At 30.6% G+C, this 47104-nt stretch carries 45 protein-coding genes and 1 riboswitch; of the genes, 16 read left to right on the plus strand and 29 right to left on the minus strand.

Annotation, left to right across the window (positions count from 1 at the left end):
• Positions 1-111: 111 nt before the first annotated feature.
• The gene (locus tag ABNK64_RS07535) at positions 112-1734 is read right to left on the minus strand and encodes an ABC-F family ATP-binding cassette domain-containing protein (RefSeq protein ID WP_349764005.1); all 1623 of its coding nucleotides are present in this window, start codon (positions 1732-1734) and stop codon (positions 112-114) included.
• Positions 1735-2085: 351 nt separating this feature from the next.
• On the opposite strand from ABNK64_RS07535, the gene ABNK64_RS07540 reads away from it, so the two are divergent.
• From ABNK64_RS07540 to efp, 5 genes are all read left to right on the plus strand, one after another.
• Positions 2086-2577, plus strand: coding sequence for a hypothetical protein (locus ABNK64_RS07540; RefSeq protein ID WP_300342721.1), 492 nt, complete (start codon positions 2086-2088; stop codon positions 2575-2577).
• Between the two features lie 11 nt (positions 2578-2588).
• Positions 2589-3005, plus strand: a complete 417-nt coding sequence (locus tag ABNK64_RS07545) for a hypothetical protein (protein WP_291259320.1) — start codon at positions 2589-2591, stop codon at positions 3003-3005.
• Between the two features lie 84 nt (positions 3006-3089).
• Positions 3090-4055 (plus strand): NADH:flavin oxidoreductase, encoded by a 966-nt coding sequence (locus ABNK64_RS07550; protein WP_456879509.1) that lies wholly within the window; start codon positions 3090-3092, stop codon positions 4053-4055.
• Complete coding sequence (gene earP / locus ABNK64_RS07555) at positions 4036-5199, plus strand: elongation factor P maturation arginine rhamnosyltransferase EarP (protein WP_349764007.1); 1164 nt, start codon at positions 4036-4038, stop codon at positions 5197-5199. The genes ABNK64_RS07550 and earP overlap by 20 nt, the downstream gene beginning before the upstream one ends.
• Before the next feature lie 12 nt (positions 5200-5211).
• Complete coding sequence (efp, locus tag ABNK64_RS07560) at positions 5212-5775, plus strand: elongation factor P (protein WP_291256563.1); 564 nt, start codon at positions 5212-5214, stop codon at positions 5773-5775.
• Between the two features lie 40 nt (positions 5776-5815).
• Here the strand turns inward: efp and htpG are convergent, their stop codons facing one another.
• Positions 5816-7636 carry a molecular chaperone HtpG gene (htpG, locus tag ABNK64_RS07565; protein ID WP_300342729.1) on the minus strand — a complete coding sequence of 607 codons (1821 nt, stop codon included), beginning with the start codon at positions 7634-7636 and terminating at the stop codon, positions 5816-5818.
• A gap of 82 nt (positions 7637-7718) precedes the next feature.
• The gene (locus tag ABNK64_RS07570; RefSeq protein ID WP_291256561.1) at positions 7719-8600 is read right to left on the minus strand and encodes a lysophospholipid acyltransferase family protein; all 882 of its coding nucleotides are present in this window, start codon (positions 8598-8600) and stop codon (positions 7719-7721) included.
• 158 nt (positions 8601-8758) lie between these two features.
• On the opposite strand from ABNK64_RS07570, the gene ABNK64_RS07575 reads away from it, so the two are divergent.
• The 8 genes from ABNK64_RS07575 to ABNK64_RS07610 are packed head-to-tail and all read left to right on the plus strand — an operon-like array spanning position 8759 to position 15971.
• Positions 8759-9454, plus strand: coding sequence for a 5'-methylthioadenosine/adenosylhomocysteine nucleosidase (locus ABNK64_RS07575; RefSeq protein ID WP_300342734.1), 696 nt, complete (start codon positions 8759-8761; stop codon positions 9452-9454).
• A 12-nt stretch (positions 9455-9466) separates the two neighbouring features.
• On the plus strand, positions 9467-10711 hold the full coding sequence (locus ABNK64_RS07580; protein ID WP_349764008.1) for a bifunctional folylpolyglutamate synthase/dihydrofolate synthase: 1245 nt from the start codon (positions 9467-9469) through the stop codon (positions 10709-10711).
• Positions 10695-10946, plus strand: coding sequence for a hypothetical protein (locus tag ABNK64_RS07585; protein ID WP_291256558.1), 252 nt, complete (start codon positions 10695-10697; stop codon positions 10944-10946). Before ABNK64_RS07580 ends, ABNK64_RS07585 begins: the two co-directional genes overlap by 17 nt.
• A gap of 2 nt (positions 10947-10948) precedes the next feature.
• Positions 10949-12907, plus strand: a complete 1959-nt coding sequence (hprK, locus tag ABNK64_RS07590) for an HPr(Ser) kinase/phosphatase (protein WP_349764009.1) — start codon at positions 10949-10951, stop codon at positions 12905-12907.
• Positions 12900-13847, plus strand: coding sequence for a DHH family phosphoesterase (locus tag ABNK64_RS07595; protein ID WP_349764010.1), 948 nt, complete (start codon positions 12900-12902; stop codon positions 13845-13847). Before hprK ends, ABNK64_RS07595 begins: the two co-directional genes overlap by 8 nt.
• A gap of 8 nt (positions 13848-13855) precedes the next feature.
• Positions 13856-14767, plus strand: coding sequence for a CsgG/HfaB family protein (locus ABNK64_RS07600; RefSeq protein ID WP_349764011.1), 912 nt, complete (start codon positions 13856-13858; stop codon positions 14765-14767).
• An 18-nt stretch (positions 14768-14785) separates the two neighbouring features.
• Positions 14786-15100, plus strand: a complete 315-nt coding sequence (locus tag ABNK64_RS07605; RefSeq protein WP_291256554.1) for a cell division protein SepF — start codon at positions 14786-14788, stop codon at positions 15098-15100.
• A 31-nt stretch (positions 15101-15131) separates the two neighbouring features.
• Positions 15132-15971, plus strand: a complete 840-nt coding sequence (locus tag ABNK64_RS07610) for a sulfite exporter TauE/SafE family protein (protein ID WP_349764012.1) — start codon at positions 15132-15134, stop codon at positions 15969-15971.
• Between the two features lie 52 nt (positions 15972-16023).
• Here the strand turns inward: ABNK64_RS07610 and ABNK64_RS07615 are convergent, their stop codons facing one another.
• The 11 genes from ABNK64_RS07615 to ABNK64_RS07665 all read right to left on the minus strand — a co-directional run bounded on the left by ABNK64_RS07615 (position 16024) and on the right by ABNK64_RS07665 (position 28646).
• On the minus strand, positions 16024-16836 hold the full coding sequence (locus ABNK64_RS07615; protein ID WP_349764013.1) for a zeta toxin family protein: 813 nt from the start codon (positions 16834-16836) through the stop codon (positions 16024-16026).
• A gap of 12 nt (positions 16837-16848) precedes the next feature.
• Entirely contained in the window at positions 16849-17106 is a 258-nt protein-coding gene (locus ABNK64_RS07620; RefSeq protein ID WP_349764014.1) for a hypothetical protein, read from the minus strand.
• Positions 17107-17324: 218 nt separating this feature from the next.
• Positions 17325-19568, minus strand: a complete 2244-nt coding sequence (locus tag ABNK64_RS07625) for an alpha-galactosidase (protein WP_349764015.1) — start codon at positions 19566-19568, stop codon at positions 17325-17327.
• A gap of 74 nt (positions 19569-19642) precedes the next feature.
• On the minus strand, positions 19643-19975 hold the full coding sequence (locus tag ABNK64_RS07630; protein ID WP_291256549.1) for a PTS sugar transporter subunit IIB: 333 nt from the start codon (positions 19973-19975) through the stop codon (positions 19643-19645).
• A 19-nt stretch (positions 19976-19994) separates the two neighbouring features.
• On the minus strand, positions 19995-20714 hold the full coding sequence (locus ABNK64_RS07635) for a GntR family transcriptional regulator (protein ID WP_349764016.1): 720 nt from the start codon (positions 20712-20714) through the stop codon (positions 19995-19997).
• A gap of 31 nt (positions 20715-20745) precedes the next feature.
• On the minus strand, positions 20746-22068 hold the full coding sequence (locus ABNK64_RS07640) for a PTS sugar transporter subunit IIC (protein WP_291256547.1): 1323 nt from the start codon (positions 22066-22068) through the stop codon (positions 20746-20748).
• Between the two features lie 17 nt (positions 22069-22085).
• Entirely contained in the window at positions 22086-23018 is a 933-nt protein-coding gene (locus ABNK64_RS07645; protein WP_291256546.1) for a DUF7916 family protein, read from the minus strand.
• A gap of 20 nt (positions 23019-23038) precedes the next feature.
• Positions 23039-23344 (minus strand): PTS lactose/cellobiose transporter subunit IIA, encoded by a 306-nt coding sequence (locus tag ABNK64_RS07650; RefSeq protein WP_300340202.1) that lies wholly within the window; start codon positions 23342-23344, stop codon positions 23039-23041.
• Between the two features lie 305 nt (positions 23345-23649).
• Positions 23650-25281: a Na/Pi cotransporter family protein gene (locus tag ABNK64_RS07655; RefSeq protein ID WP_349764017.1), complete on the minus strand. Its 1632-nt coding sequence runs from the start codon at positions 25279-25281 to the stop codon at positions 23650-23652.
• Positions 25282-25481: 200 nt separating this feature from the next.
• Positions 25482-26594 (minus strand): pyridoxal-phosphate-dependent aminotransferase family protein, encoded by a 1113-nt coding sequence (locus tag ABNK64_RS07660; protein ID WP_349764018.1) that lies wholly within the window; start codon positions 26592-26594, stop codon positions 25482-25484.
• A gap of 75 nt (positions 26595-26669) precedes the next feature.
• Complete coding sequence (locus tag ABNK64_RS07665; RefSeq protein ID WP_349764019.1) at positions 26670-28646, minus strand: alpha/beta hydrolase family protein; 1977 nt, start codon at positions 28644-28646, stop codon at positions 26670-26672.
• A 128-nt stretch (positions 28647-28774) separates the two neighbouring features.
• Between ABNK64_RS07665 and proB the strand changes: the two genes are divergently transcribed.
• Both proB and ABNK64_RS07675 read left to right on the plus strand, forming a co-directional pair.
• On the plus strand, positions 28775-29575 hold the full coding sequence (gene proB, locus ABNK64_RS07670; RefSeq protein ID WP_291256541.1) for a glutamate 5-kinase: 801 nt from the start codon (positions 28775-28777) through the stop codon (positions 29573-29575).
• Between the two features lie 13 nt (positions 29576-29588).
• Positions 29589-30836: a glutamate-5-semialdehyde dehydrogenase gene (locus ABNK64_RS07675; protein ID WP_349764020.1), complete on the plus strand. Its 1248-nt coding sequence runs from the start codon at positions 29589-29591 to the stop codon at positions 30834-30836.
• Positions 30837-30929: 93 nt separating this feature from the next.
• On the opposite strand, the gene ABNK64_RS07680 is transcribed toward ABNK64_RS07675, so the two are convergent.
• From ABNK64_RS07680 to ligA, 6 genes are all read right to left on the minus strand, one after another.
• Positions 30930-31739: an undecaprenyl-diphosphate phosphatase gene (locus ABNK64_RS07680; RefSeq protein WP_349764021.1), complete on the minus strand. Its 810-nt coding sequence runs from the start codon at positions 31737-31739 to the stop codon at positions 30930-30932.
• A gap of 12 nt (positions 31740-31751) precedes the next feature.
• Positions 31752-32750, minus strand: coding sequence for an ADP-glyceromanno-heptose 6-epimerase (rfaD, locus tag ABNK64_RS07685; protein WP_300341749.1), 999 nt, complete (start codon positions 32748-32750; stop codon positions 31752-31754).
• A gap of 10 nt (positions 32751-32760) precedes the next feature.
• A complete protein-coding gene (locus tag ABNK64_RS07690; RefSeq protein ID WP_349764022.1) occupies positions 32761-33591 on the minus strand; it encodes a PHP domain-containing protein in 831 nt (276 codons plus the stop codon).
• A gap of 65 nt (positions 33592-33656) precedes the next feature.
• Complete coding sequence (locus ABNK64_RS07695; protein WP_349764023.1) at positions 33657-34397, minus strand: hypothetical protein; 741 nt, start codon at positions 34395-34397, stop codon at positions 33657-33659.
• Between the two features lie 13 nt (positions 34398-34410).
• Positions 34411-37092, minus strand: coding sequence for a preprotein translocase subunit SecA (gene secA, locus ABNK64_RS07700; protein ID WP_349764024.1), 2682 nt, complete (start codon positions 37090-37092; stop codon positions 34411-34413).
• 85 nt (positions 37093-37177) lie between these two features.
• Positions 37178-39187, minus strand: coding sequence for an NAD-dependent DNA ligase LigA (gene ligA / locus ABNK64_RS07705; RefSeq protein ID WP_349764025.1), 2010 nt, complete (start codon positions 39185-39187; stop codon positions 37178-37180).
• Positions 39188-39333: 146 nt separating this feature from the next.
• Here ligA and ABNK64_RS07710 point away from each other — a divergent pair, with 146 nt between their 5' ends.
• On the plus strand, positions 39334-40272 hold the full coding sequence (locus ABNK64_RS07710) for a manganese-dependent inorganic pyrophosphatase (protein WP_349764026.1): 939 nt from the start codon (positions 39334-39336) through the stop codon (positions 40270-40272).
• A 50-nt stretch (positions 40273-40322) separates the two neighbouring features.
• Here ABNK64_RS07710 and ABNK64_RS07715 read toward each other — a convergent pair whose 3' ends face one another.
• The 9 genes from ABNK64_RS07715 to ABNK64_RS07755 form a co-directional block, all read right to left on the minus strand.
• The gene (locus tag ABNK64_RS07715) at positions 40323-40616 is read right to left on the minus strand and encodes a hypothetical protein (RefSeq protein WP_349764027.1); all 294 of its coding nucleotides are present in this window, start codon (positions 40614-40616) and stop codon (positions 40323-40325) included.
• Positions 40617-40977: 361 nt separating this feature from the next.
• Positions 40978-41250 carry a type II toxin-antitoxin system YafQ family toxin gene (locus ABNK64_RS07720; RefSeq protein ID WP_291255046.1) on the minus strand — a complete coding sequence of 91 codons (273 nt, stop codon included), beginning with the start codon at positions 41248-41250 and terminating at the stop codon, positions 40978-40980.
• A gap of 3 nt (positions 41251-41253) precedes the next feature.
• On the minus strand, positions 41254-41529 hold the full coding sequence (locus ABNK64_RS07725) for a type II toxin-antitoxin system RelB/DinJ family antitoxin (protein ID WP_291255045.1): 276 nt from the start codon (positions 41527-41529) through the stop codon (positions 41254-41256).
• Between the two features lie 456 nt (positions 41530-41985).
• Positions 41986-42156: a hypothetical protein gene (locus ABNK64_RS07730; RefSeq protein ID WP_349764028.1), complete on the minus strand. Its 171-nt coding sequence runs from the start codon at positions 42154-42156 to the stop codon at positions 41986-41988.
• 133 nt (positions 42157-42289) lie between these two features.
• Positions 42290-42991: an energy-coupling factor transporter transmembrane component T family protein gene (locus tag ABNK64_RS07735; RefSeq protein WP_349764029.1), complete on the minus strand. Its 702-nt coding sequence runs from the start codon at positions 42989-42991 to the stop codon at positions 42290-42292.
• Positions 42978-44396, minus strand: a complete 1419-nt coding sequence (locus ABNK64_RS07740) for an ABC transporter ATP-binding protein (protein WP_349764030.1) — start codon at positions 44394-44396, stop codon at positions 42978-42980. The genes ABNK64_RS07735 and ABNK64_RS07740 overlap by 14 nt, the downstream gene beginning before the upstream one ends.
• Positions 44389-44973 (minus strand): ECF transporter S component, encoded by a 585-nt coding sequence (locus ABNK64_RS07745; RefSeq protein ID WP_291259885.1) that lies wholly within the window; start codon positions 44971-44973, stop codon positions 44389-44391. Before ABNK64_RS07745 ends, ABNK64_RS07740 begins: the two co-directional genes overlap by 8 nt.
• A 4-nt stretch (positions 44974-44977) precedes the next feature.
• A complete protein-coding gene (locus ABNK64_RS07750) occupies positions 44978-45586 on the minus strand; it encodes a YkoF family thiamine/hydroxymethylpyrimidine-binding protein (protein ID WP_349764031.1) in 609 nt (202 codons plus the stop codon).
• Positions 45587-45626: 40 nt separating this feature from the next.
• A riboswitch (TPP riboswitch) is annotated at positions 45627-45729 on the minus strand.
• 58 nt (positions 45730-45787) lie between these two features.
• Entirely contained in the window at positions 45788-46840 is a 1053-nt protein-coding gene (locus ABNK64_RS07755) for a hypothetical protein (protein WP_349764032.1), read from the minus strand.
• Between the last annotated feature and the right edge of the window lie 264 nt (positions 46841-47104).

The raw sequence follows: 47104 nt of genomic DNA on the forward strand, positions 1-47104 counted from the left end.
GATTTCTATTTTTTTTGCAAAAAAAGAAAAAGGCGTTGCAACTGATATTTAAAAATCATCAGTTTGCAACAGCCCCTTTTTACTTATTCTAAACTATTCTATTTTTAGCTATTATTCAGCGTATAACTCTTCTAATCTAGCTTGTACTCTCTCATCTTCTAAGTACTCATCATAGCTCATAGTCTTATCTAATATTCCATTAGGTGTAATCTCAATAATTCTATTTGCTACTGTTTGTATGAACTCGTGGTCATGTGCTCCAAATAAGATTGTTCCTTTAAAGTTTGTTAAAGCTTTGTTTAATGATGTGATAGATTCTAGATCTAAGTGGTCATTAGGGTTATCAAACATAAGAACATTGGCATTTGTTAGCATCATTTTAGCTATCATACATCTTACCTTTTCTCCTCCAGATAGAACAGAACTGCTTTTTAAAGTTTCCTCTCCAGTAAATAACATTCTTCCTAAGAATCCTCTTACAAAAGCTTCATGCTGGTCAGGTGAGTATGGTCTTAACCAATCTATTAGATTTAAATCCTTATTTTCAAAGAATTTAGTATTATCTTTTGGCATATATGCTTGGCTAGTTGTTACTCCCCAAGTATAGCTTCCTGAATCTGGCTCCATCTCTCCACTTAAAATATTAAGTAATGTTGTCTTAACTATATCATTCTTAGCTAGGAAAACAACCTTATCTCCAGTGTAGATAGTAAATGATAAATTATCTAATATTTTTACTCCATCTACTGTCTTAGTTAGATTTTCAACTTTTAACATATTGTTTCCAGCTTCTCTCTCTTGTTTGAACTCAACAAATGGGTATTTTCTATTAGATACTTGCATATCCTCAAGTTGTAATTTCTCAAGAAGTTTCTTTCTAGAAGTAGCCTGTTTAGATTTTGATGCATTGGCACTAAATCTTGCAATGAACTCCTGTAACTCCTGTCTTTTTTGCTCAAGTTTTTTATTTTTAGAAGATATTAATTTTACCATAAGTTGGTTTGATTCATACCAGAAATCGTAGTTTCCAACATACATCTTAATCTTACCATAATCTATATCTGTTATGTGAGTACACACTTTATTTAAGAAGTGTCTATCGTGTGATACTACTATTACAGTTGTATTATCAAGTCCCATTAAGAAGTTTTCAAGCCAAGTTATAGCTCTTATATCAAGTCCGTTAGTAGGCTCGTCTAATAATAATACATCAGGTTGTCCAAATAGAGCTTGAGCTAATAGGACTTTAACCTTTTCTGGCTCTCCTAACTCTTTCATATATTTTTGATGTAGATCAGCACCTATTCCTAATCCCATAAGTAGAGTTTCAGCCTCAGTTTCTGCTTCCCAACCATTAAGTTCAGCAAACTCTCCCTCTAACTCTCCTGCTCTTATTCCATCTTCATCAGTAAACTCTTCTTTAGCATAGATAGCATTTTTTTCAACTATTATATCCCATAGTTTTTTGTGTCCCATTAAAACTACATCTAAAACCTTATCCTCTTCATGTGCAAAGTGGTTTTGGTTTAATACTGCCATTCTCTTATTTTTATCAAAAATTACCTCACCTTCAGTAGGCTCTAATACTCCTGAAAGTATTTTTACAAATGTTGATTTTCCTGCACCATTAGCTCCTATTAGCCCATAACAGTTACCAGGTGTAAACTTAATGCTTACATCTTCAAAAAGCTTTCTTCCAGAAAATCTCATCCCCAGATTACTAGTTGCGATCATTGAATAACTCCTCCTTTTCAACTTTCAAAAAATTCCATAACATTATACCATGTATTTTAAACTTTTACAATAAGATTTAACCCATACAAAAAATATATTGAGTTTTTTTATGTTTTAGCATATAATATAATCCGAATATTCAAAATTTATTCATTCTTAATTATAATCAAAAATAAAATATCCTTTAAAACTAATGTTATGGTATATAATAGTAATATTTCTTATGTTGATAATGGAATCAATTATACAGGATCTATCATCTAAAATATTTGAAAAAACGAAGTTCAAGCTCTTATTGCTAGAAATTAAGTTAGAAAAAATTTAAAACATTTGACATATGGGGAGGAATATATGAAATTAAAAAATTTATTAATTGGAACTTTTACTATTTTAAGTTTAATTGGTTGTAGTGGATCAGATGAAAGTACTGTAAAAAAATATTTACCTGGTAATTATACAATAGTCCATAAAAAAGATTCTGAAATAGGTTTTGGTTATTTAAAAGAACTTGATATTAAACATTTAAAAGGAAATGAATATAGAATTAGTTGTGTAGGAAATGATAGTACATCTGGATATATTAATGGTCCTAGTAAAACAATAGTTAAAACACCAGATATTTTTGACTTTGAAATCAGTTCTATAACTTTAAATCAAAAATCAGATTCAGTATCTAAATACTATATAAAAGGCTTTGTAACTAATGTTATAGAAAATGGAACTACATATTCGTTTGCTAATAAAGGAGTTAACTATACAGGATCTATTATTTTAACTATTGGAAAAAATGAAGTTCAAGCTCTTGTTGCTGGAAATTCTATTCCTGCGGTTAGAAAAAAATAGGGAGTGATTTTATGCCAAAACAAATTATTTTTGTAATATTAAGTTTTGTTTTTTATAAATATGGGACTCCATATATTATTGAATTTAGAAAAAAAGTGAATGCTATATACGAAGCTAAATTTAATTTTATATTATTTTCAAAAGATAATTTTAAAATTCCATTTTGGGGATCTTTAGCTCTTTTAGTTTTTATCTTATGGTCAAGAGATCCTTGGAGTATTCCATTTCTTATTGGTGGAGCTAGTGCCATAGTATACAAAATAATTGATACATATAGAAAAACAGATCTTAAATATGGAACAATTGCTGCATTTACATATTTATTCATGTCTGCTTTATATATGTATTTAGGAATAATGATTTTGATTCTTATAGGTTGGTTTTTAGTTGTTACAAGTAGAACGACAAGACACTATGATGATGACTAAAACTCGTAACTAAATAAACTTATTTTTATTTGTATTTGATACTAACAACCAAGTTAAATTTGTGAACATTAAATAAAAAAGGAGATGAGTATGGCATCTATATTTGATAAATTAACTATAAAAAATATAGAGTTAAAAAATAGAATTGTTCTCCCTCCACTTGTTAGATTCTCCATTGTTGGATTAGATGGATATGTTACTGATGAATTAGTAAGTTGGTACGAAGATGTTTTACGTGGTGGTGTAGGACTTGTGATTGTCGAAGCTACTGCTGTTAGTGAAGATGGTAAATTGAGAGAAAATCAACTGGGAATTTGGAATGATTCATTTATTCCTGGATTGAAAAAGATAGCTGATAAATGTCGTGAATACAGTGTTCCTGCTCTTATACAAATTCATCATGCTGGATTTAAAGAGGGGATAAAAGATGTGGACAAGTCAGTTTTAGAAGAGATTCTAGAAAAATTTAAATTAGCCTTTGTCAGAGCTAAAAAGGCTGGATTTGATGGTATTGAAATTCATGGTGCTCACACATATCTCATTTCACAACTTAATTCAAGACTTTGGAATACTAGAACTGATGAGTATGGAGGTCCTTTTGAAAATAGAATGTATTTTTCAAAGAGATTGATAGAAGAGACTAGAGAACTTTTTGATGATAATTTTATATTAGGTTATAGAATGGGTGGAAATGAACCTGAATTAGCTGATGGAATTGAGATTGCTAAGTATTTAGAAAAACTTGGTATTGATCTCTTACATGTTTCCTCTGGAGTGCCTGATCCTAAATACAATAGAAAAGAGAAGGTAGAAGTTCCTAGTGACTTTCCTCTAGACTGGGTAATATATATGGGAACGGAGATAAAAAAACATGTTTCTATTCCTGTTATTGGAGTTAGAAATATAAAAAAAGAGAGTCAAGCAAGTTGGCTAGTTGAAAATGATCTCCTTGATCTTGTAGCAGTTGGAAGAGCTATGATTGCTCGTCCTAATTGGGTAAATGTAGCTAGAAAGGAGTATGAATTAAGAAATGGAATTAAAAACTCTTGATATATTTTGTGAAATCATAGATAATTATGGAGATATTGGTGTAGTATATCGTGTTGCTAAAGAGTTAAAAAAAGTTTTTTTCAACAGCAAAATAAGAGTTTTCTTAAATAGATTGGATGAGTTTAAGAGGATAAATTCATCTGTAATAGATAGTGGTATTCAGACTATTGACAGTATAGAATACATCACCTTTGATTATTTAAGAGAAAATTCAAAAGCTCTATCTACATCACAAGTGATAATAGAAGCTTTTGGTTGTAAAATCCCTGAGGAATATATGGCTATTGCCTATGATCACTCAGATCTTTTAATCAATTTGGAATACCTTTCTGCTGAAGATTGGATTGAGGACTTTCATTTACAAAGTTCACCTCTAGGACAAGGAAAATTAAAAAAATTCTTCTTTATGCCTGGATTCACTGAAAAGAGCGGAGGTATTATTGCTGATTCTAACTATCTTGAAAGAGCTAAAAAGGTAGCTATGAACAAAAAAGAGTATAGAGATAAGTATCTTTTTGATATTGAAAATATAGATAATAAGATTGTGGGAACTCTTTTTTCTTACGAAAAAAATTTCATTCCACTTATTGAAGATCTACAAAAATTTGATAAAGAGGTAGTTTTACTTGCCTTAGGAGAGAAGACACAAGAGAGTTTAAGAAAAATTTTAAAAAATTTTTCAATAGAACACTTTAGAAATTCGTTAAAATATGGTAAAATAGAGATAAGGTTCTTAGAATTTCTCAATCAAGAGGAGTATGAAGAGTTAATCAACCTAGTTGATTTCAATTTTGTCAGAGGGGAAGACTCATTTATAAGGGCTGTACTCACTGGTAAGCCTTATATGTGGCACATATATTGTCAAGAGGAGTTTGCTCATCTAGATAAGATTGAGGGATTTTTAGATAAATATAGAAAAGTTATTCAAGAATTTGCTGATGATGAATTTTTGGATAATATGGAGAAGTTTTTTAAAGATTATAATTTTAGAAAGGAAAATAATTTGGAACTTGGAAAGGAGAGTTATCTTTACTTTTTCGAGAACCTTGCTAAGATAGAGAGATACAATACTATTTTTAGAGATTTTCTTATACAAAAATGTAATCTTATAAATAAATTAAAAATTTTCATAGAAAAATATTGAGGAGGTTTACAAATGAAAATAGCTCAAGAGTTAAGAGCAGGAAGCACAATCAAGATCGGAAACGATCCATTTGTAATTTTAAAAGCTGAATACAACAAATCAGGAAGAAACGCCGCTGTTGTAAAATTCAAAATGAAAAACTTAATATCAGGAAACATTTCTGACGCTGTTTACAAAGCAGATGACAAAATGGACGATATTAGACTTGACAAAGTTAAAGCAGTTTACTCTTACCACGACGGAGAGTTCTATGTATTCTCTAACCCTGAAACTTGGGATCAAATCGAACTTAAAGAGGAAGATTTAGGAGATGCTTTATACTACCTAGAAGAAGAAATGGAATTAGAAGTAGTTTACTATGAGTCTACTCCAGTTGCAGTTGAATTACCAACTTTCGTAGAGAGAGAAATAGTTTATACTGAGCCAGGATTAAGAGGAGATACTACAGGTAAAGTATTAAAACCTGCTAAAATCAACACTGGATATGAGATCCAAGTTCCTCTATTCGTAGAGCAAGGTGAATGGATTAAAATAGACACTAGAACTAACGAATATGTAGAAAGAATTAAAAAATAGTTCTTCATAAAAAAAAGAGGTTTTCACCTCTTTTTTTCTTTTATCTGATTAAACTATTTAACTTCTTAATAAACTCCACTGGATTTTCTATTTGGAATCCCTCTAGCATAAGTGCCTCTGTATAAAGTACATCTAAAAGGTCGTTAAATTTATCTGTATCCTTACACTCTTGAAGTTTTGTAAATAATGGATGTTCTGGATTTAAAGCTAATATCTTTTCAGCTTTTACACTCTCGTTTCCAGGAATTTGTGATAGAACTTTTTCCATTTCAAGAGAGATCTCACCTTTTGCAAGCAATGCTGATGCACCATTTCCTAGGTTACTACTCAACTCTACATCAACTATCTTTCCTGTTAAGCTCTCTTTTATCTTATCCAACATAGTTTTATTATCTTCTGATAATTTTTTAATCTCTTCCTCTTTCTCTTTGTTCTCTTCCAATTTAAAATCTGAGTCATTTATTGATTTGAAAGTTTTTCCATCAAATTCATTCATTGTTTTTAGAGCAAACTCATCAATTTTATCAGTTAAGATCAATACATCTATACCTTTCTCTTTTAAAGCTTCCATTTTAGGAAGAGATTTTACAGTTGCAAGATCCTCTCCTACTACATATAGTATCTCTTTTTTATCTCCCATATGCTCTACATACTCTTTTAAAGTTACATATTTATCTTCTAATGAACTTCTGAATATCAATAGATTTTGAAGTTTTTCTTTATTCATTCCAAACATATCATGGATACCAAATTTTATGTTTCTTCCAAAAGCTTCCCAAAACTCAATATATCTATCTCTATCACTTTTTAATATATACTCAAGTTCAGATATTATTTTCTTTTCAAGGTGTTTTGAAATAGCTGTAAGTTCACTATTTTGTTGTAGTATCTCCCTTGAGATATTCAATGATAAATCATCACAATCTACCAACCCTTTTATAAAGCTGAAGTACTCAGGTATCAACTCATCACACTTATCCATTATAAAGACATTTTTTGTATAAAGTTGAAGTCCTTTTTTGTAATCTTTCGAGTAAAAATCCATTGGAGCTTTTTTAGGAATATATAAAAGAGCTGTATACTCAATATTTCCTTGAACTTTTAAATGAAAATGGAACATTGGATCTTCCCAATCATGGAAATTAGATTTGTAAAACTCATTATAGTTCTCATCTTTTAATTGAGATTTATCTGTTTTCCAAATTGGTTTTGTAGAGTTTATAACCTCATTATTAAATTCAATAGGATATCTTACATAATCAGAGTATTTTTTTACTAAGTCTCTAATTTTCCAATCCTCTAAAAATGAGCTATACTCCTCTCCATCTTTTATAGTTAGAGTAATTGTTGTTCCTCTCTCTGCTCTCTCAATCTCCTCTATCTCATAAGATCCATCTCCAGTTGAAGTCCATCTTACTCCTTTATCTGATTTTGGCGACTTAGTTAAGATACTCATCTTGTCTGCTACCATAAATCCTGAATAGAATCCTACTCCAAACTGTCCTATTATATCTATATCATCTTTTGAACTATTTTCCAATTTCTCCTTAAATGCCTTTGAACCAGATTTAGCAATAGTTCCTATATTCTCTGCTACCTCTTCATAAGTCATTCCTATTCCATTATCTGTAATACTTATCTCTTTCTTTTCACTGTCCACTGATATAAGTATTTTAAAATCTCTATCCTCACCTAAGATCTCACTATCTGTTAGAGATTCAAATTTTATCTTGTCAATAGCATCACTTGCATTTGATATTAACTCTCTTAAAAATATCTCTCTATTTGTGTAGATAGAGTGTATCATTAAATTTAATAATTCCTTTGTTTCTGCCTGAAACATTTTTGCTTCTTTTCTCATAAAAATACCTCCTTAGCACTCTTATTAATTGCTGGCTAACAATTAATATATATCACAAACTAAGGAGGTTGTCAATAATTTTCTATCTTTTTTTCTTATGGAACTTACTATACAGATTCCATCTATCGTGAAACCACATCCACTGCTCTGGATGCTCCCTTATTACTTTTTCCATCTCACTAATAAGGAGTTGTGTATTACTTAACACATCTTCTTTAAAATTTCCTGTCTTTATCATATCCAAACTTTTAATTACTGTAGTACTACTGTTGTCAGCATTGAAGTAGTTATATCCCCAAACTAGAGGAATGTCAAATTTTAGAGCCAGAGATACTGCTCCAGTTGGAGCTTTTGCTTCCATTCCAAAAAAATCAACAATAGCTCCCTTATCTCTATGATCACTGAACAGTGCAAATATCTCTTTGTTGTTCAATCTCTCAATAAGCTCTCTACTTGTAGATTTACTTTTTGAAAAAACAGTTAAATTCAAATCCTCTTTTCTACTTTTAGTTATAAAATCATTTATATATGGATTTCTCTGTTTTTTAGCCACAGTTACAACTTCATACCCTTCAGCTGCCTTTATTGCAGCTTCCATATTCCCCATATGCATAAGAGCAGCTATAACTCCTTTTCCCTTATTATACTCTCTATCTAAAATATCTTTATTTTTTACTGTCACCCTGTCTTTTAAGTAATCTTTAAACCAAAGTGTACATAAAAAAGCTTTTATCATAATTTTAAAAGATTCCTTAGCTATTTTCTCCACTTCATGTATATCCTTTTCAGGAAAAGCCATTTTTAAGTTAGTTAAGGCGATCAATCTTCTCTTTTTTATCAATCTATAACTCAAACTTCCTAAAAAATCTCCAAATTTAAATCTTGAACTCTCTGGAAACATCAATAACATCTTATAAAAAAATAAAACTAACCAAAATTGAAATTTATATATTAAATTTTTCATCTCTTCTCTCCTATTTTTAATTTCACCTCTTTATTATAGCATAAAAACTAAAAAAATAATATTATCTTACAAATAAACCTTTTAATAAATTGCTTAGAATACAAGTATATGGTATAATTTCTAGAGAATAAAAATTTGATATAGAGGTGAAAATATTTATGAGAATAGGTATCATAGGTGCAATGAATGAAGAGATTATAGAGTTAAAATCTGTAATGAATAATATAGAGGAAGAGTGTATTGGAAATTTAAGTTTTTTCAAAGGAGAACTAAAAGGAAAAGAAGTAGTTTTAGTTGAATGTGGTATTGGTAAAGTAAATGGTGCTATCTGTGCTACTCTTATGAAGAGTCATTTCAATGTAGATATGCTATTATTTACTGGAGTTGCTGGTGGAGTAAATCCTGATATAAATATTGGTGATATTGTTATAGCTACAGATTTAGTTGAACATGACTTTGATACAACTGCCTTTGGTTATGAGTTAGGACAAATTCCTAGAATGGCTGAATATAAATTTAAAACTGATGAAACCCTTAGAGATATAGCTTATGATTGTGCAGTAAAAGCTTTTGGTGAAGCTAAAGTATGGAAGGGTAGAATAGTGAGTGGAGACCAATTTATAGCTTCTCCTGACAAGATCAAATGGCTTAAAGAGATCTTTGATGGTTACTGTACAGAGATGGAGGGAGCTGCTGTAGCTCATGTTTGTTATACTTTCAATCTTCCATTCCTAGTTATAAGAGCTATCTCTGATAAAGCTGATGATGATGCTAAGGTAGATTATCCAGAATTTGTAAAACTTGCTGCTAAAAACTCTAAAACTATAATAGAGGGGATCTTAGAAAGATTATAAGAAGGTGTGACTATGAATATAGATGCTCTATTAAATGAACTTTACTCATACTCTATGCATGGAATAAAATTGGGATTGGAGAATATTAAAACTCTTTGCAATGAGTTGGGAAATCCTCAAGACAATTACAAAGTTATACATATAGCTGGAACTAATGGAAAGGGATCAACTTCTACAACTATTGAAACTATCTTATTAGAGGCAGGTTATAAAGTTGGAAAGTATACCTCTCCTCATATCTTAAAATTTAACGAAAGAATCAGAGTTAATGGTAGAGATATAAGTGATGAAGAGATTGTAAAATACTATGAAAAAATTAAAAATATAATAGCTAAAGCTGAAATTAAACCTACTTTTTTTGAAGTTACAACTGCTATGATGTTTCAATTTTTTTCTGATCAAAAAGTTGATTATGTAATTTTAGAAACTGGTATGGGTGGAAGATTTGATGCAACTAATATATGTAAATCTGAGGTCTGTGTCATTACCAATGTAAGTTTAGATCACACTGAATATCTAGGAGACTCTATCTATAAAATAGCCAAAGAGAAAGCTGGAATTATAAGAGATTGTCCTAAGGTAATTGTTGCTGATAACAACAGTGATTTTCTTAAAGCTATATCTGAAGAGAAAGCTACTATTATAAATGTCTTAGAAAAGTATAGAGATGCTAAATTCAAATTGAATTTTGATAATTTTACTACAAATATTGAGATTGGAAAGAGTAAGTTTGATTTTTCCCTCTTTGGTGATTATCAATTCAAAAACTTTTTAACTGCCTATGAGGTATTAAAAGAGTTGGGAATAGATGATGCAACTATTTCATCTGGCTGTAAAAAAGTAGTATGGCAATGTAGATGTGAACTCTATTGTAAATCTCCTCTCACTCTTTTAGATGGAGCTCACAATGTAGATGGTATGAGAGAGCTTTGTAAGATCATATCTAAAAATTTTAAGCCTGAAGATGTTGTCATCATAACATCTATCTTAAAGGATAAAGATGTTACTCATATGGTAGAGTTGATGAAAACTATTAGTAAACATATTATCTTTACATCTCTAGCAGATAATCCTAGAGGTACGACTGGAGAGGTAATAATTGAGCAATTGAGTGATAAAAGTGGTTGCTTTGTAGAAAATGATATAACTAAGGCATACTCTATGGCTAAAGAGTTAAATAAAAAACTTATTATTCTATGTGGATCTTTTTATACACTAAGTAGATTTAAAGAGGAAATGAATGAAAAGAAAAAATAATCTATTGAGAGTTATCATCTATATGGTAGTATTGGGAGTTTTTATCTTCTTTGAAAACAAATTATATAGACAGTACAGAGCAGAAAAAAAAGTTGCTGACTATGTCAAAGAGCAGAAAACACAAGAGATTGAAAACTCTTTCCTACTGAGAAAAAAATATTTCTATACAGATAATGAATACTTAAAAAATTTTAAAAAATTAGTTGAAAAATCTTCAAAAAAAGGAGAGGATTAGACTTGATTTCAGAAAAAAAAGTACCTATAAGAGAGTTTATCTCTCATCTCAATCTAGAGATTATAAATGAAGGAAATATGGATTTTCAAATTGAGATTCCAAGTATCTATCAAATTGGTTATGAACTCATTGGTTTTTTTGAAGTGGATGAGGAACTTAATAAATATATTCATATCTACGGGAGAAAAGAGGCTAAATATCTTATGAATTTAACATCTGAAGAGAGATCTCGTATATTTGACAACTATTTTTCCCATAACTTTCCAGCACTTATTGCCACTAATGAGAGTATAATATTTCCTGAATTAATAGCTAGTGCTAAAAAATATAATAAAACTTTCTTAAAAAGTATGAGAAGAACATCTGCTACCATTAGAGAAGCCAAGTTCTTTCTATCTAAAAGATTGGCTAAAGAGGAGATGTTTAATGGATATATATTTCTTGATGTAATGGGAATCGGTGTACTTCTTACTGGTTATGAAGATGCTAAATTGGGAGTTACAATTGAGCTTCTTGAGAGAGGGCATAGACTCATCACTGACAACCATTTAATTATGAAAAGAGTGGCTGAAAATGATCTAGAGGGGTATAATAGAATAGATAAGAGTACTATGGATAGCCACTTCTTCTTAGATAACCAAAAAGATAATAACAAGATAGACGTCACTACTCTTTTTGGTATAAAGGCCACTAGAAAAATGAAGAGAATTGATATGTTGATTGTACTAGAGGAGTGGCAGGAGAAAAAATTTTATGATAGACTTGGATTAGATGAAGTCTATGAAGAGTTCTTAGGTGGTAAGATTCCAAAATGGACTATCCCTGTTAGAAAAGGGAGAAACTTGGCTATAATTATTGAAACTGCAGCTTTAAACTATAGACTAAAGATGATGGGAGTCAATTCAGCAGAGTTTTTTATGAAGGAATCTCAAAAACTAATACAAGCTAATAAGAAAAAGCAGGGAGAAAAAAATATGAGTAATAAAAAAGTTCTTTCAGTAATGCAACTAAAAAATCAATTTAACTTAAAAGTTCTTTCAGGTGAGGAGCATTTAGAAGAGACAATGATTGAAACTACTAGCATACATAGACCTGCTCTAGCTCTTGCTGGTTTTGTTGAAAACTATAAAGATGCTGCCTATATTGGAGTACAGATATTTTCCAAAGCTGAGTTCAAATATCTAAGTACCCTTTCTGAAGAGGAGAGAATTAAAAATCTAGAGAAATATCTTCAGTTTAAACTTCCAATCCTTGTTTTGACTGCAGATGTAGAGATACCTGACTACTTCTTAAAAATGGTTAGAGAGCGTGAGATGATACTTTGTAGATCTTCATTTAAAAAGGCATCTCAAGTAATAGCCAACTTTAATAGCTTTTTGGAAACATATTTTACTCCTAATATCTCTCTTCATGGAGTATTTCTGGAACTATATGGTTTTGGTGTTCTATTAACTGGAAAAAGTGGAGTAGGAAAGAGTGAGACTGCTCTTGAATTAATACATAGAGGTCATAGATTGGTAGCTGATGACTTAGTTAAATTTATGAAGGATACCAGTGGAGATATTATGGGTACTGCTGCTAATCTTCCTTATTTTATGGAGATTAGAGGACTTGGAATAATTGATATCAAGACACTTTATGGACTAGGAGCTGTTAGAATCAACAAAAAACTTGATATAGTCATTGAATTAAAAGAACAGGAATCTTGTAATGATTACCTTACTTCTGTTGACTATCAAAATAGTATGGCTGAAATTTTAGGAAATGATATTCCTAAAATGGTTCTCTATATATCTTCAGGAAGAAATGCTGCAGCTATGGTTGAGATTGCTGTAATGAATTTAATGGCTTCTAAATTGGGTCATGATCCTAAAAAACTGTATTTAGAAGGTTTAAAAAGAATGACAAAAGAGGAGAGAAAAGTCTTAGGAGTTAAGATTGATGAGGAGGAAAATGAATAATTTTAATGATATTATAGATAAAATTAAGCAAGTGAATGGAGATATAATCATTACATCTCATGTTAATCCTGATGGAGATGCTATTGGTTCTGGTTTAGCTCTTACTCTTGCACTTAAAAATTTAGGAAAAAATGTTAGATTTGTCCTTCAAGACAACTACCCTAGTAATATTAAATTTTTAGAAAAAATTGATCTAGTAGAGGTTTATAATGCTGATGAAAACTATACCCCTAAACTTGTCATATGTGTGGATAGTGCAACAGCTGAAAGAGTTGGAGAGACTAAAATGCTTTTTAAAGATAACTTTGTAATCAATATAGATCATCATATAAGTAATACCCTATATGGAGATCTTAACTATGTAGAGGAGATCTCTTCTACAAGTGAAGTTATCTATAAATTTTTAAAACATTGTAATATAGCTTTGACTTTGGATATAGCTGAAGCTCTTTACACTGGCTTAGTTAATGATACTGGTAATTTTTCACATGACAATGTTACTTACCATACCTTTAAAATGGCAAGTGAATTAAAAAGAGTTGGTGCTAACTCTTCAAAAATTGTAAGAGAGTTTTTTAACAACAAACCTCTTCCAGCTATTAAATTACTAGGAAAAGCTATGTTTGAGATGAAATTTGATGAAGATAAAAAGTTAGCATCTCACTTTATCTCTTATGCAGATTTACTTGAATACAATGCTAAAAAAGAGGATACTGAGGGTATTGTTGAAAAGCTACTTGCCTTTAATGAAGCTGAGGTCTCTCTCTTCCTTAGAGAGGATAAGCCTGGAGTAATAAAAGGAAGTATGAGAAGTAAACATGAAGTTGATGTAAATAAGATTGCTAGTATCTTTGGTGGAGGAGGTCATCGTAAAGCCTCTGGTTTTACTAGTACCCTTTCTGCTGATGAAATATTAAAACTTGTTTTAAAAGAAATGTAGGTGAGTTTATGTTAAAAAAGATTGCTGTTACTATATGTTCTCTCTTCCTAATGTTAGGTTGTGGAAGTGCTGAAATTAAAAGTAATATATCAAAAGAGGATAACTTTTCTAATCTTAGAGAGTATGATGTACAAAAAGCAAATTTAAATCTTAAAAGTAGATTAGTTATTGGAAAAGTTAAAAACTACTCTAGATTTGGAACACAAAGAAATGATAGTATCTATAAAGATATTCTTATCTCTGAGTTTTCAAACTCTAAAAGATTTACAATCCTAGAGAGAGAAGATCTTGACTCTGTTATGGAAGAGTTAGCTTTTTCAAGTAATCTTGGTCAAAAATCTATCTTAGCTAAGCAGAGATTCTTAGATACAGATTATGTAATTGTTGCTAGTGTGTCTAAGTATGGAGTAAAGATCACTGGGAATAAAACTCTTATCTCAAAAACTAAATATCAAACTGGTGAAGCTGTTGTTGAGTTAAAGGTTATTGATGTTTTAAATGGTAAAGTTTGGTCCGTTACTGGAGAGGGTAGCTCAAGTGTAAAATTTGAGACTGTATTGGGAGCTGGAACATATGGTTCTCTTAATAATCTGGAAGAGGAAGCTTTTAGAGCTGCTATTATACAGGGAGTTGAAAAAGTTATAGAAAAAATTGACTCTGCTCCTTGGACAGCATCTATTTTAAAAAAATCTGGTAATAAGATAATTATTAATTCTGGTTTTGAAAATAATCTTAAGCTTGGAACTAAGCTAAATGTTTACAAACAAGGGGAAGCTGTAGAATACAACGGAGAGATCTTAGGATATGAAGAGACTCTTGTTGGAACTGCTACAGTTGAATCATATATTGGTGATAAGGCAGCTAGTTTATCATATGAAGGTATGGACTTTTCTCTACCTGCTGTGGTAAAATTAAAATAAAAGTATAAGGAGACTACTATGGAAAAGGATTTTGATATTGTATTTGTTAAACCAAAAAAATATGAAGAGTGCATGAGATGTGTTGACTATATTAAAGAAGACAAAATAGTACATATCAATCTTATGGATTTAGATTCAAAAGAATCACAAAGAATATTAGACTATATTTCTGGAGCTGTATATATAAAAGAGGGAGATATTGTAAACCCTGGTGAGAGTATTTTCTGTACTATCCCTAAAAACAAAAAACATCTTTTTGACTACAAACCATTAAATGGAAGATTTAATGAAGATGAGATTGAAGAGATTGTACCAAGTTACAAAAATAAATAATATATTTTAATAAATTAGTGGAGGAAGGTTAATGTTTGAAGATTTTTTTACTAATATTGATATTAGTAGTTTTTTATTTTTAGGAGTTGCTTGTTTTTTTGCTTCGTTTATTGATGCTATTGCTGGTGGAGGGGGGCTTATTACAGTCCCGGCTTATTTAGCCTCTGGTTTACCTGCCCATACAGCATTGGGAACAAACAAAGTTTCATCAAGTATAGGAACTATAGCAAGTACTTGGAAGTTTGCAGCTTCTGGTAAAATAAATTGGAAAATGGTTAGAACTATGGTACCTTTCTCCCTTATTGGAGCATTTATAGGAGTTAAGACCGTCGTACTTATAGATTCCAAATATCTCTATCCAATAGCTATTATTCTACTTCTTCTTGTTCTTGTTTACTCTTTAATGAACAAGGATCTTGGAGAGGAGAATAATTTTTTAGGACTCAATAGTAAAAATATTCGTAATGGAAGAATTATGGCTATTATTATGGGATTCTACGATGGATTTTTTGGTCCTGGAACAGGTTCTTTCTTAATATTTGCTCTGATTAGAATTTTTAAATTGGACTTTACAAATGCCAGTGGTAATGCTAAAATTCTAAATCTTACTAGTAATTTAGCCAGTATGTTTCTCTTTATCTACCTTGGCAAAGTTAATTTTTTCTACTCTATTCCTATAGGTATTATTATGATATTTGGAGCTATTTTAGGGGCTAAGATGGCCGTTACAAAAGGAACTAAATTTATTAAACCAATGTTCTTAATAGTTACCTCTATAGTTTTGTTCAAGATGATTTTAGAATCTATGTTGGGTATAGATGTAGGTGGATTAGTTAAAGAGTTCTTTTTATCCATCACTAGAAGTTTTTAAAGAAAAAACACAACTTTCTTCTAAAAGTAGGTTGTGTTTTTTTTACTCAATTTTAAATTTCTCTCTTTTCCTCTAAAATTCTCTCAATCTCTTGAGAAGTAGCATCTCTTTTCTCCATTTTTTCTATAAGCTTATTATATTTAACTTTTAAATTCTCTTTTTCAGACTCTGTTAAAACTCTTTCAAACTCCCTTTTCATCAAAATTCCAGGATCTATTTCAGGAGTTTTTTTCATAGAGTATAAACATTCTAACTCCCTATTATATATTCTTATATCTGAAAAATAACCTCCATTATATAAAAAGCTCAAATTTTCAGGTAAAGTTTTTATAACAATATTATGAGCTTCTTTTGGTGTTCCTCTTGCCACTGTTCCTAACTCTATCATCTTCTCATAACGTTGATGTGTTCCCAATAGTGAATCTTCAGGTCTCACTTGGATTATACAAAGCTCAACATCATAACCCTTGCTCTTTAATATATCTCTTGTTTTTAGAGGAGCCTCTTTTGTTCTCAAAGTTCCCTCAACTATTATATTATATCCCTTTGTACTCAATCTATCTATAAGAGTCTCAGTCATCTTCCCTATAAATTTTTGAGTATGAGCTACATACTCATCTCCAAATTCCTCTTTTAGCTCTTTATAATGTGGATGTTTTTTTCTAAATTCATCAGCATTTATAAGTATTAGATTCTTATTCTCCCCCTCCAATACTGCAGTTAATCCACTTTTTCCTGCTCCAGGTTGTCCCCCTAAGATAAATGCCCTTTTTTCTTTAGTAATACTTATATTTTCTATAAGACGTCTCTCTATTCTTTCATATGCTTTTTCAAATTCAATCTCTGTATACTGTCCTCTTTCCATAACAATTACTCCCTAACTCAATTTATTTAAAATCTCTGTTGCAAGATCTAATTTAGCATTAGCCTCTTTCAAACTTATCATGTTGTCATATTCAGGCTTGAAGATATTACGATATATTTCTGTAATTGCTCTCTCTAGTAATATTATGGGATTTTTAATATCATCATAATCAATATTATTATCTTCTAAATATCTGTCAAAATCAGCCAATATTCCTGCACTTTTCTCTCTTAAGATCTCTCTTTCAAAATTTATCTCATATTTGCTCATCTCTTCACTCCCTTTTCTCTTCTATACCCTTATTCTATAGTTTTAAGAAAGCTTTGTCAATAAATATAAAAAAATAGCCCTGTTATCATTAACAGAGCTATAATTCTAATTTCTATTATTTTTTACTTACTTGAATATCCTCCAATAATATTAGTTAATAGAAATTTACTCTATTTTCTTCAAACCTTATCAAAATACAAAATTTCTATACTTAATTACTATTCAACTTTCAAAATATAAATAGTTGAATCAAAATCATGTGATACTCTACTACCATCTAAAACTTGACCTGAAGATGAATCTGTAGTTATAAGCCCTATATTCATCAATTCATCACCATAACAATATTTTGTTGCTATTTCTTCTGGGTAGTTTAAATTGGAAATTTCGTACTTTAAATCAGGATCTAACCCTTGAAGTTTTATTCTTCTATATGCACAGTTTACATCATTTAAAATCTTATAATATCCAACTATTGCTGTTCTTCTATCTTCTGTTACTACCATCCAAGAAACAATATTATTTTTAAATGGATCTAATAGACGATAAAATATTCCATATTGAAAAATATGTCTATATTTTTTATAAAAATCAATTTGTATCTTTATTTTCTTATTTTCTTCTTCAGTTAATTTACTCATATCTAATTCATAACCAAAATTTCCAAAATAAGCAACTCCAGCTCTTGTTTCAAGTGGAGTTATACGTTGAAGCTGATGATTAGGAACTACTGATACATGAGCTCCCATTGTTGACAATGGATAGACTAATGATGTCCCATATTGAATTTTTAATCTCTCAATAGCATCTGTATCATCACTAGTCCAACATTGTGGTGCATAATATAGCATCCCCGGATCAAATCTAGCCCCTCCACTTGAACAAGATTCAAATAATATATTTGGAAAAGCTTTAATTAATCTTTCATATAGGTCATATACACCCAATATATATCTATGAAAAATTTCTCCTTGTCTTTGTGGTGGATAAGCTACTGAATAACATTCTGTTATATAACGATTCATATCCCATTTAATATACGATATTTTAGAGTTTTTAATAATTTTAAACATCATATCATATATGTAATCTATAACCTCTCTTCTTGAATAATCAAGAACAAATTGATTTCTTCCATGTGATTGATTCCGTTGAGGAACATGAAGTATCCACTCTGGGTGTCTTTTAAAAAGTTCACTATTTTTATTTACCATTTCTGGCTCAAACCATAGCCCAAATTTCATTCCAATTTTATCTATTTCATGTGATAAACCTTCTACTCCATTTTTTAACTTATTTTTATTTGAAACCCAATCTCCAAGTCCTTGTTTATCATCATTTCTTGTTCCAAACCACCCATCATCTAAAACAAAAAGTTCCACTCCCATTTTATGTGCAGCTTTAGCTATATTTAATATTTTTTCATCATTAAAATCAAAGTAAGTTCCTTCCCAATTATTTATTAAAATTGGTCTGAATTTATCTCTCCACTCTCCTCTTACCAATCTTTTTCCAAAAATATTATGAAAAGTTTGACTCATTTTATTTAAACCAGAGTCTGAATAAACAATAATAGCTTCTGGTGTTTGGAATCTCTCATTATTTTCTAAATGCCAAGTAAAACCAAAGGGATTTATTCCTAAAGATACTCTAGCTACATCATAAGTATCAACTTCAACTTGTGCTAAAAAATTCCCACTATAAATCAAGCTGAATCCTATTACTTCGCCTAAAGTTTCTGTAGTTTCAGGTCTTTTTAAAGCAATAAAGGGATTTTGATCATTACTTGAAATTCCTTTTGTACTACTTATAGCCTGAATTCCCATCTCTAATTTTCGTGTTTTTATGTATCGTTCTCTTGACCAAGCCCCAGACAATTGAAGTAATTCATAATCATAATCTGGTAAATCTAAATTTAAACTTAATGCTCTTGTTATATCTACTGAATTTTCTCCTTTATTTATAAACTGAGCATTTCTAGCTACTACATCATATTTTTCAAAAATAGTGTACGAAAGTACTAACTCTATTTCTATCATTTTATCTTTTAAAAAAATTTCTAATGTTGTAGCTTCATCTTCATTTTCAACATAAACTGCTGGCAATCCAACCAGTTTTTTTTTCCCTTTGAATATTTTATGAGATATATATTCAAATTCTGTTATTGTACTTCCATTTTCTTGTTTTATTTCAAAAGCTGGATATCTATGATCCGTTGTTCCATAGCTTGGAAATTCTTGTTTTATATGATCCAATGAAAAAGAAAAATCATTTTCATATAAGTATTGAGCCATAGGACGACTTTTACTTTCAAGTAAATAACTATAACTTTCTTTATGTTTTATTTTTTTTCCAAAATATAGTTGACCTATTTGACCATTTCTTAATATTTTGATAATATAACTTATATTATTATTTGAAAGATGAAACTCCTTTGTTTTATTATTGAAATTTATACTCATATAACTCCTTTTCTATTTTAAAAGGTATGAAATATTTAGATAATAATATCTAGTTTCATACCTTTCAATTTAAATTATTTATTTTTAATTGAATTTTTAACTAAAACAACTGCCATTTTCAACACATTTTCTGCTTTTACTAGAGCATAGTCATTTGTATCTATAACAGCAACTGGAGTTCCATCTACACCATACATCTTTTTAGTTTCTTCATAAGTATGTTTTACTTGTGGCCCCAATAAAATACAATCTGGATTCAAAGTTTTTACTATACTATCTATCTCACTTAATGGAAAAGCTTTAACCTCTACAGGAAGATTATACCCATCTGCACACTTTTGCATTTTATTCGCTAAAATACTTGTTGACATACCTGCACTACAAAATAAATATATTTTCTTTTTCATTTTTCCTCCTAAATTCTTTTTAGATTTCTAAAAAATTTTTATATTTAAATCTCTCTGTTACTATATGCTTTGATACAATTATTATTAACTCATTATTTACATCATAAAAGTTTTTATTTATGCAGAGTAAAGGTGTGTTATTATTCAAATTTAATTTATCACTCAATTCTTGATAAGACAAAACAATATTATAATCCTCTGTAATTCTTTTCAAAACTATATTCTTGTTTTGACATATTTTATCTATAAATTCTTTTTCTAAATTTTCATAACTTATATCATTAAAAATATTTTGATTTAAATAATAATCTACGAGTAAAACAGGTATATTTTCTAAACAAATTATATATTGAATTCTTATAAATTCTATCTCATTGAAAACTTCCTGAATATTATTAGGCAAAATACTAGTTAACCCATATAAGCTTTTTTTAAAAGAGCTTTCAGTCTTATATTCAGTAGTAAAGAAAGTTCTTTCATCAATTAAATTAAAAGAATTTAATGAATTGGATGAAAAATCTGAAACAAAAGAACCTTTTCCTTGAAGTCTATATATCATACCACACTTTTCTAACTCTTCCATTGCAAGTCTAACAGTTGTTCTACTGACAGAATACATTTCTCCTATTTCTTTTTCACTTGGTAATTTATCACCAAAATCTAAATTACTCTCAATATATTTTTTTAAAGCTTTAGTTAATTGGCTATACAAAGGTATTTGTTTCTGTTTTCCTAACACTCTTTCTCCTTCTTTCTTTATTTAAATTTTCTTAAAATGTAAAATTATTTAGATCAACATTTTCAAAATCGTTTTCACTTTTTTCTAGCTCAGCTTTCTTTTCAGTTTCAATTTTCATTTTATCATCTTTAAGGAAGAAAGGCAAATAAATTAGGATATTTATAGCAATTGTTATTATTTGAATAATCGCTCCACTTATATGTCCTCCAGTTGCTAAAAATCCTGCTATTACTGGAGGTGTTGTCCAAGGTATTATTGCTCCTATTGGTTTAGCTACTAATCCAAAATACATTGCATAATATGTTACTATTGTTGTTGTAATAGGTGCTAATACAAACGGAATAGCTATCTTAAAATTCATTATAATTGGAAATCCAAATAATATTGATTCTGGTACTTGAAAACATGTTGGTGGTAAAGCAATTTTCCCTAAAATTTTATTTTCTTTACTTTTAGATTTGAAAAAAAGTAATAACGCCATCGCAAATAGGCATCCTGCTCCTCCAGTGAATACAAAATTATATACAAATTCATAAGTTATTATATTTGGTAATTCTTGACCAGCAATATAAGCTGTTCTATTTATATCTGAAGCTTGTAGTAATAATGGTTCTATTAATGGTCCTGTAACCTGTGCTCCATGTATTCCAAACATCCAAAAGAAACATTGGATAAAAATAACCAATATTATTCCTGGTAATGTATTACTTAATAGCCCTAATGTCGATCCCAATACTGATTGTATTAAGCTATGTATATTTTCTACTCCTAAATATGTCAAAATTATACTTATTATTACCCAAAATGATACAATTGCTAATCCAGGAATAATTGCCGAAAAAGCTCTACTTACGCTTGGTGGTACTGAATCTGGCATCTTTATCATAATGTTATTTTGTTCAAACCAACGATAAATTTCTGTTGTTATTAGTGCAATTATTATTCCAGCAAACATTCCAGCACTTCCCATATATTTTATTGGGAATCCTGCACCAATGTCAATTGTATAAATTGGAGTTAATATTATAAAAGAAGCTAAGGATAAAACTCCTGCTGAAAACTTATTAATTTTATAATAACTTCCTAAATGATATGCAACAGAAAAAGATATAACTAAACCTATTATTCCAAATGTAGAATCACTTGCTTTGTTAAAAAAAGCTTGTAGTCCAACTTTTTGTAACCATTTTGTAAAAGGTTCAAAAGGGAATTGTGCTAACAACATAAAAAATGACCCTATAATAACTAATGGCATTGCTGCAGCCATTCCATCACGTAATCCTAATAAATGACGCTGTCCTCCAACTTTTCCAGCAAAATAAGTTACTTTTTCTACCAAATTATTATTTTTCATAAAAACCCCCTATTTCATTATTGTCCACGATAATTAGAACGAGCTAACATTGTTAATTGATGTCTTTTCCCACGAATAGCCACTCCTAATGTATATATATTCTCTGGAATACAAACTCCATTAAAAGAATCTCCAATATGGTGTAAATCTACTCCACATGCTTTTGCTGTTAATCCTATTTTTTTAATTGTATCTGCATCTGATGAGTCTTGACTTGTTCCATTCGCTGCCATAATCAATACCTTTTCTTCTATACTTTTTCCTTTATTGTACTCTTTTACCATATCTACAATTTCTCTTAAATCTTGTTCCATAAAGTGTGGTACTGTATATGGAGCTGGTACAAGTAATATATCTATTCCTGCATTAACAAATTCTTTAGCTATTTCTAAATTCATCACTGGTTCATCTACTCCTGCACCATGCATTTTTCCAGCTATAATTAATCCATTAAAATATTTTCTAGCTAATACTATTGCATTTTTTATTGCTGAGTTTGATACACCAGTTCCTGGATTTCCTGTTAAACAAATAAAACTAAATCCATATTCTTTAGCTAACTCTAATGTCTTAGGTGATACTATTCTACCTATAGAAATTTCATGTCTTTTTTCATTCATAGTTGCATTTAAATCTACTGGTTCTAAGTTAATACCTATAGGTCTAGCAATGGCTTTACGTATCCAATTTATATGTTCACTTTGTGGTATATTACTTGGAATTCCACGAATCTCTGGTTCCATTAAATCAAGTACATTAAACAATATTAAGTCTGCTCCTGCAGCACGTTCTATTTCTGCATTTGTAACTCCATTTAAATATGGTTGCTCTACTGGTACATTTTCTGCCATAATTACTCTTCCCTCAGAAGCTAATATACTTTGTTTTAACTCCATAGGTGTTACTCTTAAAAAATCTTCGCCTCCAAAATCTAATAATCTTTTTTTCATTTTTCCTCCACTTTAATCCTTTATTTAATTTTTTTATAAATATCAATTAACTCATTAATTAACTCTCTAGCTAATAATGAAGTCATTAAATGATCTTGTGCATGAACCATCAGTAATGACATTTCTGTACTGTTACCATTAGCTTCTTCACATATAAGTTGTGTTTGTAATTCATGAGCAGCTAAATTTTTTTTATGACTTTTTTTTAATAATTCCTCTGCTTTTTCAAATTCACCCTTTTTAGCTTCATGTAAAGCTTCAAATGCTAAACTTCTTGCTTCTCCTGCATTTCCTACTAATGACATTGCAATCGTTTCTATATCCATTATTACCCCTCCTCAACTTGTTATAACAAGTTTAATTCTTATAACAATTATAAGCTTTTTATTTTATTATGTCAATAACTTTTTTTTAAAAAAACATACAGTTTTTAATCAAAAAAATAGAAAATAGTATAATTTATAGGATTTTAAATTTTATAACTTGTTATGAACTTGTGTTAATTAATTATAACAAGTTAAATATATGTGTTTTTATAATACTTTTTCTTCTATCTTAAAAGCTTTTTGTTTTTAATAAAAAAATAGCCCTGTCATTATTAACAGAGCTATAATTTTAATTTCTATTATTTTTACTTACTTGAATATCCTTCAATAATATTAGTTAAATGATCTCCAACTCTTCTATAGAAATTTATTATATCCATAAAATTAGTTGTAGACATTGTAGTTGCTGCTTCTTTAATTCCATAATCCATATAGTGCTTTTTAGCATCTTTATAAAGAGCTGTTACTTCTTTAGCATTAACTATACACTCTTTTATCAATATCAGATTTTTCTCTTGATAACCTCTATCAATATTCTTAAAAAACTCATTAGTTTTTTCATGCAATAGTAACATTACTTCTATTTCTTGTTCAGTAAAAGTCATAACATTATCATGTAATTTCTTTAGACTATTAGTTATTCTCATTAAATAATCACTTACTGTTTCATATTCATCTGAAACAATTAAGTTATTTCTAATATCTCTTCTTAAACTATCATTTATATCTTTATTATTTAGGATAACGAAATTGGCATCAGTTATCTCTTTTTGATAAAGATCTAAGTCATCTTCCATCTTTCTTAAATCTTTAACTTTTGTATCTGTCAAAGCAACAGGATTAGTATAGACTTTTTTTACTTCATCAAACATTAATTGTATCATTTTACCCATATTTCCAACTTCCACTTTGGTCTGTTCCACAACTACCCCTGAAGTTTTTAACATAAGTTGATCAATCTTAGTTATTCTATCATTAACTTTACCATCATCTTTTATCACCTTACATAAAAAATCTGCTAGATATCCTATGAAAGGAGTAAATAAAATTACATTCACAACATTAAAAACTGTGTGTGCTGTAGCAATTGCCATTGTTATATTTGTATCATGATTATTAAATATATTTAAAAATTGTAAATAAGGTTTAAATACTGCTGTCACCCATAAAACACCAAATGTGTTAATTATCGTATGAGCATAAGCTGCTCTTTTAGCATTAACATTTGCGTTTAAAGTTGCTAAAATAGCTGTAATTGTAGTTCCAACATTCTCTCCCAATACCAAAGCTACTGCTGTCTCATAAGATATCAATCCCTGTAATGCTAATGTAATTGTTATTCCTAATGTAGCTGATGATGATTGTACAATAGCAGTAACTAAAGCTCCTACAGCTGCCGCTTTTATAACACCAAAATATGAATCCGCAGAAAACATTTGAAATAATCTCACAAATTCTGGCATATCCCTTACTGGCTTCAATCCATTACTCATTAGCTCTAGTCCTAAGAAGATCATTCCTAATCCCATTATTGTAAGTGCTCTTGTCTTAGCTTTATCTCCTTTTAAAAACATATGTGCTATAGCTGCAGCACCAACTATTGGTAATCCATATTTTCCTATATTCAATACAAGAATCCAGCCTGTAATTGTAGTTCCTATGTTTGCACCAAAAATTACTCCTAAAGCTTGTTTTAATGTTAATAATGAAGCATTTACAAATCCTATTGTCATTACTGTACTAACAGATGATGATTGAACTAATGCTGTTACAAATATTCCCATTAATATTGCAATAAACCTATTGGTAGTTAAAACAGCTAAAAATCTTTTTAACTTCTTTCCTGCTAATTTTTGCATTCCTGAAGACATATTATCCATCCCATAAAGAAATATTCCCAGACCTCCAAGAACCTTAAAAATTATATCCAGATACATTTTACCTCCTAAAATAAATAAGAATTATCATATAACATTACTCTTTTTGTATTAATTTTTAATTTCATTATGTAATACAAAAGACGTACATTTTATTATAATATCTTATTTAGGAAAATTCAAGTTTTAAAAAAATAAAAAGCATTTTTTTTATTTTTTTCGTTATTCTCGCTCATTTTTTTCTTTTTTTAAACAAAATTTTACTTTTTTAATTCTTTTAAAGTTTTCTCTAAAGCTCTCATAGTGTAATCTATTCTAAAGAAACGAGCATTCTCTCCCATATGCCCTATTCTTAAAACTTTATCAGCTAAATATCCATAAGATTTCCCTACCATCACTTCATGATGCTCTAACATATGATTATATACCTCTTCTAAATCATATCCTTCTGGTACGTAGAAAGCTGTTACTGTAGGGGAATATCCACCTTTTAAATAAAGCTCTATTCCTAGATCCATCAATCTATTTCTAGTATACTCTGCTGCAGTATAGTGTCTCTCTATTACTTTGTCCAATCCCTCTTGGAACATATTGTCAATAGCTAATCCTAAAGCTGCTATCTCTCCAATTGGCATAGTATATGGGAAAAGTTTTTTCTCTACACAATCTCTCCATAATGAAAGATTACAATAGAATGAAGGAATTGGAGATTTTCTATTCTCTATTGCCTTCCAAGCATCATCACTTACTGTCATTATTGTAAGACCAGTTGTGGCAGAAAGAACTTTTTGTGAAGCACCTAAAGCTATATCTATACCCCACTCATCAACTTTTACCTCTGCTCCTCCAACAGCTGAAACAGTGTCTACAACTGTCATTATTCCCATTGATTTCAATGTTTTACATATATCCTTCACATTGTTAAAAACTCCAGAAGGAGTATCACAATGAACTACTGTTGCATACTTAAATCCATAATCTTTATGTTGCTCCAAAAATACTCTCAAAGAATCTGTATCTATTTTATCTTTTACATCACTTTCAAATACTGTTACCTCTCCACCATAGATCTCAACTAAATCTTTGAATCCAGCACCATAAAGTCCATTAGAGATTACTAAAACTTTGTCTCCTTTTTCAGTAAGAGCTGCACAGGCACTGTCTAATCCTAGCATTCCTTCTCCAGCCATTATTATAGTTTGAGCCTTTTTTGCTCCAAATATCTTTCCTATTTTTTTACATAATTGTCCATAGAACTCAAAAAATTTAGGATCAAAATCTGAATTTCCATAATAATTTCCTTTTGCATGTAATACATTCTCCCTAACCATAGTAGGTCCTGGTGTCATCATAATATAATTAGCTTTATGCAAAAAACCCACCTCCAAAATTTAAAAAAAGCTTTGTTCTGTGTTTATTATATCACATTTAAAAATATTTATTAACAGTTATTTTAAAAATTCTTCGAACCATTTTGTTATCTCTTGTAGCCTTTTAACTCTATTTTTAGGCTTTCCGCTTCTAGATAATTCGTGATTCTCTCCCTTAAACATACAGAGTCTAGACTGAACTCCATGATATTTAAGAGCAGTAAACATCTGTAATCCCTCAGCTAACCAGCATCTATAATCCTCTTCTGAATGTATAAATAGAGTTGGTGTTACCACTCTGTTTGCATATTTTAGAGGCGAATGCCACCATAATTTCTCTGGATTCTTCCAAGGGCTAGACATATTTTGATCTACATTAAAATAGTAACCTATATCTGTAGTACCAAATTTTGAAAACCAGTTAGATATACTTCTTTGAGATACAGCACAGGCAAATCTATTTGTATGCCCTATTATCCAGTTTGTCATATACCCACCATAAGATCCACCTGTCACACCTATTTTTCTCTCTATTATAGGGTAACTATTGGTTACTTTATCAGTAAAATTCATCAAATCCTCATAGTCAATTGTTCCATATTTCCCTCTAATATCTGCAAACTCATTTCCACGTCCATCTCCACCATGTGGATTACAGAAAAAGACAAAATAACCTAAGTTTGCCCAAACTTGCATCTCATGATAAAAAATATCTCCATAGACAGTTTTAGGTCCACCATGTATATCTAAGATAGCTGGGTACATTTTCCCCTCTTCATAATTGGTTGGTTTTATAACCCATCCCTCTATCTCTACTCCATTGCTTACAACACTTAATTTTTCAGGTCTTGAAAGCTCTTTATTTTCATATATTTTCTCATTAAAATCTGTTACTCTCTTCTCTACTCCATTTTTAATAGAGTATATCTCCTGTAGTCTCAAATCTTTCATTCCTATAAAGTAGACCTCTTGATCAGCTAAAATAAAGCCATCCACTGACCCATCAGCAGAGGATATTGTCCTCTCAACTCCCATTTCATCTAGAGATCTCAATACTGAACTATGTAAAATAGTTGTTACATAGTATAGTTTTCCTGAATTTTCTCTAAAATTTCTATTATTTCCATATCTACAATCTGAACCTACACTATTACTTAATGAACTATCATTTTCTTTGAAAAGTTTAAGCTCTCCATCTTTTATTGTATAGAATTTTGGATTTTGATTGAGTCCATAATCTTTAGTGTCATTTAAACCACAAATTATTCCATCATTAAAAAACTCTACAAAATTAACTCTAAACTCCTCACTAGCCAATAACAGCTCCTCACTCTTAGTACTGATATCAAAACTATATATTCCCTCTCTCTGCTCCTGTTTATTAGTAAATCTATTCACTGTATATACAATTTTTCCATCTCTATATGAATAGTAATTTACATTTGAAATTCTATCACTTATTGGATAGATCTCTCCACTTAATCTATTATACATATATAGTCTATTTCTCTTCTTATTCGTAAATCCCTTACCATTGCCCCAGAAAGGAATCTCATCTATTATCTCATAATTTTTACTCTCTCTAATCTCCTCTAACTTCTTGATACGTTCATCTCCAACTGCACCATTGAGTTCAACTCCATAATTATTATATTGAGCTGTAAGAATGAAGTTCTCTCCATCTATATTTTTGATAGATGTTACTTCTAAAGGAATTCTCATATACTCCTCAACTTTTTTGCTCTCTAAATCTATAATTTGGTAGCAACTCCAGCTCTCTCCCTCATCACTTCTAAGCTGTAACTCCCTATCTTTGTTACTTGAAAATACTATTGATTTTTCATCTATCCACATATACTGCTTTTTATCACTGAGTTCTGTCAATTTACAATACTCCTCACTCTCACGATTCAGTATATAGATGTTTGAGCTATAGTTGTTCTCATCATAATTAGCTCTGTGTTGCAAAAAACTTACATATTTTCCATCTGGTGAAATATTTAACTCAGACAGATAGTTATAATCTAGAAAATCCTCAATTTTTAAACTCTCCATACCATAAACCTCCACTTAATAATTATGACCCTATAGGTACATTTTACAAAATTTTTATAAAAAAATCTATTAAAAATATAATTTTACCTGTATAATGTATATTATAATAAATTTTAAGGTGAGTATATATGAATAATGAAATCAGAGAAAAAATCAAAAATTCAAAGAGAATTGTTATAAAGGTTGGTACATCTACTCTTACTTATCCCAATGGAAATCTTAACTTCCATTTGATGAATAAGTTAGCTTGGATACTTTCTGATCTTAGAAATCAAGATAGAGATGTTGTACTTGTAACTTCAGGAGCTATTGGTGTAGGATCAAAAAGCTTAAACTTTGAGAAAAGACCTACTCTTACTAGAGAAAAACAGGCTGCTGCTGCTGTTGGACAAGCAGAACTTATGCATATCTACAAAAACTTTATGAGTGAATATAATCAAAGAGTTGCTCAAATTCTTCTTACTAAAGATGACTTTAAAGAGGGAGAGAGAAGAACTAATACAACTAACACTTTAGAAACTCTATTGGGATTTGGTGTTATCCCTATTATCAATGCCAATGATACTATCTCTACTTTTGAGATTGAATTTAGTGACAACGACAGACTTTCTGCAAGTGTGGCAACACTTATAAAAGCTGATCTACTTGTAATTCTTACAGATATTGATGCCCTTTATGATGCTAATCCTAAGACACATCCTGAAGCAAAGAGAATATCTTATGTTAAAAAAGTTACTGATGATATCCTAGCTATGGGGGGAGAAAAGGGTAGTGAGTTTAGTGTTGGTGGTATGGAAACTAAACTTCTAGCTGCAAGAAAATGCTATAACGGTGGAGTAAGAATGGCTATCTTAGATGGTTCTAATCCATCATTTATCGAAGAACTTATCTCTGGGAAAGATATTGGAACTGTATTTGATTGTGAATAATTAGGAGGCAATTATGGGTTATATAGAAAAATTAGGAAAATCTGCAAAGGAAGCTGAGATACAGATAGCTCAGTTATCTACAAAAGTAAAAAATGAAGTGCTTCTAAAATCTGCTGATGCACTTTTAAAAAATTGTAATACTATCTTAGAAATAAATAAAAAAGATGTTGAAAATGCTATAAATTCAGGTGTTAAAAAAGCTTTTATAGATAGATTGACATTGACAGAGAAAAGAATTGAAGATATGGCTGACGGACTTAGACAGATCGCATCTTTAAATGATCCTGTTGGAGAGTTCACATATGGAAAAACTCTTCCTAATGGGCTTATAATTCAACAGAAAAGAGTTCCATTAGGTGTTGTAGCTATAATATTTGAATCACGTCCTAATGTTACTGCTGATGCTTTTGGGCTTTGCTTAAAAAGTGGAAATGCTGTAATCTTAAGAGGTGGAAAGGAAGCTATCAATACCAATATAGCTCTTGTAAATGTTTTTAAAACTGTTTTAAAAGAGTGTAACATTGATGAGAATGCAGTACAAATTCTAGAAGATACTAGCCATGATACAGCTAATAAACTTATGAAAGCTCACCAATATATAGATGTTTTAATCCCTAGAGGTAGTGCTAGACTTATCAATACAGTTATAGAGAATAGTACAATCCCTTGTATACAGACAGGAATTGGTAACTGTCACATCTTTGTTGATGAAAGTGGAAATTTAACTAAGGCTATTGATATAATTATAAATGCTAAAACTCAAAGACCAGGTGTTTGTAATGCTGTCGAAACTCTACTTATACATGAAAATTGTGCTAACTCTCTTCTTCCTAACCTTGGAAAAGAGTTAATAGCTAAAAATGTAGAGATCAGAGGAGATGAAACAGTTAGAAAATATATCCCTACAGCTCTTGTGGCTACCGAGGAGGACTGGGCTACTGAGTATGAGGACTATATAGTAGCTATTAAAGTTGTTAAGGATCTAGACGAGGTTATAAAACATATTGGTCAATATGGTACTAAACACTCAGAGTGTATAGTTACTGAAAACTACTCTAATGCTCAAAGATTCCTAAATGAAGTTGATGCTGCTGCTGTTTATGTAAATGCTTCTACTAGATTTACTGATGGTGGACAGTTTGGCTTTGGAGCTGAGATCGGTATCAGTACTCAAAAACTTCATGCTAGAGGTCCTATGGGATTAAAGGAACTTACTACTACTAAATATGTTATTATGGGAAATGGACAAGTAAGAGAATAAAGATAATCTTCATTCAAAAAATAAAGAGCAAGTATAGCCTAGCTAACTTGCTCTATTTATTTTCTCAATCTTTTTTACTATAATATTTTTATTTTAGATAAATAAAAATATCAATACTAATATTCCTAAAATTATTCTATACACTCCAAAGAAAACAAAGTCTCTTTTCTTTATATAGCCCATAAACCACTTTATTACAAGGTAGGCTACAACAAATGATACAAGTGTTCCAACTCCAATAAGTTGCCACTCAGTAGTTGTATAGTTCATTCCATTTTTCACAAGTTTAAGAAGAGTAGCTCCAAACATTGTAGGAATTGCTAAGAAGAAAGAAAATTCTGTTGCTAGTCCTCTTGATAGCCCCAACAATAAACTTCCAATTATTGTAGCTCCAGATCTTGATGTTCCTGGTATCATTGCCAAGCACTGAAAAAATCCGATTATAAAAGCTAACTTATAACTTAATTTTCCAAAACTATCAATCTTTCCAGCTGTTTTATAGTACTTTTCAATAACAATTAAAATCACACCGAAAAATATTAGAGTTGTTGCTACTACGAATACATTCCCCATAAAATACTCTGAAATGTAATCATCTAACAACAAACCAATGACAGCTGCTGGTAAAACTCCCACAATAACCTTTGTCCACAATCTAATTCTAGAAATAAGCTCTTTCCTATTTTTTACAAATGGTGTTAAAGTATCCCAGAAATAGATAACTACTGCTAATATTGCTCCCAATTGAACAATTATTAAAAAACTCTCCATAAACTTTGGTGAAAATCTTCCATCTCCAATAAACTTTTCAACCAATATCATATGACCTGTACTACTTACTGGAAGGAACTCTGTCATTCCCTCTACTATCCCCAATATTATAACTATTAAAAACAAATTCATCTATTTATCACCTTATAAATATGGATCTTCTTTTGATAAATAGTTTTCAACATAATCCTTTACTCCATCCTCTAAAGATGTAAATTTCTTAGTATATCCTGCTCTTTTTAGCTTTTCCATACTAGCTTGAGTAAAGTATTGGTATCTTCCTCTTAAGTCCTCTGGCATAGGTATAAACTCTATAACCTCTTCCTGTTTTAACTCTGGATTATTTGCTGCTGCTCTCATTGTAGCCATAGATAGATCTAAGAAACTTCTAGCCTCTCCTGTTCCTATGTTGTATACTCCAGATTCAACTTTTTCAGTCAATAGATAGTACATTACATCTACAACATCCTTTAAGTATACGAAATCTCTCAATTGCTCTCCATCTTTGAATCCCTCTTTATGAGATTTGAAAAGTTTTACTCCACCATTATCTCTATACTGATTGAATGTATGGAATACCATTGAAGCCATTCTTCCTTTATGATACTCTTGTGGACCATATACGTTAAAGAATTTTAATCCACACCATTGTTTAGGTGCTATACTCTGTTTAAATGCCCAATCATCAAATATTTTCTTTGAATATCCATATTTGTTTAGAGGTTGTAATTTTTTTAACTCCTCTACACTCACATCATCATTGTATCCTAATTCTCCACCACCATAAGTAGCTGCTGATGAAGCATATACATAAGGTATCTGTCTAGCTGCACAGAACTCCCATAATTTTTTACTATATCCATAGTTGTTGCTCATTAAGAAATCTCCATCTCTCTCAGTTGTTGCTGAACAAGCTCCCATATGTACAACTCCTGTTATCTTTTCAGCATTTGCTGAGTTAGATAGCCAATCAAATAGGTCATCTCTATCCACCCAATCAGCATAATCTCTCTTTCTTAAGTTAAGCCATTTCTCCTCTGTTCTCAGCTTATCTACAACAATGATATCATTTCTACCCATCTCATTAAGTTTCCATACCATTGCACTTCCTATCATACCAGCTGCACCTGTTACAATTATCATTTTTGCCTCCTTATTTATTCAAAAATCTTTTTATTCTTTCAAATTGAGAGTACTCTAAACCTGCATCGCCAATATCTACACCCTCTCTATTATCTCCGTGAAAATCTGATCCCCCTGTGATTAAAAGACCATATTTTTTAGCCAATTTTCTAAATTTCTGCTTCTCTGCTTTAGAAAATGAACTATATTGTGATTCTAAGGCATCTAAGCCACACTCTTTTAATCTTACAATAAGATCATTTAAAATCTCATCATTCAAAGTTATTAACTTAGGATGAGCTAATGAAGCAAAACCACCATTTGCCTTTATCATTTTTACAGCTCTTTCTGGTGAAAAATTCTCCTTTGGAACATAAGCTAAGCCTGTTCTTCCTAGATATTTTGTAAATGCCTCATTCTTATTTGTCACTATTCCCTTTTCTAAGAGATAATTAGCAAAGTGTAATCTACTGATTATATTTCCTGGTGCAAATTTTTTTAACTCTTCTATATCTATTATTATACCAATTTTTTCAAATTTTTCTATTATTTTTCTATTTCTTTTTTCTCTGGCCTCTTCTAGCTCTGCCAACTCCCTTAAAAATACCTCATCTTCGAGATTTAGATAGTATCCCAATACATGTACTTCCAGATTCTCTTCATTACAAGAGATCTCTATCCCCTCTATAAACTCCATCCCATATCTCTCTGCTGCTGCTTTTCCAGCCTTTACTCCTGCTACAGTATCATGGTCTGTTATAGCAAGAGCTATTACATTATTTTTCATAGCTCTCAATATTATCTCTTCAGGTGTATAGGTTCCATCAGATTCTAAGGTGTGAATATGCATATCAACGTCCATTTTTTCTCCTTGTAAACAAAAGGAGGAGATCACTTTTGATCCCTCCCCTATTATAGTACTATTTTTTAATCATCCCATTTTTCTAAATTTGAAAAATACTCTGGATATGCTATATATAAAGCTTTAGCATTTACATTGTTCTTCTCAATAGCTGTAGTTGTTTCCTTAGCATCTATATTTGTTATTTTGATTACTCTATCTGAGATCTCTCTATTATACCAAGCTCTCTCGTCATAGAACTCATCTCTTTTTATAAATTTATTTAGTATCTTTCTTAATTTTTTAGTGTCTTTTTCTGATAGGTCATCTTGTTTTGAAAAAGCTACTATCTCTTCCCACTCATCTGGAGTAGCTACTTCATTTTTTATGTGACTAGATGGTGTATCCATCTTTATAAAAGACTCTCTTACCATTTTATCTACAAGTCCTTTAGGATTTTTTAAGTTCTCATCAGATAGGTAGAACTTTCTAGGTAATTTCTTATTATATTTATTTACTAAGTCTACAAACTTATCATAATCTTCATCTGTTATCTCACTGACATCTTTTTTCTCCAATGAAGTTAAGAAGTTAAAATCTTTTTCATTCATTTTTCCAGTTTTTCTTAAATAAAGTATTGGATTTTCATCTCCATACCAATCTTCAATTAGAGATTCACCCTTTACCACTTTAATTATAGTTTTATCCCACTCTTTTGCTGATTCCTTTGTTATTGAGTATTTTTGTTCCAAAGAATTTCCTTTATCTAGTGAACTACAAGACGCAAGTAATACTATGGCACAAATTCCTGTTAATACCTTTTTCATTATATAGCCTCCCTTATACTCTTCCACAACAGTTTTTATATTTTTTTCCACTTCCACAAGGACAAGGTGAATCTGGAGTTACCTCTTTTGTCTCTATCTTCTCCACTCCATTTTCATCCTCTAAAGTATACTCCTCTATCTCCTCTTCCTCATTTTTTACCTGAAGATTCTCCTCCTCATGTTGTTTTACAATAACTTTAAATAAGAAAGATGTTGCCTGTTCTTTTATAGTTTCTATCATCTGCTCATAAAGCTCACCTGATAGTATCTTATACTCTACTACTGGATCTTTCTGTCCATAAGCTCTTAAATATATTCCCTCTTTTAATCCATCTAGAGATTTTAGGTGCTCTCTCCATCTTGAGTCTATAACTTCAAATAGTATATATTTCTCAAGCTTTCTCATTAGATCTCTTCCAACTTTGCTCTCTTTCTCATCATATTGAGCACAGATATTGTCAAAAATCTTCTTACTATAATCCTCTATACTCATTGACTTGTACTCTTCTCTATCCTCTACATTATATCCATAAGTATCATTTAAGTACTCTGCTAGACCTTGCATATCCCAATCATCTTTATACTCTCCAACAAATCTCTTTGCAACTTGAGAGTAGATAGTCTCTTGCAACATCTTGATTATGCTATCTTTTAGATCCTCTTTGCTCATTGCTTCATTTCTACTATCATATATAGCAGTTCTTTGCTTGTTCATTACATCATCATACTCTAGTAGATTTTTTCTAATTCCAAAGTTTCTAGATTCTATCTTAGTCTGAGCATTAGCTATAGCCTTATTTATCATTGGGTGTGTTATAGGCTCTCCCTCTGGTAATCCCAATTTCTCCATAACAGTTTTTACTCTATCCGATCCGAATAATCTCATTAAATCATCTTCTAAAGATAGATAAAACTCTGACTCTCCAGGATCTCCTTGTCTTCCAGCTCTTCCTCTTAATTGGTTATCTATTCTTCTTGACTCGTGTCTTTCAGTTCCTAGTATGAAAAGTCCACCTAATGATTTTACCTTTTCTCCCTCTTCTTTACATTGAAGTTCATACTTCTTTAGAACAGAATCGTAGTTCTCACTCTCTCTATCTCCAAGCTCTGCCATTGCCAAGAACTCTGGGTTACCTCCCAACATTATGTCAGTTCCTCTTCCAGCCATATTTGTAGCAATAGTTACAGCTCCATATCTTCCAGCTTGAGCTACTATTTCAGCCTCTTTTGCGTGATATTTAGCATTCAATACATTGTGTTTTATCTTTCTAGCCTTTAATAGTTCTGATAACTCCTCTGAACTTTTGATAGATATTGTTCCAACTAATACTGGTTGTCCCTTCTCATTAAGTCCCTCTATTCTCTTTATGATAGCTTCTATCTTCTCTTTTTTTGTTTTATACACTAAGTCAGCATTATCTTTTCTCTGTACAGGTTTATTAGTTGGAATAACAACAATCTGCAATCCATAAGTATGTACAAACTCTGCTGCCTCTGTTTCAGCTGTACCTGTCATTCCAGATAGCTTGTTATACATTCTGAAATAGTTTTGTAATGTTATAGATGCAAGAGTTTGGTTCTCTCCAGCTATATGTACTCCCTCTTTAGCCTCAATAGCTTGGTGAAGTCCGTCAGAATATCTTCTTCCTTCCATAGCTCTTCCTGTAAACTCATCTATTATTATTACCTGTCCCTCTCTCACTAGGTAATCTCTATCTCTTTTAAATAACTCTTTAGCTTTTAATGCTTGGTTTAAGTAGTGAGTTAATTCCACATTTTCTGGTGAATATAGGTTCTCTATCTTTAAGAATTTCTCTACCTTTGCTATTCCCTTTTCAGTTAAGACTATGTTTTTAGCCTTTTCATCTACCTCATAATCTCCGATCTTTTCAGCAGGAATATTCATCTCTTTCTTTAATTTTGGATCTTTTATCTTTTCAGTCTCATAGCTTCTATTTAACATTGATACAACTTGGTAAAATACCTGATACCATTTTGTAGAATCCTCTGCTGCTCCTGAAATAATAAGTGGTGTTCTAGCCTCATCTATAAGGATTGAGTCCACCTCGTCAACTATACAGTAGTTTAGTGGTCTTTGAACCTTTTCATCCATAGATCCAACCATATTATCTCTTAGGTAGTCAAATCCAAATTCAGAGTTTGTTCCATAAGTTATATCTGCATTATAAGCATCTCTTCTCTCTCTTGTTGGAATACCATTTAAAATTACCCCTGAAGTAAGTCCTAAGAAAGAGTATAATCTTCCCATCATCTCTCTATCTCTTGCTGCAAGATAGTCGTTTACAGTGATTACATGGACACCCTTCCCTGATAGTGCATTTAAGTATACAGGACATGTAGCAACTAATGTTTTCCCCTCTCCTGTCTTCATCTCTGTGATCTTTCCTTCATGAAGTACAATTCCACCTATTAACTGTACATCATAGTGTCTCATTCCTAAAACTCTCTTAGATGCTTCTCTTACTGTGGCAAATGCTTCTACCATTATATCATCTAAAGTCTCTCCCTGAGCTAATCTCTCCTTGAATATAGCTGTCTTCTCTTTAAGTTGTTCATCAGTTAACTTTTCAAAATCTGGTTCTAAAGAGTTGATAGCAGCTACTATTTTTCTTATTCTCTTTACTTCCCTGTCATTCTTAGTTCCAAAAATTTTCTTAAAAATATTTCCTATCATTGATGTTCCTCTCTTCAAATTTTATTAGATATACTTCTTCAGAATATATGCTATCATAAATTCCCCTATTAGTCAAATAGAGATGCTATTTTTTACCACAGATCTCCATAAATTCCTCTTCACTAATTATCTTTACAGTGCCAAGCTCTTGAGCTTTTTTCAATTTACTTCCAGCCTTTTCTCCAACTATTAGGTAATCAAGATTTTTACTCACTGCTGAGAGGTTTTTTCCACCTAGTTTTTCAATCTCCTCTTTTATCTCATTTCTTGTAAAGTTTTTCAAAGTTCCTGTAAATAGAAAAGTTTTTCCTGTAAATACTCTCTCTTCTTGAGGTAGCTCCTCTACTACCTCCTGTTCAAAGCAGATTCCGTGAGATTTTAGCCCAGCTATCAATCTTATCTTCTCCTCATCTCTAAAGAAGTCATATACAGCTTGTGCCATCTTATCTCCAACTCCCTCTATTTGAGTTAGATCCTCCACACTCATCTCCATCAATCTATCTATATTTCCACTAGCTTGAGCTAGTAATTTTGCTGATGTTTTCCCAATAAATGGTATTCCTAAAGCACAAAGTACCTTTGAATACTCCCTAGTTTTACTGTTCTCTATTGCATTTAATAGATTATCTACACTCTTTTTACCCATCTTTTCCAGTTTTTCTAAATCTTCTCTATGATTTTTTAGTTCGTAGATATCCACTATATTTTGTATAAATCCAAGTTTTAACATATTCTCTACTATCTTACTTCCAAATCCAGCTATATTCATAGCATCACGAGATACAAAATATATTAACTCTCCCTCTATTTTTCCAGGACAAGTTAGATTAGGACACTTTATATCTACCTGCCCAGACTCTCTCTCCACTGGAGTATTACATATAGGACAAGTTGTTGGTTCGCTTATAATCATCTCACTTCCATCTCTTAGCTCTCTAACAGACTTGACAACCTGTGGAATAATCTCAGCAGCTTTCTCTATAAATACACTATCTCCCACTCTGATATCTTTTCTCTCAATCTCTTGATAGTTGTGTAGACTTGCTCTTTTTACTCTACTTCCTGACAATTCTACCTCTTCAAGCTCTGCCACTGGTGTTATCTTACCAGTTCTTCCCACCTGCCAAGTGACTCCCAATATTTTTGTAGTTACCTGTTTAGCTGGAAATTTAAAAGCTATTGCCCATCTTGGACTTTTGGTAGTATTCCCCAATTTCTCCCAAAGCTCGATCTCATTTACCTTTATAACCATTCCATCTGTTTCGTAGTCCAGACTCTCTCTCTTTTCTCCCCAATACTCTATTCTTTTAATCAATTCAGATGAGTCTTTTAAAACTTCACACACACCTGTTGTTTTTATTCCCAATTTTGCAAGGTAATCAATACTCTCACTATGAGTCTTTACTCCATAGTTTTGTGCATCTACCAAGAAATAGAAATAAGCATCTAATCCTCTCTCTTTTATTATCTTTGAATCTAGCTGTCTCAATGTTCCGCTAGCAGCATTTCTAGGATTTGCAAAAACCTCTTCTCCAGCTTCTAATCTTCTTTTATTCAACTCTTCAAATTTTGATATAGGTAAGACTACCTCTCCTCTGATCTCTAGGCTCACACTCTCTTTTAGAACCTTAGGAATTGATTCTATCTCTAATATGTTCTCAGTTACATCCTCTCCTATAGCTCCATCTCCCCTTGTCACTGCTCTTACCAATCTTCCATTCTCATATTGAATACTTAGAGATAACCCATCCAGCTTTAATTCCAAAGCATACTCTATCCCTTTCTCCTCTGCTAAATTCTTCTTAACTCTCTCAATGAAATCAGATATATCCCCCTCATTATATGAGTTAGATAAGCTCAACATAGGTTTTTTATGAGTTACTTTTTGAAATTTTGTATCTCTTAAATTTGTAGCTCCTACAACTTCAGTAGGTGACTCCACACTTTTATACTCTGGATATTTCTCCTCCAATTCTTTTAATTCTACTAATAATCTATCAAACTCTACGTCTGATATAAGACTCTCACTGTTTGTATAGTAATAATCACTATATTTTTTTATCTTCTCTCTCAACTCTTCTATATACTTTTTCATCCTATCTCCTCTTCATACTTAATTTTCACCTATAATTATATCATATTATAGTGATAAAATTTCTCTTTTTTATAAATTTTCTATTCCTAAATTTTAAAAAAAATGGTATGATATGTAAGTAAATAAATGAATTTTAAGGAGGACTTATGAAACAAATTCTTGTTTTTGGACATAAAAATCCAGATACTGATTCAATATGTTCAGCAATCTCTTTTGCTGAATTAAAAAATGCTTTAGGAGTTAATGCTATTCCTTGTAGATTAGGAAATGTAAGCAGAGAAACTCAATTTGCTTTAGATCATTTTGGAGCTACTGCACCTCTATTTATAGAGAATGTAAATGCTGATGAAAATGGAAAAAAAGAGGTAATCTTAGTTGACCATAACGAAAAAGCTCAAACAGCTGATGGTATTGAGAATGCTAAGATATTAGAGGTTGTAGATCACCACAAATTTGGTTTGACTACTGATGAGCCTTTAAAAATTACTGCTGATACAGTTGGATGTACTTGTACTATAATCTATAGATTATTTAAACAAGCTAATATCACTCCATCTAAAATGGCTGCTGGACTTATGATGAGTGCTATCATCTCTGATACACTACTTTTCAAATCTCCAACTTGCACACCTGAAGATGTAGAGGCTGTAAAAGAACTTTCTAAAATCTGTGGAGAAGAGAATTTTGAAGATTATGGAATGAAGCTTCTAATTGAAGGAACTTCTCTTTCTGATAAAACTTCTGAAGAGATAATCACTATAGATATGAAAGAGTTCGATATGAATGGTAAAAAAGTAGCAGTTGCTCAAGTAAATACTGTTGATGTAGCTGGACTTTTAAATACTCAAGCTGAATTAGAAGCTGCTATGAACTCTATGAGTGAAAAATCTAACTATGATCTATTTGTTCTTGTAATAACTGATATTATAAAAGCTGGATCATATGTTTTAACAGTTGGAAAATGCCCAGAGCTTGTAGAAAAAGCTTTCAATGTAACTTTAGATAATAAAACAGCTTGGTTAGAAGGAGTAGTTTCTAGAAAGAAACAGGTAGTTCCTTTCATGCTAACTGCTAGCCAAAACTAATATAAAAGAGTGATTGTAGATAGTTTTCTATTTACTCTCACTCTTTTTTATTATGATATCTCAAGTTCTTTTTTTAATGCTTTTACCAAAACTTGAGAGAAATTTATATTTTTTTGTGTTGCTAGTATATCTAACCAAGTTGGAATACTTAAAGTTTTTTTCTTGTATTCTAATTTTATTTTAGATTTTTCATAAGGTAACCACATATTTAACAATAGAATCTCTTGATTTCCTTTTAATTCTGTTTTTAATATATCTATACTACTTGCTTTTGGAAATTCAGTGTTTTCATCTTCATAATCTAGAAGAGATAATGTAATAATTTCTTGTGAACTACTCACCACTTATAGAAGTGGGAGCTTCTTGGGAAGTAGTTGCTTTTGTTAGCCAACTATATTTACCAAGCTCTACGGCTAGTTCCTAGCCCGAATATATAATAATTTGCATTTTGTTTATCAATGCTTTTATGTTTTGTAATAACAAAACTATACTGTGAATATTTTACAAGGCAACAGTTTACTTGCCTTAACCTTATATATTCAGTTACTAATGTCCTTTGGTATTAGTATATCATAAAATTACAAATTAGGCAATTCGTCGCACCACCTATAGAGGTGGGCGACTTCTTGCCTATTTGGTTAAAATAGTTTTAATAGTTCATCTCTAGATGAACCTCTCCTACTTAGAGCTTTCAGCTTCATCTTCTTAAAATAAATCACTGTGAGTTCCTGTTCTTGATAAAGTAAGTATTAATTTTGATTTTTCAATTTTATATATAAGTAACCAATCTGGTCTAATGTGACACTCCATAAAACCACTATAGTTTCCTACTAGTTGATGATTTCTATACTTAGATGGTAATTCTTTTTCATTGGCAATTAACTCAATAACTTCTTTAAGTAAATTTAAATTATATCCTCTTTTTTTTAGAAGTTTATAATCTTTTTCAAAGACCTTAGTAGTAGTTATTTCTAACATTAACTAATCCTCCTTATCAAGTGCACTAAAAAGTTCTTCTGTAGTCTTATATGTAGGACGTTTAACTTTTCCAGCAATTATATCCTCTGTTTCTTCTATAGCTTTTATAGTCGTAATATCAAAATTTTCTAATTTTGTTTCAAATGGTAATCCACCCATTCTTATCATAGATTTTACAAACATATTAAATGCAGAAGACATACTTAATCCCAATTCATCACATATATGATTAAATACTTTTTTATCTTCTTCATTTATTCTAACATTAATTATTGCCATATTAATCACTCCTTTTTTATATACAATGTATAGATATATTATATACAAAAACTCTTATTATGTAGAGTGTAACACATTTATTTCAAATAGTCAATATATGCCAATACACTCTCATAATTTTGTTTCCAACTTTTTATACTAGCTTCTCTTAGATTCAAATTATACATAGTAAATAAGGATGAACCTCTAACTAAAATTGAGCAAATAATCAACTTTCATTATTTCCTTTTGGAAATTGGATCCCATCAATATAATAATCATAAATGTTTTATCATTTTAGAGCAAGAGTTTTAATAATTGAAAATTATTGGTAACAAAATAACTCCAGTGGAAAATCCACTGGAGTTATATAAAAATTTATTTGTTTTTACCAATACTATTTGACAAAGAATCATTTTTTTGAAAAAATTTTTAAAGATTCTATTCTCATTTATTTATCCTTAATAATACTAAATTTTAATACTTTGTTGAAATAGCAGCTAATAAAGATTTTGTTGTATTAGCAGTTGCCAACTTTATCTCTTTTGATTTATGTAATTTAACTTCAATAGTGTTAGTTTTCTTTGAAGAATTAAAAATTTTATTAGATGAAATTTTAATTTCTCTAAATAATGATTTAGTTGCCATCTTTTCCTCCTCAAATTATATTTTTATTAAAGTTATTTCCTATAACCTATTATATCATTATTTTAAGTTAAAATCAATTATCTTCATTTCACTTATTCTTTACTGAAGTTCATGCTCCTAAGACTTTGTATTATCAATACACTCTCACAATATAGAGTGTAATAAGTGGCAATAGAACTACCAATATATAATCTATTATCTTTGTCTCCAGTTTTCTGTACTGGCTTCTCTTAGCTCCAACTTGAAATCCCTTAGACTCCATAGCCATAGCAATATTTTCAGAAGATCTAATAGCTGTTACCAACATAGGTAACATAAATAGATTTTTCTTCACTCCTCTAGCCCTATAAGCATAGGTTATATTTCTATACTCATTTTTTACTATTGGTATAAAGTTGTAAGCTGCCATTATACCATAGGCAAACTTTTCAGAAAGCCTAAACTGTTGCATCAGACTCAAGATAAACATTCTAGGATCTGTTGTGTAGACAAATAGAAAACCAAGTCCAGCATAAGCTAATATTCTAGCTGCCAACTGTAGACCACTCTCAGCACTCTCCATTACTACAACAATCTTAGTCATATCTGTTATATCTGTAGTAGCACTCTCATTTCCGTAGAAATACCCAGTAAAGAATACTCCCAAAGCCATTATAATTACTGGGAGAAAAGAGATACACAATCTTTTTATACTCACTTTAGATAGTAACATTAAAATTAGACATATTAAAAATACAGATATATTGACATAGTAATTGTATTCAAATGAAAGGATAAGAGAGATTAAAAATATAGTTAATCCCTTGAATCCAGGATTTAATTTAGATGTATTCAACTCTCTTCAACTCCTTGTCTTTAAATTCATATATATAGTCAGAATACTCTACCACTAAGTCTATATCATGTGAGACTAAGACTACACTCAATCCCTCTCTACTCTTCTTCTGAAGAAACTCCATAATCTCTCTACTTGTCTTGTTATCCTGCCCATATGTAGGCTCATCACAAAGCAGTACTCTCTGCTCTCCACACAGCATAGATAGAACAGCCAATTTTCTCTGTTGCCCTTGGCTTAAAGAATAGGGTGATCCATTCCTATAATCATATAGATTAAACTCTTTTAATAGCTTTTCAGCCACCTCTATATTCTCCTTTTCCCTCCCCTTGTACACTCTATTTAGAGTGAACAGAAGTTCATCTATTACCTTATAAGCTATAAATTGGTTTTGAGGATTTTGAAAGACAATTCCCACCTCTTTCAATACCTCTCTCTCTTTTAGTTTTTTAAACTCTTTTCCGTCATAAATATAGCTACCATCTTGGTATCTCTCTATCCCACACAGAGTATTTAAAAGAGTACTCTTTCCACTTCCACTCTTTCCAATAATCGAAGTGATTTTTCCTCTTGCTATTTCAAATGTTATCCCTTGAGCTAGGATATTATCCCCATAGCTTAGTTTCAAATCTCTTATCTGAGCTATACACTCTTTTTTATCCTCTTCAATATATCTCTTTTCTCCTATGTCACATCTATCCTCTAAGGTTTCAACTCCTCCAGCAGATATTTGACATCCCTTATCCAAAAGGATCAACTTGTAATCTACTCTCTCCCATAGACTTATTCTATGATCAATGATTATAAGGGTTGTACCATAAGTTTTATTCAGCTCTAGAAGTATCTCTATTATCTCTTGAGAAGACTCATAATCTACATTGGCAAAAGGCTCATCTAAAACTATTACCTCAGAGTTCAGAGCAAGTATAGAGGCTAGAGCCACCTTCTGCTTCTCTCCACCAGATAGTGTTGTCAATCTTCTCTCCTTCAAATGCAAGATTCCACATCTCTTTAGTACTTCCACTACCTTCTCATCCATTTTTTCCACTGGATAATTGATGTTCTCCAATACAAATATGATCTCCTCTTCTACACTCTCCATACAAAATTGTGTGTCACTATTTTGAAACATCATACTTATCTTCTTAGCTCTCTCCTGCAAGGGTATACTCTCTATACTCCTCTCCTCTAGATATATACCTCCCCCTGTCAATACCCCTTTGTTAGCTGGATAAAGTCCAGTCAATAGATAGGCTAGGGTACTCTTACCACAACCTGAATATCCACTGATTAGGTATATTTCTCCTTTAACAAAAGAAAAAGAGAAGTCTTTGACTATCTCTCTTTTTGATCTTTCTGAATATTTAAAAGTTATATCCTTGCAGAGTAATATCTCCTTACTCATCTATCTCTTCCTGTCCTAAGCTATAGCTACTTAAAGCTCCTGTTTTTGCCAATTTTTCAGCTAAAACCTTAGATAGAACCCCAGCAAAAAGTACAGAACTTATAGCTCTCACTACAAACATTCCCAATAGATACATAGGTGTAAATTTTGAGAATCCACCTCTTACATATCCCCATACAAAACTGAATATACAAGCAAATAGAGCTGCTAAACACATATTTTTCATTGAGAAATCTCTATATTTTCCCTTGGCAAATACAAGCTCTGGTCCCATTCCTTGAATTATTCCAGATAGGATAACTATTGGTCCAAACATATTTCCCATTATTACCTCTATAACTGCAGATAAAACCTCAGCTACCACTGCTACTCCAGATCTCTGAATGATATATGGTACAAATGTAGATGCCATAAACCATACTCCAAATACAATCTCATAAGCATATGGTGCAAATCCAAATGGTGCTAGTACAGTTGCTAAGAAGTTAGCAAAATATACTCCCCATAGGTAAATAAATGAAAAAACTACTGAAAAAATACAAACCATTATTACATCTTTTAACTTCCAATTAAACATCTAATTACTCCTTTGTTGGACTATTTACTGATATAGTCACTTGTAAAATATAGTGTGATAAATGATCCTCTCCATACTTGAAGATCTCCTCTAGAGTGTCAAATACATTGTGTACATCTCCCTCTAATATAGATACATAGTGAGAACTCTTGCTAAATACACCTCTGTCTTTTGCCAACATAACAACCTTTGCTATATGCTCCATATAGTCCTCTTCTCCCATAGGATAAAAAGAGATTTTACTAACTACATTGAAGTGCTTATCCTTTATTCTCTCCTCATTTACTCTCTCATCATCTACTTCCATAAATGAGTCTGCATCAGTATCTCCAGGACACCCTTTTGAGAATGTAGCTTCTAGTGCCATATGTATATCCTCTCTATAGGCATTTACAAACAGTCCTTTGACTACATCAAATACGTGAACTCTCTTTCCTCTCATACAAGTACTCAACTTGTCAGTTTGCTTCCAAACCTTGCTTGTATCAGTGTTTTCTAGTCCACCTAAGATAACATCTACAAATTTATCACTCATTGGATATAGGGAAAATCTAGCTCCAGATACACCTTTACTAGCTCCTCCTATACACCATAAGCAATCTTTTAATCCCATAAAAAAATCCTCCTTTAATTACAAAAGGAGGAAATACTTATATATTTTATTATTTACTCCTTTCGTTGGTACTAACCAAATCAAGTTCAATGAGTTTAGAGTATATACTCAATCTCAGCCATATGGCTCCTCAGTAAATTTTATTTAATTACAGATAATAATATATCATTATTCTTGTATTTTGTCTAGAAGTTATTTTTGTTAATTAAAAATTGAATCATAATCATAATTTAAATAAAACTCTTTATTCTTTTCTAAATACTCTTTATAATTATCTTTAGTCAATCTATATTCTTTTTTAGAAATCCAATCTAAGATCTTATCATTTATTGTATAAATATAGTGTCCTGCATCTTTATAATTATCCAAATTAGTTATTAGATCATAATTATTAAAGAATGAATATAGTTCTATATTCGGTACTTCTAAAATCATCTCAATCATTATCTTTTCTGCTTCTAATTGCTTTAAAATCTCTCCACTTTGATTAATAGAATCCCAATAAACAATACTATATGGAGTTATAAAATATATAAATTTAGTATTAGGATATTGTAGTGGAACATCTAGTACATTCTTCTGAATATTTTCTCTAATTATTTCAATATCAGCTTTACTTAATTTTTCTATCTCTATATTCTTTTTCTCTCGTTTATAACTCTTTAAAATAATATTTTTTCCAAATTTTTCATCTCTCCAACTACTATAATCATCAAAAGAAGTTGTTTCTTTATTTTTTAATGTATTAAAAAATACTCCACCTAATCCTTTTAGGATTAACATTTTATTAAATAAATATTTATAGTCATTTAATAATTTGTCATCATAGAGATATATTGGATATTCCTTATATTTTTGTTTGTTGAATTTTTTATTAATATAACCATAATCTAATCCTCTCAATATTATTTTAATATTATTTTTATTTTTTAAAGCTATTTCTATATTTTTATTTATTTCTTTGTAAGTTGCTCCTGAAAATGGTATTTTTACAGAATTTACTTTAAATAATTTATGAAATTGTGAATTTCTAAAATTTTCTGTCATAGAAGTCCCTATTATTATACCATTATAATCAAAATGTCTTATAATTCCATTATTTATATATCTTTGATCCCAGTATTTATACTTTAAATATTTTAAAGGCTTATGATAATGGAAATATGGATCCACAACTATCATAGTACTTCCTACTCCAATTAATATTAAAATAATACTTATTATAGTTGTTATAAAAAATTTTTTACTATTCATATTCCCTCCTAAAAATTAAAATAAAGAAATGTACTCATATTATTTAAGGAAATTAAAGAAAAAATTATATAAAAAATAATCTCTAAATATATTTTTAAACTCCTATTAACTTTTCCTATTTTACTTAAGCTATTATCTAATTTTATAATGATAATAAAAGATATAAATATATAAAAAACACTTTCATTGTGTTTTGCAAGTAGTTAGTTTAATAAATTGCAACTTTAAATTTCCAACTTTTATCCATTGTAAATTTAATAACTA

This window comes from Fusobacterium sp. SYSU M8D902, from assembly GCF_040199715.1.
In the GTDB taxonomy this organism is placed as follows: Bacteria; Fusobacteriota; Fusobacteriia; order Fusobacteriales; family Fusobacteriaceae; genus Fusobacterium_A.

Bases quoted from the DNA above. Each gene is read 5' to 3' on its own strand.
- ABNK64_RS07535 (WP_349764005.1), bottom strand. From the start codon at position 1,734: ATGATCGCAACTAGTAATCTGGGGATGAGATTTTCTGGAAGAAAGCTT.
- ABNK64_RS07540 (WP_300342721.1), top strand. From the start codon at position 2,086: ATGAAATTAAAAAATTTATTAATTGGAACTTTTACTATTTTAAGTTTA.
- ABNK64_RS07545 (WP_291259320.1), top strand. From the start codon at position 2,589: ATGCCAAAACAAATTATTTTTGTAATATTAAGTTTTGTTTTTTATAAA.
- ABNK64_RS07550 (WP_456879509.1), top strand. From the start codon at position 3,090: ATGAGTATGGCATCTATATTTGATAAATTAACTATAAAAAATATAGAG.
- earP (WP_349764007.1), top strand. From the start codon at position 4,036: ATGGAATTAAAAACTCTTGATATATTTTGTGAAATCATAGATAATTAT.
- efp (WP_291256563.1), top strand. From the start codon at position 5,212: ATGAAAATAGCTCAAGAGTTAAGAGCAGGAAGCACAATCAAGATCGGA.
- htpG (WP_300342729.1), bottom strand. From the start codon at position 7,636: ATGAGAAAAGAAGCAAAAATGTTTCAGGCAGAAACAAAGGAATTATTA.
- ABNK64_RS07570 (WP_291256561.1), bottom strand. From the start codon at position 8,600: ATGAAAAATTTAATATATAAATTTCAATTTTGGTTAGTTTTATTTTTT.
- ABNK64_RS07575 (WP_300342734.1), top strand. From the start codon at position 8,759: ATGAGAATAGGTATCATAGGTGCAATGAATGAAGAGATTATAGAGTTA.
- ABNK64_RS07580 (WP_349764008.1), top strand. From the start codon at position 9,467: ATGAATATAGATGCTCTATTAAATGAACTTTACTCATACTCTATGCAT.
- ABNK64_RS07585 (WP_291256558.1), top strand. From the start codon at position 10,695: ATGAAAAGAAAAAATAATCTATTGAGAGTTATCATCTATATGGTAGTA.
- ABNK64_RS07595 (WP_349764010.1), top strand. From the start codon at position 12,900: ATGAATAATTTTAATGATATTATAGATAAAATTAAGCAAGTGAATGGA.
- ABNK64_RS07600 (WP_349764011.1), top strand. From the start codon at position 13,856: ATGTTAAAAAAGATTGCTGTTACTATATGTTCTCTCTTCCTAATGTTA.
- ABNK64_RS07605 (WP_291256554.1), top strand. From the start codon at position 14,786: ATGGAAAAGGATTTTGATATTGTATTTGTTAAACCAAAAAAATATGAA.
- ABNK64_RS07610 (WP_349764012.1), top strand. From the start codon at position 15,132: ATGTTTGAAGATTTTTTTACTAATATTGATATTAGTAGTTTTTTATTT.
- ABNK64_RS07615 (WP_349764013.1), bottom strand. From the start codon at position 16,836: ATGGAAAGAGGACAGTATACAGAGATTGAATTTGAAAAAGCATATGAA.
- ABNK64_RS07620 (WP_349764014.1), bottom strand. From the start codon at position 17,106: ATGAGCAAATATGAGATAAATTTTGAAAGAGAGATCTTAAGAGAGAAA.
- ABNK64_RS07625 (WP_349764015.1), bottom strand. From the start codon at position 19,568: ATGAGTATAAATTTCAATAATAAAACAAAGGAGTTTCATCTTTCAAAT.
- ABNK64_RS07630 (WP_291256549.1), bottom strand. From the start codon at position 19,975: ATGAAAAAGAAAATATATTTATTTTGTAGTGCAGGTATGTCAACAAGT.
- ABNK64_RS07640 (WP_291256547.1), bottom strand. From the start codon at position 22,068: ATGAAAAATAATAATTTGGTAGAAAAAGTAACTTATTTTGCTGGAAAA.
- ABNK64_RS07645 (WP_291256546.1), bottom strand. From the start codon at position 23,018: ATGAAAAAAAGATTATTAGATTTTGGAGGCGAAGATTTTTTAAGAGTA.
- ABNK64_RS07650 (WP_300340202.1), bottom strand. From the start codon at position 23,344: ATGGATATAGAAACGATTGCAATGTCATTAGTAGGAAATGCAGGAGAA.
- ABNK64_RS07655 (WP_349764017.1), bottom strand. From the start codon at position 25,281: ATGTATCTGGATATAATTTTTAAGGTTCTTGGAGGTCTGGGAATATTT.
- ABNK64_RS07665 (WP_349764019.1), bottom strand. From the start codon at position 28,646: ATGGAGAGTTTAAAAATTGAGGATTTTCTAGATTATAACTATCTGTCT.
- proB (WP_291256541.1), top strand. From the start codon at position 28,775: ATGAATAATGAAATCAGAGAAAAAATCAAAAATTCAAAGAGAATTGTT.
- ABNK64_RS07675 (WP_349764020.1), top strand. From the start codon at position 29,589: ATGGGTTATATAGAAAAATTAGGAAAATCTGCAAAGGAAGCTGAGATA.
- ABNK64_RS07680 (WP_349764021.1), bottom strand. From the start codon at position 31,739: ATGAATTTGTTTTTAATAGTTATAATATTGGGGATAGTAGAGGGAATG.
- rfaD (WP_300341749.1), bottom strand. From the start codon at position 32,750: ATGATAATTGTAACAGGTGCAGCTGGTATGATAGGAAGTGCAATGGTA.
- ABNK64_RS07690 (WP_349764022.1), bottom strand. From the start codon at position 33,591: ATGGACGTTGATATGCATATTCACACCTTAGAATCTGATGGAACCTAT.
- ABNK64_RS07695 (WP_349764023.1), bottom strand. From the start codon at position 34,397: ATGAAAAAGGTATTAACAGGAATTTGTGCCATAGTATTACTTGCGTCT.
- secA (WP_349764024.1), bottom strand. From the start codon at position 37,092: ATGATAGGAAATATTTTTAAGAAAATTTTTGGAACTAAGAATGACAGG.
- ligA (WP_349764025.1), bottom strand. From the start codon at position 39,187: ATGAAAAAGTATATAGAAGAGTTGAGAGAGAAGATAAAAAAATATAGT.
- ABNK64_RS07710 (WP_349764026.1), top strand. From the start codon at position 39,334: ATGAAACAAATTCTTGTTTTTGGACATAAAAATCCAGATACTGATTCA.
- ABNK64_RS07720 (WP_291255046.1), bottom strand. From the start codon at position 41,250: ATGTTAGAAATAACTACTACTAAGGTCTTTGAAAAAGATTATAAACTT.
- ABNK64_RS07725 (WP_291255045.1), bottom strand. From the start codon at position 41,529: ATGGCAATAATTAATGTTAGAATAAATGAAGAAGATAAAAAAGTATTT.
- ABNK64_RS07730 (WP_349764028.1), bottom strand. From the start codon at position 42,156: ATGGCAACTAAATCATTATTTAGAGAAATTAAAATTTCATCTAATAAA.
- ABNK64_RS07740 (WP_349764030.1), bottom strand. From the start codon at position 44,396: ATGAGTAAGGAGATATTACTCTGCAAGGATATAACTTTTAAATATTCA.
- ABNK64_RS07745 (WP_291259885.1), bottom strand. From the start codon at position 44,973: ATGTTTAATTGGAAGTTAAAAGATGTAATAATGGTTTGTATTTTTTCA.
- ABNK64_RS07750 (WP_349764031.1), bottom strand. From the start codon at position 45,586: ATGGGATTAAAAGATTGCTTATGGTGTATAGGAGGAGCTAGTAAAGGT.
- ABNK64_RS07755 (WP_349764032.1), bottom strand. From the start codon at position 46,840: ATGAATAGTAAAAAATTTTTTATAACAACTATAATAAGTATTATTTTA.